Origin of the sequence: Salmonella sp. SAL00672 (assembly GCF_046552175.1) — a bacterium.
GTDB lineage: Bacteria > Pseudomonadota > Gammaproteobacteria > Enterobacterales > Enterobacteriaceae > Salmonella > Salmonella enterica.
This window is the reverse complement of record NZ_JBGDUQ010000011.1, coordinates 56942-114612: the sequence shown is the minus strand read 5'-3', so window position 1 is coordinate 114612 and position 57671 is coordinate 56942. Positions and strand designations below refer to the sequence as shown.

General features: G+C 52.0%; 56 protein-coding genes and 2 pseudogenes (2 of these 58 running past the window's edge). 29 read left to right on the top strand and 29 right to left on the bottom strand.

Translation table 11 applies throughout. The annotated features are described in order from the left end of the window. From ACLJTG_RS20510 to mscS, 3 genes are all read left to right on the top strand, one after another. Positions 1-485 carry the end of a hypothetical protein gene (locus ACLJTG_RS20510; RefSeq protein WP_001134811.1) on the top strand. Its footprint begins 640 nt before the window's first position, so the window shows 485 of its 1125 coding nt (coding positions 641-1125); its start codon lies beyond the left edge, outside the window; it ends in the stop codon at positions 483-485. 234 nt (positions 486-719) lie between these two features. Continuing rightward, entirely contained in the window at positions 720-1718 is a 999-nt protein-coding gene (locus tag ACLJTG_RS20505) for a hypothetical protein (protein ID WP_023194101.1), read from the top strand. A gap of 2 nt (positions 1719-1720) precedes the next feature. After that, entirely contained in the window at positions 1721-2578 is an 858-nt protein-coding gene (gene mscS, locus ACLJTG_RS20500) for a small-conductance mechanosensitive channel MscS (protein ID WP_000398249.1), read from the top strand. Between the two features lie 115 nt (positions 2579-2693). Here mscS and metL read toward each other — a convergent pair whose 3' ends face one another. Next, the gene (gene metL, locus ACLJTG_RS20495) at positions 2694-5126 is read right to left on the bottom strand and encodes a bifunctional aspartate kinase/homoserine dehydrogenase II (protein ID WP_079951460.1); all 2433 of its coding nucleotides are present in this window, start codon (positions 5124-5126) and stop codon (positions 2694-2696) included. Positions 5127-5128: 2 nt separating this feature from the next. Further along, the gene (gene metB / locus ACLJTG_RS20490) at positions 5129-6289 is read right to left on the bottom strand and encodes a cystathionine gamma-synthase (protein ID WP_000197213.1); all 1161 of its coding nucleotides are present in this window, start codon (positions 6287-6289) and stop codon (positions 5129-5131) included. A gap of 264 nt (positions 6290-6553) precedes the next feature. Between metB and metJ the strand changes: the two genes are divergently transcribed. The 3 genes from metJ (at position 6554) to ACLJTG_RS20475 (ending at position 9981) form a co-directional block, all read left to right on the top strand. Continuing rightward, entirely contained in the window at positions 6554-6871 is a 318-nt protein-coding gene (metJ, locus tag ACLJTG_RS20485) for a met regulon transcriptional regulator MetJ (RefSeq protein ID WP_000852811.1), read from the top strand. 456 nt (positions 6872-7327) lie between these two features. Continuing rightward, positions 7328-9118 (top strand): aryl-sulfate sulfotransferase, encoded by a 1791-nt coding sequence (locus ACLJTG_RS20480; RefSeq protein ID WP_000899644.1) that lies wholly within the window; start codon positions 7328-7330, stop codon positions 9116-9118. Positions 9119-9318: 200 nt separating this feature from the next. Then, positions 9319-9981 carry a TIGR02117 family protein gene (locus ACLJTG_RS20475; protein WP_000792795.1) on the top strand — a complete coding sequence of 221 codons (663 nt, stop codon included), beginning with the start codon at positions 9319-9321 and terminating at the stop codon, positions 9979-9981. A 53-nt stretch (positions 9982-10034) separates the two neighbouring features. On the opposite strand, the gene rpmE is transcribed toward ACLJTG_RS20475, so the two are convergent. After that, a complete protein-coding gene (gene rpmE, locus ACLJTG_RS20470) occupies positions 10035-10247 on the bottom strand; it encodes a 50S ribosomal protein L31 (RefSeq protein ID WP_000715284.1) in 213 nt (70 codons plus the stop codon). 203 nt (positions 10248-10450) lie between these two features. Here rpmE and priA point away from each other — a divergent pair, with 203 nt between their 5' ends. The 7 genes from priA (at position 10451) to rraA (ending at position 18446) form a co-directional block, all read left to right on the top strand. Next, complete coding sequence (gene priA / locus ACLJTG_RS20465) at positions 10451-12649, top strand: primosomal protein N' (RefSeq protein ID WP_079951461.1); 2199 nt, start codon at positions 10451-10453, stop codon at positions 12647-12649. A 154-nt stretch (positions 12650-12803) separates the two neighbouring features. Further along, positions 12804-13829, top strand: coding sequence for a DNA-binding transcriptional regulator CytR (gene cytR, locus ACLJTG_RS20460; RefSeq protein ID WP_000841338.1), 1026 nt, complete (start codon positions 12804-12806; stop codon positions 13827-13829). Between the two features lie 93 nt (positions 13830-13922). Then, positions 13923-14909, top strand: coding sequence for a cell division protein FtsN (ftsN, locus tag ACLJTG_RS20455; protein ID WP_000068802.1), 987 nt, complete (start codon positions 13923-13925; stop codon positions 14907-14909). A gap of 91 nt (positions 14910-15000) precedes the next feature. After that, the gene (gene hslV / locus ACLJTG_RS20450) at positions 15001-15531 is read left to right on the top strand and encodes an ATP-dependent protease subunit HslV (protein ID WP_000208240.1); all 531 of its coding nucleotides are present in this window, start codon (positions 15001-15003) and stop codon (positions 15529-15531) included. 9 nt (positions 15532-15540) lie between these two features. Continuing rightward, on the top strand, positions 15541-16872 hold the full coding sequence (gene hslU / locus ACLJTG_RS20445; RefSeq protein ID WP_001293360.1) for an HslU--HslV peptidase ATPase subunit: 1332 nt from the start codon (positions 15541-15543) through the stop codon (positions 16870-16872). Between the two features lie 66 nt (positions 16873-16938). After that, entirely contained in the window at positions 16939-17868 is a 930-nt protein-coding gene (gene menA / locus ACLJTG_RS20440) for a 1,4-dihydroxy-2-naphthoate polyprenyltransferase (protein ID WP_000139639.1), read from the top strand. A gap of 92 nt (positions 17869-17960) precedes the next feature. Beyond that, complete coding sequence (gene rraA, locus ACLJTG_RS20435; RefSeq protein ID WP_000872918.1) at positions 17961-18446, top strand: ribonuclease E activity regulator RraA; 486 nt, start codon at positions 17961-17963, stop codon at positions 18444-18446. 221 nt (positions 18447-18667) lie between these two features. Here rraA and zapB read toward each other — a convergent pair whose 3' ends face one another. Further along, positions 18668-18907, bottom strand: a complete 240-nt coding sequence (gene zapB / locus ACLJTG_RS20430; protein ID WP_000051370.1) for a septal ring assembly protein ZapB — start codon at positions 18905-18907, stop codon at positions 18668-18670. 398 nt (positions 18908-19305) lie between these two features. Between zapB and ACLJTG_RS20425 the strand changes: the two genes are divergently transcribed. From ACLJTG_RS20425 to fpr, 4 genes are all read left to right on the top strand, one after another. Next, complete coding sequence (locus ACLJTG_RS20425; RefSeq protein ID WP_000084285.1) at positions 19306-20151, top strand: MIP/aquaporin family protein; 846 nt, start codon at positions 19306-19308, stop codon at positions 20149-20151. Between the two features lie 20 nt (positions 20152-20171). Then, on the top strand, positions 20172-21680 hold the full coding sequence (gene glpK / locus ACLJTG_RS20420) for a glycerol kinase GlpK (RefSeq protein ID WP_000136809.1): 1509 nt from the start codon (positions 20172-20174) through the stop codon (positions 21678-21680). A gap of 111 nt (positions 21681-21791) precedes the next feature. Beyond that, positions 21792-22802 (top strand): class II fructose-bisphosphatase, encoded by a 1011-nt coding sequence (glpX, locus tag ACLJTG_RS20415; RefSeq protein ID WP_001250617.1) that lies wholly within the window; start codon positions 21792-21794, stop codon positions 22800-22802. Positions 22803-22898: 96 nt separating this feature from the next. Continuing rightward, entirely contained in the window at positions 22899-23645 is a 747-nt protein-coding gene (fpr, locus tag ACLJTG_RS20410; RefSeq protein ID WP_000796303.1) for a ferredoxin--NADP(+) reductase, read from the top strand. A 106-nt stretch (positions 23646-23751) separates the two neighbouring features. Here the strand turns inward: fpr and ACLJTG_RS20405 are convergent, their stop codons facing one another. Next, a complete protein-coding gene (locus ACLJTG_RS20405) occupies positions 23752-24180 on the bottom strand; it encodes a DUF805 domain-containing protein (protein WP_000155237.1) in 429 nt (142 codons plus the stop codon). A 100-nt stretch (positions 24181-24280) separates the two neighbouring features. On the opposite strand from ACLJTG_RS20405, the gene ACLJTG_RS20400 reads away from it, so the two are divergent. Further along, entirely contained in the window at positions 24281-24877 is a 597-nt protein-coding gene (locus ACLJTG_RS20400) for a YiiQ family protein (protein ID WP_000802242.1), read from the top strand. 112 nt (positions 24878-24989) lie between these two features. After that, complete coding sequence (gene tpiA / locus ACLJTG_RS20395; RefSeq protein ID WP_001216339.1) at positions 24990-25757, top strand: triose-phosphate isomerase; 768 nt, start codon at positions 24990-24992, stop codon at positions 25755-25757. A gap of 91 nt (positions 25758-25848) precedes the next feature. Here tpiA and ACLJTG_RS20390 read toward each other — a convergent pair whose 3' ends face one another. The 7 genes from ACLJTG_RS20390 to lsrA form a co-directional block, all read right to left on the bottom strand. After that, a complete protein-coding gene (locus tag ACLJTG_RS20390) occupies positions 25849-26613 on the bottom strand; it encodes an epimerase (protein WP_001088049.1) in 765 nt (254 codons plus the stop codon). A gap of 9 nt (positions 26614-26622) precedes the next feature. Further along, on the bottom strand, positions 26623-26913 hold the full coding sequence (gene lsrG, locus ACLJTG_RS20385) for a (4S)-4-hydroxy-5-phosphonooxypentane-2,3-dione isomerase (RefSeq protein WP_001738619.1): 291 nt from the start codon (positions 26911-26913) through the stop codon (positions 26623-26625). Positions 26914-26995: 82 nt separating this feature from the next. Further along, positions 26996-27871 (bottom strand): 3-hydroxy-5-phosphonooxypentane-2,4-dione thiolase, encoded by an 876-nt coding sequence (lsrF, locus tag ACLJTG_RS20380; RefSeq protein WP_000774147.1) that lies wholly within the window; start codon positions 27869-27871, stop codon positions 26996-26998. Between the two features lie 28 nt (positions 27872-27899). Then, complete coding sequence (lsrB, locus tag ACLJTG_RS20375; protein ID WP_000090737.1) at positions 27900-28922, bottom strand: autoinducer 2 ABC transporter substrate-binding protein LsrB; 1023 nt, start codon at positions 28920-28922, stop codon at positions 27900-27902. Between the two features lie 28 nt (positions 28923-28950). After that, the gene (gene lsrD, locus ACLJTG_RS20370) at positions 28951-29952 is read right to left on the bottom strand and encodes an autoinducer 2 ABC transporter permease LsrD (protein ID WP_000981826.1); all 1002 of its coding nucleotides are present in this window, start codon (positions 29950-29952) and stop codon (positions 28951-28953) included. After that, positions 29949-30992 carry an autoinducer 2 ABC transporter permease LsrC gene (lsrC, locus tag ACLJTG_RS20365; protein WP_000911133.1) on the bottom strand — a complete coding sequence of 348 codons (1044 nt, stop codon included), beginning with the start codon at positions 30990-30992 and terminating at the stop codon, positions 29949-29951. The genes lsrD and lsrC overlap by 4 nt, the downstream gene beginning before the upstream one ends. Further along, the gene (gene lsrA / locus ACLJTG_RS20360) at positions 30986-32521 is read right to left on the bottom strand and encodes an autoinducer 2 ABC transporter ATP-binding protein LsrA (RefSeq protein ID WP_001167248.1); all 1536 of its coding nucleotides are present in this window, start codon (positions 32519-32521) and stop codon (positions 30986-30988) included. Before lsrA ends, lsrC begins: the two co-directional genes overlap by 7 nt. 255 nt (positions 32522-32776) lie before the next feature. Here lsrA and lsrR point away from each other — a divergent pair, with 255 nt between their 5' ends. The 3 genes from lsrR to ACLJTG_RS20345 all read left to right on the top strand — a co-directional run bounded on the left by lsrR (position 32777) and on the right by ACLJTG_RS20345 (position 35779). Continuing rightward, the gene (lsrR, locus tag ACLJTG_RS20355) at positions 32777-33736 is read left to right on the top strand and encodes a transcriptional regulator LsrR (protein WP_001283049.1); all 960 of its coding nucleotides are present in this window, start codon (positions 32777-32779) and stop codon (positions 33734-33736) included. Between the two features lie 86 nt (positions 33737-33822). Continuing rightward, entirely contained in the window at positions 33823-35415 is a 1593-nt protein-coding gene (gene lsrK, locus ACLJTG_RS20350; protein ID WP_000113084.1) for an autoinducer-2 kinase, read from the top strand. A 13-nt stretch (positions 35416-35428) separates the two neighbouring features. Beyond that, positions 35429-35779: a cupin domain-containing protein gene (locus ACLJTG_RS20345; protein ID WP_001173083.1), complete on the top strand. Its 351-nt coding sequence runs from the start codon at positions 35429-35431 to the stop codon at positions 35777-35779. A gap of 89 nt (positions 35780-35868) precedes the next feature. On the opposite strand, the pseudogene ACLJTG_RS20340 reads toward ACLJTG_RS20345, so the two are convergent. From ACLJTG_RS20340 to cpxP, 11 genes and pseudogenes are all read right to left on the bottom strand, one after another. Further along, a pseudogene (locus tag ACLJTG_RS20340) lies at positions 35869-36009 on the bottom strand (CDP-diacylglycerol diphosphatase); the annotation flags it as partial. 51 nt (positions 36010-36060) lie between these two features. Then, a pseudogene (locus ACLJTG_RS20335) lies at positions 36061-36186 on the bottom strand (hypothetical protein); the annotation flags it as partial. A 97-nt stretch (positions 36187-36283) separates the two neighbouring features. Continuing rightward, positions 36284-37006 (bottom strand): GntR family transcriptional regulator, encoded by a 723-nt coding sequence (locus tag ACLJTG_RS20330; RefSeq protein WP_079798575.1) that lies wholly within the window; start codon positions 37004-37006, stop codon positions 36284-36286. A gap of 62 nt (positions 37007-37068) precedes the next feature. Further along, a complete protein-coding gene (locus tag ACLJTG_RS20325; RefSeq protein WP_000557882.1) occupies positions 37069-38109 on the bottom strand; it encodes an ADP-ribosylglycohydrolase family protein in 1041 nt (346 codons plus the stop codon). A gap of 9 nt (positions 38110-38118) precedes the next feature. Further along, the gene (locus ACLJTG_RS20320) at positions 38119-39078 is read right to left on the bottom strand and encodes an aminoimidazole riboside kinase (protein ID WP_000646507.1); all 960 of its coding nucleotides are present in this window, start codon (positions 39076-39078) and stop codon (positions 38119-38121) included. A gap of 10 nt (positions 39079-39088) precedes the next feature. Next, positions 39089-40423, bottom strand: a complete 1335-nt coding sequence (locus tag ACLJTG_RS20315; RefSeq protein WP_000777316.1) for an MFS transporter — start codon at positions 40421-40423, stop codon at positions 39089-39091. A gap of 263 nt (positions 40424-40686) precedes the next feature. After that, positions 40687-41442 (bottom strand): CDP-diacylglycerol diphosphatase, encoded by a 756-nt coding sequence (locus tag ACLJTG_RS20310; protein ID WP_079951463.1) that lies wholly within the window; start codon positions 41440-41442, stop codon positions 40687-40689. A 100-nt stretch (positions 41443-41542) separates the two neighbouring features. Further along, positions 41543-42532: a sulfate ABC transporter substrate-binding protein gene (locus ACLJTG_RS20305; RefSeq protein ID WP_000758714.1), complete on the bottom strand. Its 990-nt coding sequence runs from the start codon at positions 42530-42532 to the stop codon at positions 41543-41545. A 203-nt stretch (positions 42533-42735) separates the two neighbouring features. Then, positions 42736-43698: a 6-phosphofructokinase gene (pfkA, locus tag ACLJTG_RS20300; protein ID WP_000591793.1), complete on the bottom strand. Its 963-nt coding sequence runs from the start codon at positions 43696-43698 to the stop codon at positions 42736-42738. 184 nt (positions 43699-43882) lie between these two features. Further along, entirely contained in the window at positions 43883-44785 is a 903-nt protein-coding gene (gene fieF, locus ACLJTG_RS20295; protein ID WP_001077321.1) for a CDF family cation-efflux transporter FieF, read from the bottom strand. Positions 44786-44932: 147 nt separating this feature from the next. Next, positions 44933-45433, bottom strand: a complete 501-nt coding sequence (gene cpxP / locus ACLJTG_RS20290) for a cell-envelope stress modulator CpxP (RefSeq protein ID WP_001233463.1) — start codon at positions 45431-45433, stop codon at positions 44933-44935. A gap of 150 nt (positions 45434-45583) precedes the next feature. Between cpxP and cpxR the strand changes: the two genes are divergently transcribed. Together cpxR and cpxA are read left to right on the top strand one after the other, a co-directional pair. Beyond that, positions 45584-46282, top strand: coding sequence for an envelope stress response regulator transcription factor CpxR (gene cpxR, locus ACLJTG_RS20285; protein ID WP_001033731.1), 699 nt, complete (start codon positions 45584-45586; stop codon positions 46280-46282). Then, the gene (cpxA, locus tag ACLJTG_RS20280) at positions 46279-47652 is read left to right on the top strand and encodes an envelope stress sensor histidine kinase CpxA (RefSeq protein WP_000580402.1); all 1374 of its coding nucleotides are present in this window, start codon (positions 46279-46281) and stop codon (positions 47650-47652) included. The genes cpxR and cpxA overlap by 4 nt, the downstream gene beginning before the upstream one ends. 50 nt (positions 47653-47702) lie before the next feature. Here cpxA and ACLJTG_RS20275 read toward each other — a convergent pair whose 3' ends face one another. The 3 genes from ACLJTG_RS20275 to sodA form a co-directional block, all read right to left on the bottom strand. Then, the gene (locus ACLJTG_RS20275; RefSeq protein WP_000133441.1) at positions 47703-48098 is read right to left on the bottom strand and encodes a nuclear transport factor 2 family protein; all 396 of its coding nucleotides are present in this window, start codon (positions 48096-48098) and stop codon (positions 47703-47705) included. Between the two features lie 11 nt (positions 48099-48109). Continuing rightward, the gene (gene yiiM, locus ACLJTG_RS20270; RefSeq protein ID WP_023237331.1) at positions 48110-48799 is read right to left on the bottom strand and encodes a 6-hydroxyaminopurine reductase; all 690 of its coding nucleotides are present in this window, start codon (positions 48797-48799) and stop codon (positions 48110-48112) included. A 69-nt stretch (positions 48800-48868) separates the two neighbouring features. Further along, positions 48869-49489: a superoxide dismutase [Mn] gene (gene sodA, locus ACLJTG_RS20265; protein WP_000122632.1), complete on the bottom strand. Its 621-nt coding sequence runs from the start codon at positions 49487-49489 to the stop codon at positions 48869-48871. A gap of 328 nt (positions 49490-49817) precedes the next feature. Here sodA and ACLJTG_RS20260 point away from each other — a divergent pair, with 328 nt between their 5' ends. The 3 genes from ACLJTG_RS20260 to ACLJTG_RS20250 are packed head-to-tail and all read left to right on the top strand — an operon-like array spanning position 49818 to position 52635. Further along, the gene (locus ACLJTG_RS20260; RefSeq protein WP_000812819.1) at positions 49818-50801 is read left to right on the top strand and encodes a TRAP transporter substrate-binding protein; all 984 of its coding nucleotides are present in this window, start codon (positions 49818-49820) and stop codon (positions 50799-50801) included. An 18-nt stretch (positions 50802-50819) separates the two neighbouring features. Further along, on the top strand, positions 50820-51335 hold the full coding sequence (locus ACLJTG_RS20255) for a TRAP transporter small permease (protein WP_001091413.1): 516 nt from the start codon (positions 50820-50822) through the stop codon (positions 51333-51335). Then, the gene (locus ACLJTG_RS20250) at positions 51328-52635 is read left to right on the top strand and encodes a TRAP transporter large permease (protein ID WP_410959055.1); all 1308 of its coding nucleotides are present in this window, start codon (positions 51328-51330) and stop codon (positions 52633-52635) included. Before ACLJTG_RS20255 ends, ACLJTG_RS20250 begins: the two co-directional genes overlap by 8 nt. A 158-nt stretch (positions 52636-52793) precedes the next feature. On the opposite strand, the gene ACLJTG_RS20245 is transcribed toward ACLJTG_RS20250, so the two are convergent. Continuing rightward, on the bottom strand, positions 52794-53477 hold the full coding sequence (locus ACLJTG_RS20245) for an oligogalacturonate-specific porin KdgM family protein (RefSeq protein ID WP_000378721.1): 684 nt from the start codon (positions 53475-53477) through the stop codon (positions 52794-52796). A 618-nt stretch (positions 53478-54095) separates the two neighbouring features. Between ACLJTG_RS20245 and rhaT the strand changes: the two genes are divergently transcribed. After that, on the top strand, positions 54096-55130 hold the full coding sequence (rhaT, locus tag ACLJTG_RS20240) for an L-rhamnose/proton symporter RhaT (RefSeq protein ID WP_000063541.1): 1035 nt from the start codon (positions 54096-54098) through the stop codon (positions 55128-55130). Here the strand turns inward: rhaT and rhaR are convergent. After that, on the bottom strand, positions 55127-55975 hold the full coding sequence (gene rhaR / locus ACLJTG_RS20235; protein WP_198898374.1) for an HTH-type transcriptional activator RhaR: 849 nt from the start codon (positions 55973-55975) through the stop codon (positions 55127-55129). The genes rhaT and rhaR overlap by 4 nt on opposite strands. Before the next feature lie 152 nt (positions 55976-56127). Further along, entirely contained in the window at positions 56128-56964 is an 837-nt protein-coding gene (gene rhaS, locus ACLJTG_RS20230) for an HTH-type transcriptional activator RhaS (protein ID WP_000217109.1), read from the bottom strand. A 287-nt stretch (positions 56965-57251) separates the two neighbouring features. On the opposite strand from rhaS, the gene rhaB reads away from it, so the two are divergent. Then, positions 57252-57671 carry the 5' end (the start) of a rhamnulokinase gene (rhaB, locus tag ACLJTG_RS20225; protein ID WP_410959054.1) on the top strand. Its footprint extends 1050 nt past the window's final position, so the window shows 420 of its 1470 coding nt (coding positions 1-420); it begins with the start codon at positions 57252-57254; its stop codon lies beyond the right edge, outside the window.

Below are 57671 nucleotides of genomic sequence, written 5' to 3'. Positions count from 1 at the left end.
ACGCGCAAGGAACAATACTTCGCCCGGTCATTACGGCGCATGGTCATTTTCGGGTGCTGAAAAACCGTTTTCCTGATGTCACGACACACATCATTGCCCATGAGTGTTTTTTGCGCGGCGCGGTCATTACGGCATGGGCGGAGCGGTTTCGCCAGCGTCTCTCCTCGCTGTGGTTCGTTGAGGAAGAGATAAACGATGACGATTGCCGCGCAGAGTGGCAACTGTTAGGCAAAACATGGCAGGGATGGTGGCAAAATCAGTGGCAGCTCTGGGGGCAAGGTCACAACCGCAAAATGGTCTGTTCGTTAACCGGTTCCCACTTAGAACAAGGTGTCGCCGTTAATCTGGCGGCTAGTCGCCGCTTTGTTACCTGGCTATGGCAACAACCTGAATTCCAGCAAAGCGCCCACTATTCCGCCAAACGCGTCACGCAAATTCTGTATTTGCTGACGGAAAAATATAACTCACAATGGAATCACATTTAACCCAATGATGTAATGCCACGCATAAAAAATCACAGATTATCATTCAGAAGGCGCTATAGATTTAATCACCTCACATCCTACTTTTATACGCTGAAAAAGAATAGAACTATTTGATAAAATGGCCCTTCGTTTTAAGTTAAAATCGGCTATAAACGTTATTCACATAATCAATATTTATTATCAATTTAAATAGTTCTATACATTCTTATTTTCTATGGAAAACAAGGGATAAATATGGAAATTACTTTACCGTCAATATCAGATAAAAAATGGACCTGCGCCGATCTCCTGAGTAGCTATCGATTCTGGGGGATCACTTTTTTCTTTTTGGTGCTCTCTTTTATCAGTTCGCTGGGATCGTCGTATGGTGTTTATTTTTGGAGTAAATCACTGTCTATTCCAGCCGATCGTATTGGTGTTATTCTCGTTTGCGGCCAACTGGGATACCTCCTGGGTATGGTTGCCAGCTGGTTTGTCTGCCGTATAAAAAATTGTTACCCCTTCTACTTTGTTGCGCTCCTGTTAATCATTGGCGTGGTCTGTTCCTTCTGCATAAATGGCCCGTCTGACGTAGTCAGGCTTATCATAGCGCAGTTTTTAATTAATCTGGGTATGGGGATCGTAACGCTGTTAGTCCCCATGCTGCTTTTCAGCGCTATCGGCAGTGCTCAGACATTTGTTATTTTATTTAGCCTCTGCTTACTGTTCAAATTTATCATCGCTGGCTATCTGTCTATATTTATATACTCAATTCCTTATATAGGAATAATCGTAATTACTTTAGCGGTTATCGCGCTTTTGCTACTATTACCGCTCAAAAAAGAACTTTTCTATATTGCACCGCCCAAAAGGTTCTCATCAACCCAGCGACCTGAGTGCGCAGAACCCGTTGTCGTCGCATTATTGGCCTTTTTCATTCCATTTTATATTATTTATTGGTTCTTCAGAATTCACCGGGAAATACAATTTGTGGCGCCTTCGCCCCGACTCATGACCGCATGTGGCGCGGGATGGCTGTCAGCCATTATGCCGTTTGGCACAGCCATATTGTGTCTGACGCTTAGCGACGAAATCCGCGATCTGCTGGCGAATAAAAACGAAGATGGCGGAATACGAACCGGCTGGACACTATTCTGGGCGTTACTGCTACCACCCGTCGGCGCGGCGATTATCCAGGCAAAAATGAACCGTTTTATTACCGCTAATACCGCGGATACTGCTGACAGAGGATAAACATGGAAGGTTTTGAGCTATTTCCAAAAATTAAAGGCGCGATCAAATGGATGGCCGAGCACAGTGACTCGGTAATTCATTTTGGCTGGAATGTTGTTGCCGCCATCATTCTACTTTTCATCGGTAAGTTAATAGCTCGCTTACTATCGAGGGGGCTGGAAAAATTACTTCTCAGGCGGCAAGTGGATGCCACTATTGTCCACTTTTTCTCCGCGCTGGTTCGCTACATCACGATAGCTTTCACGGCAGTAGCCGCTCTTGGCCGTGTCGGTATAGAAACCTCCTCAATTATTGCCGTTATCGGCGCGGCGGGTTTAGCCATTGGTCTGGCGCTGCAAGGGTCACTTTCCAACTTTGCCGCAGGCGTACTGCTTGTCTCCCTGCGCCCTTTCCGCGCCGGGGAAATTGTACAAATTGGCCTGGTTATCGGCACAGTAGAAAAGGTCCATATTTTCTCCACCACTCTGCTCACTGCGGATAGCAAAGAAGTTGTCATCCCGAATGGTAAAATTATTGCTGATAATATTATCAACTATTCACGACACCCCTATCGACGTATTGATCTGATTATTGGCGTGGATTACCAAAGCCGTATTGCTGACGTAAAAAACGTGATACATCGTATTATTGAGCAAGATCATCGCATTGATAAAACCCGCGATATTACGGTCCGCCTGGGCGAACTTGCGCCCTCTAGCCTGAATTTCTATGTTCGCGTATGGGTGCCCAACGCTCAGTACTGGAGTACTTACTACGATCTTCTGGAAAATATCAAGGAAGCAATGGATGAAAACGGCATCAATATTCCTTACCCCCGGATGGATGTCCGGGTTGAGAATGTAAAAAGCATCACGCCATAATGTTTCGTCAGCAATCGGATGGCGCTTCGTATATCAGTATCTACAGAATGACTGCATAACGTATTGATGAGGGAGCGAAGCGCAACCCGGCGCTTCGCTCACGAACTTGCCTTTATTACAGCAACTGCGCCAGGCGGTTGATATCCGACTGAATCGCCCCGGCGGTCACATCTCGACCCGCGCCCGGCCCACGGATCACCAGCGGGTTATCGCGATACCAGCGGCTTTCAATAGCAAAGACATTATCGCACGGCAGCAGCGCCGCCAGCGGATGTTCCGGACGCACCGCTTCAACGCCGACGCGCGCTTTGCCATTGGCGTCGAAACGCGCCACGTAACGCAACACCAGCCCCAGTTCGCGGGCTGCCTCCAGACGCTGCACCATCTGTTCATTCAGCGCGTCGCCGTTTTCGAAAAAGTGATCGATAGACCCTTCTTCACAGTGCGCCGGCACCAACGATTCTACACGCACCTGATCCGGCTCGATGTCGTATCCCGCCTCGCGCGCCAGAATCACCAGCTTACGCATGACATCTTTTCCGGAAAGATCGACGCGCGGATCGGGTTCGGTCAGCCCCTGCTGCCAGGCCTGATCCACCAGATCGGTAAACGGCACCGTGCCGTCAAATTGCAGGAACAGCCAGGATAGCGTCCCGGAGAAGATCCCGCTGATCGAGAGAATCGTATCGCCGCTGTCAATCAGATCCCGCACCGTGTGGTTGATCGGCAATCCCGCGCCCACGGTGGCGTTATACAGCCAGTAACGCCCGGTTTTTTCAAACGCGTCATGAATCTGGCGATACTTATCGCTGGCGCTTGCGCCCGCCAGTTTATTGGCGCTAATCACATGAAAACCGTGGCTGGCGAAATCAAGGTACTGATCGGCCAGTTGCTCGCTTGCTGTCACATCCAGCACCACTAAATCATCATACGGATGCGCACGCATCCACAGGAATAGCGACTCTTCGTCCTGCTCAACGGCTTCATCATCAAAGAATGCCAGCGCGCGGCTGGCGTCCAGCCCTTCATAATTCAACAGGCTACGGCGGCTATCCACCACGCCCGCCAGCACAAATTCAAAACCAGTACGCGCGGAAAGCGTGCTTTGTTCACGGGCAAACAGTTCCAGCCAACGGGAACCGATGTTCCCCTTACCGAACAGCATCAGGCCAATGCGTTTTTCGGCGCGGAAAACCGACTGATGCAGTCCCTGAATCAGGCTCTCAGTTGGGCCGGTACGCAGCACCGCCACCAGACTGATGCCCTCCTCCGACTGCCAGGTAAATTCCACTGGCTGACCTTTCAACTGCTGCCAGAAGCGATGGCAGTGTAGCGGATTGCGAGTGACGCCCGCACCGACCATCGCCACCAGCGCCAGCCCCTGTCGCAGGCGCAATTCGCCCGGCAGCCCGACATCGTCGAGGAGTTTCAGTACGCTATCCGCTACCTCGGCGGTATAGCAGAACTGCAATAGCTGGCGATCGCGATGCACGCCCACCGCCAGCGGACGCACCTGCGCCCGTTTTAAAATGTGGTCGAGCTCTTTATGCGCCAGCCTGAAATCCTGGCTGGCAGGCACCTGAAACTCAATCAGACAGATATCATCGTGACTGGTCACGATACGCGCGCCCGTCCCGGAAGCCAGCACTCGTTCAATTCGGGTTGACCCTTGATCCGGCGTGTAGCTACAGCGCAACTGCAAATCGATATCGCTGCCGGACACTGGCTGTAGCGTGCGGGCGTGCAGAACAGGCGCCGCCAGACGCGCCAGCTCGCTGGCTTCGTCCAGACGCAGCAACGGCAGCAGGCAGGCATCTTTCACTTTGCGCGGGTCGGCGCTATAAACGCCCGCGACATCGCTCCAGATGGTCACGCGGGAAACGCCCGCCAGCGCGCCGATTTGCGTGGCGGAATAGTCGGAACCGTTCCGGCCTAACAGGACTGTTTCGCCGTCATGATTGCGGCTGATAAAGCCGGTCACGACCAGACGTTTGCCCGGATGCTGCGCCAGTAGCTGCTGCAATAAAGGATAAGATAGCCCTTCATCAACCTGCGGCTGTGCGGCGCGTTCGGCGCGTAAAAATGCGCGCGCGTCCAGCCAGGCGGCATCCAGCCCCTGCTGATTCAGGACGGCGGACATCAATCTCGCCGACCAAATTTCGCCGTGTCCGACAATCTCAGCATAGACGGCATCCGTTACGCCGCCGTCGAGCAAGGCGGCAAGACGTTCCAGATCGCTGATAAAAGCGCTGATTAAGTCATCTGCCGCGTCGGCGGGAAGCAGCCCGCTAATCAGATCGCACTGGTAGCGGCGTAACGTCTGTAATACCTGATGCGCAGAAAGGCGATCGGTCTGGCTTAACTTGAGCCAGCTAATCAACTGGTTGGTGGTACTGCCTGCGGCGGACACTACCATCATATCGTCAGGCTGCGAATACTCCGCCATAATGCCTGCGACACGCAGGTAACACTTCACATCCGCCAGACTACTGCCGCCAAATTTATGCAGTTGACGACCTTTCGCCCCTGCCTGCGCAATCACACTCATGTTTACCCCTTGTTTGCAGCCCGGAAGCCATTTTCCAGGTCGGCAATTAAATCTTCGCCATCTTCAATACCGGTGGAGATACGCAGTAGCGTTTCGGAGATCCCGGCGGCGGCACGCGCCTGCGGCGACATACCGGCATGCGTCATGGTGGCGGCGTGAGAGATCAAACTTTCCACTCCCCCTAAAGATTCCGCCAGCGTAAACAGCGACAGCCCGCCCAGAAAACGACGCAGCGTCTCCTCATCCCCATCCAGTTCAAAACTCAACATTGCGCCAAAGCCTTTTTGCTGGCGCGCGGCAATTTCATGCCCCTGATTTTCCGGCAGCGACGGGTGATACAGTTTTTTCACCAACGGCTGGGTTTGCAGATATTTCACAATCGCCTGCGCGTTGCGCTGCGCCAGCTCCATACGCGGCACCAGAGTTCGCAAACCGCGCAGCAGCAGATAGCTATCAAACGCCCCGCCGGTCACGCCAATATTATTCGCCCACCACGCCAGTTCAGTGACCATTTCCGGATCTTTAGCAATCACCACGCCGGCCACAACATCCGAATGACCATTGAGATATTTCGTGCATGAATGCAACACCAGATCGGCACCCAACGCCAGCGGATTTTGCAGCGCCGGGCTTAAAAACGTGTTATCAACGACGCTCACTGCGCCCGCCTCGCGCGCCAGCCGACAGATTTTCGCAATATCCACCACGCGTAACAATGGATTACTTGGACTTTCTACCAGTACCAGCTTCGGTTTTTCTTCCAGCGCCGCCTGTAAGGCGCGTTCATCGCCCTGATCGACAAACCGCACACGATAACAGCCGCGTGTCGCCAGACTGTCAAACAGACGATAACTGCCGCCGTAGCAATCATGCGGCGCGACCAGCAGATCGCCCGGCTTGAGGAAAACGGTGGTGACCAGATGAATCGCCGACATGCCGGTATTCGTCAATACCGCGCCCGCGCCGCCTTCCAGTTCCGCTAATGCGCGCTGAACCACATCACGCGTGGGATTACCGCGGCGGGAATAATCATGCGCGCGCGGCTCATTGAAACCGGTAAAGTTATAGGTACTGGAGAGGTGGATTGGCGGCACAACGCAGCCGTATTGCTCGTCGTCGTTTAATCCGCTACGCACTGCGATAGTGGCCTGTTTACGCGTCATATGAAGATATTCCTGGCTGAGTCGGTGAAAGTCAGGCCACAGATTAACCACTACCACAATAGACGTCAATACATCTGGACATCTAAACTTCTTTGCGTATAGATTGAGCAAACCGCAAATAGCCGTTAAAATTATATGCATTAGCGCACATCTGCGACCGCTAACTTCGTGTCAGGGCCGCGCCACTACGGTAAACTACGCGCGATTATGGTCCGGGCTCAGGTTCAGACCTCAATATTAATGACGAAGAGGATTAAGTATCTCATGGCTGAATGGAGCGGCGAATATATCAGCCCATACGCTGAGCACGGTAAGAAGAGTGAGCAAGTCAAAAAAATTACGGTTTCCATTCCTCTGAAGGTGTTAAAAATCCTCACCGATGAACGTACGCGTCGTCAGGTGAACAACCTGCGCCACGCCACCAACAGCGAGCTGTTGTGTGAAGCATTTCTGCACGCCTTTACCGGGCAACCCTTGCCGGATGATGCCGATCTGCGAAAAGAGCGCAGCGATGAAATCCCGGAAGCGGCAAAAGAGATCATGCGTGAGATGGGGATTGACCCGGAAACGTGGGAATACTGATAGCAAAGCATGCGGTCAGAACGCCTCTGGCCGCGCTTTTTTAACGATTCCCCCTGTACACAGCTATCTCCGACATTTTTCTAACCGTTCATCTTCCCGAATAGCCCTCAGTGGATAAATTTGTCAGACATGATAAGTTTCTCTTCGTTATTTTCCTGCAAAAAATTCCCGACATGCCATAACCGATATAATTTTATTATATTTAAACTTCCAATATTTATTTAATGTTTCACGTAGCAAAGCGTACATGAATAATAATACACCGCCATATATTTACTGAACAAATAGTATAACGATAAGTATTGTTAAAAAGACCATGGACACCTCATATTTGTGACCAACATCATTATTCCCCTCCGCGGATTGTTTTACTTTTTTAAATGTTTTTTCATCTCCGATAAATAAGAAGGTTAATATACATTCATTTTATCGATAATATCGAATGGGGAAATAAATATGTTATTTACAAGGAAAGTCTTACCTGTATTATGCTGCCTGTGTTTGAGCGGCAGCGTTTTGGCCTCAGGTGTTTTAGACCCAAACAGGCCAATGGTCGCATCAGCAGATGTCATTCCAGTCCATGAGGGGCCATTAGGTATGGTCGATGTCGCCCCCTACGGCGGCGTTTTCCCATTAACAGCAATCATTAATAAAGCCAATCATAATGTACAGAACGTGAAGGTTACCGTTTTAGGGAAAGGGGAAAAAGGTATCCCGATCAGTTATGATGTCGGCCCGCAGGCTATAAATACCCATGACGGCATACCTGTATTTGGCTTGTATCCAGATTATGTCAATAAAGTTAAAGTTGACTGGACTGAAGAAGGTAAAAAACAAACTTATACGTGGTCCATTTACGCCGCACCGGTATCATTACCCTCTACTACCGGGCAAACTGCCGTTCTTCCTACGGTAGAACCGGTTAAAGTCGATAGCTCGCTTAAAAATCGCTTATATCTTTTTAACCATATAACGGGGATGCCAAGAGCCGGCCACATTATGCATGTCGCAGGCGGCGCGGCGAACTGGGATTATACCGGTATCAACTGGATTAGCGATACGAATGGCGATGTTCGCGGCTATATGAATATTGATAAATTCCGTAACCAGGATGATATAACGCGCTTTGGTTCCATGATGAGCTTCCATCAGGTTAACGATGGCAATCTTATTTTTGGCCAGGGTCAACGTTACTTTAAATATGATTTCTTAGGCCGCGTTATTTCCGATAAACGACTGCCAAAAGGATTTATTGATTTTTCGCACGCCATTACCGAAACGCCGAAAGGCACCTACCTGCTGCGTGTCGCAAAAGAAAATTATCCATTAAATGGTAAATACACCATCAATACGGTGCGTGATCATATTCTTGAAGTTGACCAGAACGGCGATACCGTCGATTACTGGGATCTGCCAAAAATCCTCGACCCCTATCGTGACGACGTTATTCTGGCGATGGATCAGGGAGCGGTATGTTTGAGCGTCGATGCCGAACACTCCGGTCAGGTCATGACCAAAGAGCAGCTTGCAAAACAACCCTTCGGCGATATCGCGGGTTCCGGCCCGGGCCGCAACTGGGCGCATGTTAACTCCGTCAGCTACGATCCTCGCGACGACAGCATTATCATTAGCTCGCGCCACCAGTCTGCCATCATCAAAATTGGTCGCGATAAAAAAGTGAAATGGATACTTTCCGATCCATCCGGCTGGAAAGGCGAACTGGCGAAAAAAGTGCTGAAACCCGTAGACAGCAACGGTAAACCACTAACCTGCGAAGCGCACCACTGCGACGGTGGATTTGACTGGACATGGACACAACATACCGGTTGGTTAGTGCCATCCAAAAGCACCGGAGGTAAAACCGTCGTGACCGCCTTTGATAACGGCGATGCGCGCGGCATGGAACAACCGGCCATGCCATCAATGAAATATTCCCGCGGCGTGGAATATCAAATTGACGAAAAAAATATGACAGTTTCCCAAATGTGGGAATATGGTAAAGAGCGCGGTTTTGACTGGTACAGCGCCATTACTTCCGTCACGGAATATCGCCCGGAAACCAAAACGATGTTCATGTACTCGGCTACAGCGGGAATGAGCGGTACAAAACCGATCGTTTCCGTTCTGGATGAAGTCAAAGACGGTACTCAGGATGTGATGCTGGAGCTAAAAGTACACAGTAACCGTGCCGGTATGCTGGGTTATCGGGCGCTGATTATCGATCCAGAGCAGATGTTTAAAAAATAAAGCGTGATAGTAAAAGTAAAACAGGCGGAAGCTAACTTCCGCCTGAATGGTTAAAACGTATTGTAGTTATGACATTCGCCTTATTGCCCTCGAAGAGGAATGCAAAAATATCAATGAATTACCAATCCGGCACCGACCCGATAAACGCAGCGTCATTAGACAAACGCCACAACATACCGCGCCTTTGCTGGTGATATGTCATGAAAAATCTCTTTATCGCCTGGTTAAGTTTATTGCTATATGGCTGCACAACCTTTCCACAAGCCGTAAAACCTACGACAGGCGGACAGCCCTCCCCGACGGAAATCTATATCGTCAGTCATGGCTGGCACACGGGAATTATTGCGCCGGCCCATGATGTTAATACCGTTCTGCCACAGCTTAAAAAACGGTTCGCTCAGGAGACGCAGTGGTATGAAATCGGCTGGGGCGATAAGGGCTTTTATCAGTCACAAGAAATAACCACCGCGCTTACGCTCCAGGCCATGTTCTGGTCATCCGGCGCGGTTATGCACATCGTCGCCTTTTCCGGTAAACCAGAACGCTATTTCGCCGGTAGCGAGATAAAATCACTGCTCCTGCACACAAACCAGCGTAACAGTCTGATGCGTTATCTGGGCCGCAGCTTTGCGCGTGACGCAGAGGGTAATCTGATTCCGTTAAAACAAGGAATTTACGGCGATAGCCAGTTTTACGCCGCGAATGGCCGCTACGGCATACTCAATACCTGCAATAAATGGACAGCGAAGGGGCTGGAAAGCGCGGGACTGACTATAAATCCTTCGTTAAAACTCACGGCAGGAAGCGTAATGAAAGCGATTACGGATCACAGAATGTGTCTGAACAAATACTGTTATCCCTAGAAAACAAAAAAAGCGCCCTGCGGCGCTTTTTTTTCTGGCGGTAACTTAGTAACTTATTTGCTGCCAGGGATGCTGAAGCGCTTGTTGAAGCGCTCAACACGACCACCGGTATCAACAACACGCTGCTTACCAGTGAAGAACGGGTGGCATTTGCCGCACACGTCCAGGTTCAGGTCGTGACCCACGGTAGAGTGGGTTTTGATAACATTACCGCAAGAACAGGTTGCAGTAATTTCTACGTAATTCGGGTGAATACCTTTTTTCATGGGGAACCTCAGTGTAAGGCCGCGTCGCTCTTCCAGCCCTAACGCCAGACACCACGCGAAGTTAATAGTAAAGGGTTTGATGCTCACAACACGCACCAAAGGCGGCGAATCATACAGAATTTGACCACCGTATGCAAACTGATCCGCGCTCCCTTATCGTAATGTGTATACTACCCGACGAAATTTCAAGTCAGGAAGATGCTATGTCCGTCGCGCACGTTGCCTTGCCCGTTCCGCTTCCCCGAACCTTTGATTACCTGCTGCCGGAAGGCGGGGTCGCCAAAGCCGGGTGCCGCGTGCGCGTGCCATTCGGCAAGCAGCAAGAGCGCGTGGGCATTGTCGTCTCGGTTAGCGACCACAGCGAATTGCCGCTCGATGAATTAAAATCGGTCATTGAAATCCTGGATAACGAGCCAATCTTTTCTCCCTCCATCTGGCGCTTACTCCTCTGGGCGGCGGATTACTACCACCATCCCCTCGGCGACGTTCTGTTTCACGCTCTGCCGGTTTTATTGCGTCAGGGAAAACCAGCCAGCAACGCGCCCCTATGGTATTGGTTCGCCACCGAAGAGGGGCAAGCCGTCGATATCAACAGCCTGAAACGCTCCGCCAAACAACAACAGGCGCTGGCGGCGCTACGGCAAGGAAAGATCTGGCGCTATCAGGTAGCCGAGCTTGATTTTACTGACGCCACGCTGCAAACGCTGCGGCGTAAGGGACTTTGTGAGCTTGCCAGTGAAACGCCCGCGTTTACCGACTGGCGGGAGCGTTATGCCGTCGCAGGAGAGCGCCTGCGGCTGAATACCGAACAGGCGACAGCAGTCGGCGCGATTCACAGCACGTCGGACGGTTTCTCCGCCTGGTTGCTGGCAGGCGTAACCGGTTCCGGCAAGACCGAAGTGTATCTGAGCGTGCTGGAAAACGTCCTCGCCCAGGGCAAACAGGCGCTGGTGATGGTGCCGGAAATCGGCCTGACGCCGCAAACGATCGCCCGTTTTCGCGAACGTTTTAACGCGCCGGTGGAAGTGCTGCATTCCGGGCTAAACGACAGCGAGCGTCTTTCGGCATGGCTGAAAGCGAAAAACGGCGAAGCGGCGATTGTCATCGGCACGCGCTCCTCGCTGTTTACGCCGTTTAAAAATCTTGGCGTAATTGTCATCGACGAAGAGCACGACAGCTCTTATAAACAGCAGGAAGGGTGGCGCTACCATGCCCGCGATTTGGCTGTGTATCGCGCCCATAGCGAGCAGATCCCGATTATTCTCGGCTCCGCCACCCCAGCCCTGGAAACGCTATGCAACGTGCGGCAGAAAAAATACCGGATGCTGCGTCTGACGCGGCGCGCAGGCAACGCCCGCCCAGCCCTACAGCATGTGCTGGATTTAAAAGGCCAGCGTCTTCAGGCGGGACTGGCGCCCGCCCTTATCGCCCGTATGCGCCAACATCTCCAGGCCGACAATCAGGTAATTTTATTTCTTAACCGCCGGGGATTCGCGCCCGCGCTGCTTTGCCACGACTGCGGCTGGATTGCGGAGTGCCCGCGTTGCGATCACTACTACACGCTGCACCAGGCGCAGCATCATTTACGCTGTCATCACTGCGACAGCCAGCGTCCGGTGCCGCGTCAGTGCCCCTCCTGCGGCTCCACACATATGCTACCGGTTGGGTTAGGGACGGAACAGCTGGAGCAGGTGCTGGCGCCCTTCTTCCCCGGCGTGCCGATCTCACGAATCGACCGCGATACCACCAGTCGTAAAGGCGCGCTGGAGCAGCATCTGGCGGAAGTTCACCGCGGCGGAGCGCGCATTCTGATAGGCACACAAATGCTGGCGAAAGGCCATCACTTCCCGGACGTCACGCTGGTGGCGTTGTTGGACGTCGATGGCGCGCTTTTTTCCGCAGATTTTCGTTCGGCGGAACGCTTCGCCCAGCTCTACACTCAGGTTTCCGGTCGCGCCGGGCGCGCGGGCAAACAGGGCGAAGTGGTGCTCCAAACGCACCATCCTGAGCATCCCCTGCTGCAAACGTTACTGTATAAAGGCTATGATGCGTTTGCGGAGCAGGCGCTGGCGGAACGGCAAACGCTCCAGCTTCCGCCGTGGACCAGCCACGTCATTATTCGCGCAGAGGATCACAACAATCAGCAGGCGCCCGTCTTTCTCCAACAGTTGCGTAATCTGATTCAGGCCAGCCCGCTATCAGACGATAAGCTGTGGATCTTAGGTCCGGTTCCGGCCCTCGCGCCAAAACGCGGCGGCCGCTATCGCTGGCAAATTTTACTTCAGCATCCTTCACGGATTCGCCTGCAACACATCATCAGCGGCACGCTGGCGTTGATCAATACGCTCCCGGAAGCGCGGAAAGTTAAATGGGTTCTGGACGTCGATCCGATTGAAGGATAGTCCTCACGATGCGAGGCGGATCGTAAAATTAAAGATCCATCACACTTTTTATGAAAATTCTGTAACCGCTTCCACGCACTATCTGATAAAAATGTTTTCGATGAGTGTTACCAGGGATAGATCTGCGCCAGCAGTTCCCAGGCGAGGAGAAAGAGTGAAATCGAACAAGCAGGTTACTGCCGCTACGATGAAGGATGTTGCGTTGAAGGCGAAAGTCTCTACAGCAACCGTATCCCGCGCGTTAATGAACCCCGATAAAGTCTCCCAGTCGACCCGTAGCCGGGTTGAGCAGGCCGCGCTTGAAGTGGGTTATTTCCCGCAGTCGATGGGGCGAAATGTAAAACGCAATGAATCCCGTACGATTCTGGTGATTGTCCCGGATATTTGCGATCCCTTCTTCAGTGAAATTATCCGCGGTATCGAAGTGACCGCGGCAGAACAGGGGTATCTGGTGCTGATTGGCGATTGCGCCCATCAAAACCAGAAAGAAAAAACCTTTCTTAATCTCATCATCACCAAACAGATCGACGGCATGGTACTTCTCAGTTCCCGGCTGCCCTTTGACGCCAGCGTTGAGGAGCAGCGCAATTTGCCTCCGATGGTGATGTCGAATGAGTTTGCGCCGGAGCTTGAACTGCCGACGGTACATATCGATAACCTGACCGCCGCGTTCAACGCCATGAACTACCTGTTGGATTTGGGCCACAAGCGGATTGGTTGTATTGCGGGGCCGGAAGATATGCCGCTCTGTCACTATCGCTTACAAGGTTACGTACAGGCATTAAGACGCAGTGGCATTGTGGTCGATCCGCATTACATCGCCCGTGGCGACTTTACCTTTGAAGCCGGGGCAAACGCATTAAAGCAGTTGCTTGAGCAACCGTTGCCGCCTACCGCCGTCTTTTGTCATAGCGACGTAATGGCGCTGGGCGCCGTCTCCTGGGCCAAGCGCCAGGGTCTGAAAGTGCCTGACGATCTGTCGATTATCGGCTTTGACAATATCGCGCTGGCCGAGTTTTGCGACCCTCCGTTGACAACCGTGGCGCAGCCGCGTTTTGACATTGGTCGCGAGGCGATGCTGCTGTTGCTCGATCAGATGCAGGGGCAAAATGTGAGCAGCGGCTCGCGTTTAATGGATTGCGAGCTGATTATTCGCGGTTCTACGCGCGCTTTACCCTAAAGTAAATAGCTTTAAGACTCACCTGTCTGGTCAAAGGCCCGCCGCTTCAGTAACATGACGGGCTGACGAACGAATAAATACAGCGAAACGATAGTGGCACAACGAGATTATGTACGTCGCGGCCAACCGGCTCCTTCGCGGCGCAAAAAGAGCACCTCACGGAACTCACGGAAGAAGCAAAGCAACATGCCTGCCGTCTCGCCGGCAATGGTCGCGATTGCGGCAGCCGTCCTTGTGACCTTTATCGGCGGTCTGTACTTCATTACTCACCATAAGAAAGAAGAGTCCGAAACGCTACAAAACCAGAAAGTCACCGGCAATGGGCTTCCGCCAAAACCGGAAGAGCGCTGGCGTTACATCAAAGAGCTGGAAAGTCGCCAGCCGGGCGTGCGTACGCCAACGGAACCGTCCGCCGGCGGCGAAGTCATGAATCCGAATCAGCTCACCAGCGAACAGCGTCAACTCCTGGAGCAGATGCAGGCGGATATGCGTCAGCAGCCAACGCAACTTAACGAAGTGCCGTGGAACGAGCAGACGCCAGAACAACGCCAGCAAACGCTACAGCGCCAGCGTCAGGCGCAGCAGCAGCAGCAGCAGCAGCAGTGGGCTCAAACGCAGCCTGTTCAGCAACCACGTACGCAGCCGCGGGTAAACGAACAGCCGCAAACGCGCACGGTACAGTCCGCCCCGGCGCAACCCGCGCGCCAAAGTCAGCCGCCGAAGCAGACGGCCTCGCAGCAACCTTATCAGGATTTGCTGCAAACGCCGGCGCATACCAGCGCGGCAGCGCCAAAAGCCGCGCCCATTACGCGCGCGCCTGAAGCGCCGAAGGCGACAGCAGAGAAAAAAGATGAACGTCGCTGGATGGTGCAATGTGGTTCATTCAAAGGCGCTGAGCAGGCAGAAAGCGTCCGCGCTCAGCTGGCGTTTGAAGGCTTTGACTCCAAAATTACCACCAATAACGGCTGGAATCGCGTGGTTATCGGGCCGGTGAAAGGTAAAGAAAATGCCGACAGCACCATTAACCGTCTGAAGATGGCGGGCCATACAAACTGCATTCGACTCGCCACCGGGGGTTGAAACCCTCAAAATCTCCCCCATCTATACTTGCATTATGCCCCGTACGCCGTACGGGGCCGCAATTCAGCATTAGTAACCAAGGGGTCTGCTCGTGACAACAATAGTAAGCGTACGCCGTAACGGCCACGTGGTAATCGCCGGTGATGGTCAGGCCACACTGGGTAACACAGTAATGAAAGGCAACGTGAAGAAAGTCCGCCGCCTCTACAACGACAAGGTCATTGCGGGCTTTGCGGGCGGTACTGCGGATGCATTCACGCTGTTCGAGCTGTTTGAACGTAAACTGGAAATGCATCAGGGGCACCTGGTCAAAGCCGCCGTTGAACTGGCGAAAGACTGGCGTACCGACCGTATGCTACGCAAACTGGAAGCGTTGCTGGCCGTCGCGGATGAAACCGCCTCGCTCATCATCACGGGTAACGGCGATGTCGTGCAACCTGAAAACGATTTAATTGCTATCGGCTCCGGCGGTCCTTATGCCCAGGCTGCCGCTCGCGCTCTGTTGGAAAATACCGAGCTCGGCGCGCGCGAAATTGCTGAAAAGGCGTTGGATATTGCAGGCGATATCTGCATTTACACCAACCATTTCCACACCATTGAAGAATTGACCGCCAAAGCGTAAGGACCCCTCATGTCTGAAATGACCCCACGCGAAATTGTCAGCGAACTGAACAAACACATTATCGGCCAGGATAACGCAAAGCGTTCCGTGGCGATTGCATTGCGTAACCGCTGGCGTCGTATGCAGCTTGATGAAGAGCTGCGCCACGAAGTAACGCCGAAAAATATTCTGATGATTGGCCCGACCGGCGTCGGTAAAACCGAAATCGCCCGTCGTCTGGCAAAACTCGCCAACGCACCGTTCATTAAAGTCGAAGCCACCAAATTCACCGAAGTGGGCTACGTCGGGAAAGAAGTGGACTCTATCATCCGCGATCTGACCGATGCCGCTGTGAAAATGGTTCGCGTACAGGCTATCGAGAAAAACCGCTATCGTGCGGAAGAGTTGGCGGAAGAACGTATTCTCGACGTGCTGATCCCACCCGCAAAAAATAACTGGGGCCAGGCCGAACAGCAGCAGGAGCCTTCTGCCGCCCGTCAAACGTTCCGCAAAAAACTGCGCGAAGGCCAGCTCGACGATAAAGAGATCGAGATTAACCTCGCCGCCGCGCCGATGGGCGTAGAGATTATGGCGCCTCCGGGCATGGAAGAGATGACCAGCCAGTTGCAGTCTATGTTCCAGAACCTGGGCGGTCAGAAACAGAAACCGCGTAAGCTGAAAATTAAAGACGCGATGAAACTGTTGGTTGAAGAAGAGGCTGCTAAGCTGGTCAACCCGGAAGAGCTGAAACAGGACGCTATCGACGCGGTTGAACAGCACGGCATCGTGTTTATCGATGAAATTGACAAAATTTGTAAGCGTGGCGAAACCTCCGGCCCGGATGTTTCACGCGAAGGCGTACAGCGCGACTTACTGCCGCTGGTAGAAGGCTGCACGGTTTCGACCAAACACGGGATGGTCAAAACGGATCATATTCTGTTTATCGCCTCTGGCGCGTTCCAGGTGGCGAAGCCGTCTGATCTGATCCCGGAACTGCAGGGCCGCCTGCCGATTCGCGTTGAGCTTCAGGCGCTGACCACCAGCGATTTCGAACGCATTTTGACCGAGCCAAACGCGTCCGTCACCGTGCAGTATAAAGCGCTGATGGCAACTGAAGGCGTCAATATCGAGTTCACCGATTCCGGTATTAAACGTATTGCCGAAGCCGCCTGGCAGGTTAACGAAACCACCGAAAACATCGGCGCGCGCCGTCTGCATACCGTACTGGAGCGTCTGATGGAAGAGATTTCCTATAACGCCAGCGATCTGCACGGCCAAAACATCACAATTGATGCGGAATATGTGAGCAAACATCTGGATGCGCTGGTCGCAGATGAAGATCTAAGCCGTTTTATCTTATAATCGCGTCCAATGCATTTTCATCACTGTTGATGGGGCTGAAAAGCCCCATTTTTATTGGCGCTAAATATGACTGAACAACAACAAATTAGCCGCACCCAGGCCTGGCTGGAAAGCTTACGACCCAAAACCTTACCCCTCGCCTTCGCGGCGATTATCGTCGGTACGGCCCTGGCATGGTGGCAAGGCTATTTCGATCCTCTGGTCGCACTGCTGGCCCTTATCACCGCCGGGCTGTTGCAAATTTTATCCAACCTCGCCAACGATTATGGCGACGCTGTCAAAGGCAGCGATAAACCGGATCGCATCGGGCCGCTGCGGGGGATGCAAAAAGGCGTCATCACCCGACAGGAGATGAAGCGGGCGTTAATCATTACCGTCGTGCTGATCTGTATCTCCGGACTGGCGCTGGTGGCGGTCGCGTGCCATACGTTAACCGATTTTGTCGGCTTCCTGATTTTGGGCGGGCTGTCGATTATCGCCGCCATCACCTACACCGTGGGTAATCGGCCCTACGGCTATATCGGGCTGGGTGATATCTCTGTCCTGGTATTCTTTGGCTGGCTAAGTGTCATGGGGAGCTGGTATCTCCAGGCGCATACGCTGATTCCGGCGCTGATTCTCCCGGCCACCGCCTGCGGTTTACTGGCGACGGCGGTGCTGAATATTAATAACCTGCGCGATATTAATAGCGACAGAGAGAACGGCAAAAACACCCTTGTAGTACGACTGGGCGATGTCAACGCGCGTCGTTATCACGCCTGCCTGTTGCTAGGCGCGCTGCTCTGTCTGGCGCTGTTTAATCTGCTCTCGCTACACAGTCCGTGGGGATGGTTGTTTATTCTGGCCGCGCCCTTGCTCATTAAACAAGCGCGCTACGTAATGCGCGAAAGGGAGCCTGCGGCAATGCGCCCGATGCTTGAACGTACCGTTAAAGGCGCGTTGTTAACCAACCTGTTATTTGTGATTGGGATACTCTTAAGTCAGTGGGCCGTTTAACTGACAAATATCAATTAACAATTGATGATTTTGCCAACAGTATACTTAGCGCGATATACTAAAAATTCTCGCAGCAACTGAACGTTAAGCCTATGAAATACGATACTTCCGAGCTTTGTGACATCTATCAGGAAGATGTCAACGTCGTGGAACCGCTGTTCTCTAATTTTGGAGGGCGGTCGTCGTTTGGCGGACAAATCATCACGGTAAAATGTTTCGAGGACAACGGGTTGCTGTACGATCTGCTCGAACAAAATGGCCGTGGTCGGGTTCTGCTGGTCGATGGCGGCGGTTCTGTCCGTCGTGCATTAGTCGATGCGGAGCTGGCGCGTCTGGCCACGCAAAATGAATGGGAAGGGCTGGTTATCTATGGCGCGGTGCGTCAGGTGGACGATCTGGAAGAGCTGGATATCGGCATTCAGGCGATCGCCGCCATTCCGGTTGGCGCCGCAGGTGAAGGCATTGGGGAAAGCGATGTGCGCGTCAATTTCGGCGGCGTGACGTTCTTCTCCGGCGATCATCTCTATGCCGACAACACCGGGATTATCCTTTCCGAAGACCCGCTTGATATCGAGTGATCAAAAAAGGCGCCTTACGGCGCCTTTTTTATGCGTTGTCGCTGATTGCCGGATGGCAGCTTACGCCTTATCCGGCCCACCGGTGTCCGCATTCTAAATCCTCTATAGATTTCGCGTCAGGGCAAGGCGGCAAGTAAGTGAATCCCCAGGAGCATAGGCCACTATGTGACTGGGGTGAACGCACGCAGCCAACGCCGCCATAACGTGAAATATGACGAGGATTAGACTTCTTCCATACGACCAAGCAGCGCCTGCAAACGTTCCTGCCAGCCGCTCTGCTGTTCCTTCAGAGAATTATTTTCACGCTCGAGTTCTTCACGCTGATGCTGTGCAGACTGCACTTCCTGCGTCAGGCTGTTGTTTTTTTCTTTCAGCTCTTCAATTTCCATCTGTAACAGGGTGATGGTGTCAATCGCCTGCTGTACTTTTGCTTCCAGTTTCTCAAACACTTCTAAAGACATGATCTTACCTCTCCTGAATTGCAAGGCGACGCTTCACGTAAACGCGCACAATATATAGTGTCGATTGTATGAAGCCCCGCTCTCGCTGTCCAGCGACATACCGCGTAGATCGCGGTTTGCAGCAATTTTCATCCATCTCCTGGTAACATTCATTCAATAACTTAAAAGTGTTAACATATTGGTTAATGAAATGATTCAATTCACTCTCTTCTGCTGTCTCAAAATGCGCTTCATGGCGCGATAACGCTCATTTTATTGACGCAGTACACACATTTTGATTTCGATATTTCTCGTTTTTGCTCGTTAACGATAAATTAACAGTGTGCCTACAGGGCATCGTGGATGTCCATGACCTCCTCGCATACCAATAATCATTACATACTCTTCAGGATCCGATTATGAGTCAAACATCAACCTTAAAAGGCCAGTGCATTGCTGAATTCCTCGGTACCGGGTTGTTGATTTTTTTCGGTGTGGGTTGTGTCGCTGCGCTTAAAGTTGCCGGAGCTACTTTTGGACAGTGGGAAATCAGCGTCATCTGGGGTCTGGGGGTAGCGATGGCTATCTACCTGACGGCAGGTGTTTCTGGCGCACACCTGAACCCGGCAGTGACCATCGCACTCTGGCTATTTGCCTGTTTCGACAAACGTAAAGTTGTTCCTTTTATTATTTCTCAAGTTGCCGGCGCCTTTTGCGCAGCGGCGTTAGTTTACGGGCTTTATTACAATCTTTTTGTGGACTTCGAACAAACCCACCATATCGTCCGTGGCAGCGTTGAAAGTCTCGATCTCGCAGGCATTTTCTCAACTTACCCGAATCCTCATATCAATTTTGTGCAGGCCTTCGCGGTTGAAATGGTGATTACCGCTATTCTGATGGGGCTGATTCTGGCGCTGACCGACGACGGCAACGGCGTACCTCGCGGTCCGCTTGCGCCACTGCTCATTGGTTTACTGATCGCCGTTATCGGTGCCTCTATGGGGCCGTTGACCGGGTTTGCGATGAATCCGGCGCGTGACTTTGGCCCCAAAATGTTCGCCGGGCTTGCCGGCTGGGGTGAAATTGCGTTTACCGGCGGTAGAGACATTCCTTACTTCCTGGTGCCGCTGTTTGGCCCCATCGTCGGCGCCATTCTGGGCGCGTTTGCTTATCGCAAATTTATTGGCCGTCATTTGCCGTGCGATACCTGCGTCGTGGAAGAGAAGGACTCCACCGCGACCACACAACAAAATGCTTCGCTGTAATCTGATTACGGGACAAAATTATGACTGAAAAAAAATATATCGTTGCGCTCGACCAGGGTACCACCAGCTCCCGCGCGGTCGTTATGGATCATGACGCGAATATCGTCAGCGTATCACAGCGTGAATTTGAGCAAATTTATCCTAAGCCAGGCTGGGTAGAACACGACCCGATGGAAATTTGGGCGTCCCAAAGCTCAACGCTGGTAGAAGTGCTGGCTAAGGCCGATATCAGTTCCGATCAGATTGCCGCTATCGGTATCACCAACCAACGTGAAACCGCGATCGTCTGGGAACGTGAAACCGGCAAACCGATATACAACGCTATTGTCTGGCAGTGCCGTCGTACCGCCGATATTTGCGAACAGCTTAAACGCGACGGCCTGGAAGATTACATCCGCGACAATACCGGTCTGGTCGTCGACCCGTACTTCTCTGGCACTAAAGTGAAATGGATCCTTGACCATGTGGAAGGTTCGCGCGAACGCGCGAAGCGTGGCGAGCTGCTGTTCGGTACGGTGGATACCTGGCTTATCTGGAAGATGACGCAGGGCCGCGTCCACGTTACGGATTACACCAACGCCTCACGAACCATGCTGTTCAACATCCATGATTTGGACTGGGACGATAAAATGCTGGACGTGCTGGATATCCCACGCGCGATGCTGCCCCAGGTACGTAAGTCCTCCGAAGTCTACGGCCAGACCAATATTGGCGGTAAAGGCGGTACACGTATTCCTATCGCCGGGATTGCCGGGGATCAGCAGGCCGCGCTATTCGGCCAACTGTGCGTAAAGGAAGGAATGGCAAAGAACACCTACGGCACCGGCTGCTTTATGCTGATGAACACCGGCGAGAAAGCGGTAAAATCGGAAAACGGCCTGCTGACCACCATCGCCTGCGGCCCAAGCGGCGAAGTCAACTATGCGCTGGAAGGCGCGGTGTTTATGGCGGGAGCGTCCATTCAATGGCTGCGTGATGAAATGAAGCTCATCAGCGACGCGTTCGACTCCGAATATTTCGCCACGAAAGTGAAAGATACCAACGGTGTCTACGTGGTTCCGGCCTTCACCGGTCTGGGCGCGCCGTACTGGGACCCGTATGCCCGCGGCGCCATTTTTGGCCTGACCCGCGGCGTGAACTCTAATCACATTATCCGCGCGACGCTCGAATCCATCGCTTACCAGACCCGCGACGTACTGGAAGCAATGCAGGCCGACTCCGGTATCCGCCTGCACGCTCTGCGTGTGGACGGCGGCGCAGTGGCCAACAACTTCCTGATGCAGTTCCAGTCAGATATTCTCGGCACGCGGGTGGAACGCCCGGAAGTGCGCGAAGTGACCGCGCTGGGCGCCGCCTATCTGGCTGGCCTGGCCGTCGGTTACTGGCAGAACCTGGACGAGCTGCAGGAAAAAGCCGTCATTGAGCGAGAATTCCGCCCCGGCATTGAAACCACCGAGCGTAACTACCGTTACAGCGGCTGGAAGAAAGCGGTTAAACGCGCAATGGCGTGGGAAGAGCACGACAAGTAAGGTCGCCATCCGGCAAAATCTTTGTGCGGAGGCAACTCCGCACACACATCAATTATTCCCTCCTTCCCCTGTGCTACACTGCGCGCCACTCCTTTTTGCTACGAGTTTGTTATGAGACGAGAACTTGCCATCGAATTTTCCCGTGTGACCGAAGCGGCGGCGCTGGCTGGCTACAAATGGCTGGGACGCGGCGATAAAAATACCGCGGACGGCGCGGCGGTCAACGCCATGCGTATCATGCTCAACCAGGTCAACATTGACGGCACCATCGTGATTGGCGAAGGCGAAATCGACGAAGCCCCGATGCTCTATATCGGCGAAAAAGTCGGTACCGGCCACGGCGATGCGGTAGATATCGCCGTCGATCCGATTGAGGGCACGCGCATGACGGCGATGGGTCAGGCGAACGCGCTGGCGGTGCTGGCGGTCGGCGATAAAGGCTGTTTCCTGAATGCGCCCGATATGTATATGGAAAAACTGATTGTCGGTCCGGGCGCCAAAGGGGCGATCGATCTCAATCTGCCGCTGGCGGATAATTTGCACAACATCGCGGATGCGCTGGGTAAACCGCTTGGCGATCTGACCGTGACCATTCTGGCAAAACCGCGTCATGACGAGGTCATCGCAGAGATGGCCAAACTGGGCGTACGCGTGTTTGCCATTCCTGACGGCGACGTCGCGGCCTCAATTCTGACCTGTATGCCGGATAGCGAAGTCGACGTGCTGTACGGGATTGGCGGCGCGCCAGAAGGCGTGGTATCCGCAGCGGTGATCCGCGCGCTGGACGGCGATATGCAGGGACGTCTGCTGGCGCGCCATGACGTGAAAGGCGACAGCGAAGAAAACCGCCGCATTGGCGAACAGGAACTGGCGCGCTGCAAAGCAATGGGCATTGAAGCGGGCAAGGCGTTATGCCTGGGCGACATGGCGCGTAGCGATAACGTTATTTTCTCCGCGACCGGCATCACGAAAGGCGATCTGCTGGAAGGAATTAGCCGAAAAGGCCATATCGCCACGACGGAAACGCTGCTGATCCGCGGCAAATCACGCACCATCCGCCGCATTCAGTCTATCCACTATCTTGATCGTAAAGATCCGGATGTACAGGCGCATATCCTCTAGCGCATTTGTTAGTTAGAGCCTTCCAGCCTCGCGGGGCTGGAAATCTTTCTCCTGACGAACGAAGATAAGGTTAGCGATTCAGAACAGGAGAAAACCATGGCCGATTGGGTAACAGGTAAAGTCACTAAGGTGCAAAACTGGACTGACGCACTGTTCAGCCTGACCGTTCACGCCCCCATTAATCCTTTTACTGCAGGCCAATTTACCAAACTCGGACTGGAGATCGATGGCGAGCGCGTTCAGCGCGCGTATTCCTATGTCAATGCGCCTGACAATCCGAATTTAGAGTTTTATCTGGTGACGGTGCCGCAAGGAAAGCTCAGCCCGCGGCTGGCGGCGCTAAAACCTGGCGATGAGGTGCAAGTGGTCAGCGACGCGTCGGGTTTCTTTGTACTGGATGAAGTGCCTGACTGCGAGACGCTATGGATGCTGGCAACCGGAACCGCTATTGGCCCGTATTTGTCTATTCTGCAATATGGCCAGGATGTCGCGCGCTTTAAAAATCTGGTCTTAGTCCACGCCGCACGCTTCGCCGCCGATTTAAGCTATCTGCCGCTAATGCTGGAACTGCAACAGCGTTATGAAGGCAAGCTGCGCATCCAAACGGTGGTCAGCCGGGAGAGCGTGCCAGGCTCGCTTACCGGACGCGTGCCAGCGCTCATTGAAAACGGCGAGCTGGAAAAAGCCGTTGGATTGCCGATGGATAAAGAGACCAGCCACGTTATGCTGTGCGGGAACCCGCAGATGGTGCGCGATACGCAGCAACTGCTGAAAGAGACCCGACAGATGACTAAACATCTGCGCCGCCGACCGGGGCATATGACGGCTGAACATTACTGGTGATGTTTTACCGAATGGCGGCTGGGGCTTATCCGGCCTGCAAATCATCACCAATCTGTAGGCCCGGTAAGCGTCAGCGCCACCGGGCAAATTACGGTTTACCGCCCGTTTACGGTTCTGCTTTAAACTTCACGTCCTGTGTCGCTTTCCCAAACTTATTTTCCCCCTGAACACCGACAAACGCGCCCAGATCGATAAGCATCATCACCAGGATCAGCGTCGGAATAAATCGCCCGACGACCCACTGCCACATCCCCGGCAGCATCACCCAGTTTCCGGCCAGCAGCATCCACGCCAGAATCATCAGCAACGCCCACGCGCCGGAGCGCCCCCGGTCATGCAGACGTTTGACCATGACGGCGGCGGTCGGCCACAGCAGGCACACCAGGCAAAATGCCGCCGTTTGGATATCAAGCAGGTTTTTCCCCGCCAGCGAAAATAGCGCCAGCATCCCGGCAAACCAGAGGCCGATCCAAATCCAGAAATCACGGCGTCCGATACGCCCTTTAAATGAGAATAACCATTGCTGTATGGTCATGTAAGTTCCTTATATTTTGCCTTCCGCTACAGTTTACCCTTTTGACAAGCCCGACAGTTATCGTTTTAATCGTGAGCAGTCCTAACGAAAGGTAAGATTGATGAAGCCAGGATGTACTCTGTTTTTACTGTTGTTTTCTGCTCTCACCGCCAGCATAACGGCGCACGCGCAGCTCTCTTCATCGACCACGACAGCGCCCTATCTGCTGGCGGGCTCGCCAACCTTTGATCTTTCTATTAGCCAGTTTCGTGAGAACTTTAACCGCCAGAATCCCGATCTGCCGCTCAATGAATTTCGCGCCATTGAGAATAGCCGCGATAAGGCGAATCTGACCCGCGCCGCCAGTAAGATTAACGAAAATCTGTATGCCTCCACGGCGCTGGAGCGCGGTACGCTCAAAGTGAAAAGTATGCAGATTACCTGGCTGCCCATTCAGGGGCCGGAACAGAAAGCGGCGAAAGCGAAAGCGCTGGAATATATGGCCGCCATTATTCGCACTGTCGCCCCGTTACTGACAAAAGAGCAAAGCCAGAAAAAACTGCAAAAGATGCTTATCGCCGGTAAAGGTAAACACTATTACGCCGAGACCGAAGGCGCGGTACGTTATGTTGTCGCAGATAACGGCGAAAAGGGGCTGACCTTCGCGGTTGAACCGATTAAGCTGACGTTATCTGAAAATCTGGAAGGGGCGAATTGATGACAAAAAGCAAAGCCTTTCCGGGGATGAATCTCTATACTGTTTCACAGACCATGCTGCTCTGACGAGCGGCCATCTTCCTTAATTCGCTGACTAAGCGTGGAGAAATGAAATGCGACATCCTTTAGTGATGGGTAACTGGAAACTGAACGGCAGCCGCCACATGGTAAACGAACTGGTGGCTAACCTGCGTAAAGAACTGACGGGCGTAGCAGGCTGCGACGTGGCAATCGCTCCGCCGGAAATGTATATCGATCTGGCGAAACGCGCTGCTGCCGGCAGCCACATCATGCTGGGCGCGCAGAACGTTGATCTGAATCTGTCTGGCGCATTCACCGGTGAAACTTCGGCTGAAATGCTGAAGGATATCGGCGCGCAGTACATTATTATCGGCCACTCCGAGCGTCGTACTTATCACAAAGAATCTGACGAGCTGATCGCCAAAAAATTCGCCGTACTGAAAGAACAAGGTCTGACGCCGGTACTGTGCATCGGTGAAACCGAAGCGGAAAACGAAGCGGGCAAAACAGAAGAAGTATGCGCACGCCAGATCGACGCGGTACTGAAAACGCAGGGCGCGGCAGCCTTTGAAGGCGCGGTTATCGCTTACGAACCCGTATGGGCGATCGGTACCGGTAAATCTGCAACTCCTGCGCAGGCGCAGGCAGTGCACAAATTCATCCGTGACCACATTGCTAAAGCTGACGCGAAAATCGCTGAACAGGTTATTATCCAGTACGGCGGTTCTGTTAATGCCTCCAACGCCGCCGAACTGTTCGCGCAGCCGGACATCGACGGCGCACTGGTAGGCGGCGCTTCTCTGAAAGCTGACGCCTTCGCGGTGATCGTGAAAGCAGCAGAAGCTGCTAAACAGGCTTAATTGCCAATCAATGTCTGATGGCGCTGCGCTTATCAGGCCTACCAGCCGAGTGCTTATGTAGGCCTGATAAGGTAAAGCCGCCATCCGGCATTTATGCTGTGGAGGGTAAGAAAGTAGTATCCCCGGCAACCTTAAACATCGCCCTCCAGCTCCGCGTATTCTCAACCAGCCGATCATCACGAAATAACGCACTACCAGAAACAACACGATCGATGCCCTGTGCAATCAGCGAAGGCAACTGATCCTGCGTTAACGACCCATCAATAACGATAATTTTACCTTCGCGTTTATCACCAAGTAGACAGAGAAGCTGCGCCACGCGCTCGTGCAAATCACTGGAGCGCATTTTACTGCCGTATCCAGGGTTTACTGCCAGTAGTTGAATAACCTCAACGTCGCTCAGAATGGGGATAATGACATCCAGAGGCGTTGCCGGGCATAAACTAATCCCCCGGATCACCGGCATTTCACCGCCAATAACGGGCACGGTCTGCTGACCAAGCCAGCTTAGCGTATGATGCAGATGAATATCGCCTTCAGCCTGAAGCGTGATGCAGTGTGCGCCCGCCTTCACGCAGGCTTGCGCCGCCGTCCATTGATCCGCTACCATCAAATGAACATCTTTGATAAAGGTTTGCGGCAGTTGCCCAACTGCCCATGGCCCAACGGTAAACTGCGGGCAAAATTGACCATCCATCAAATCCAAATGCAACAGCGGCTGGTTTAGCGCTTCCAACTGTTGCAGATAGCGATGCAACGCAATCCACTGCCCTGCCAGAATACCCACACTAAGCGGATATGACGCTAACAATGCCACACATGCTTCGCGCGTTAATCCGGCAAACTGGCTGTTCATGAGCGCTCCTTAAGGCATCAAACCCATAAAAACTTTTTTTGTCCGCGGACCGGTCATCAACGGTTCAAGCTGCTCCACGCAAGTTTTGTAGTGTGGCGTTGTCTTGTGAAAAGCGACGGCCTGTTCATCAACGTAGGCTTCATAAATATAAAATCGCGTAAGCACCTGCGGATCCTGCAGAACATCAAAACGCAAGTTACCCGGCTCTTTAATTGAGCCCAGATGATTCTGCCGAAAAACATCGATAAATTGTTCAACCTTGTCATCATGAACGTTAATTTCAACCAGCGTAACGTGCATCATTAACCCCCTGATTATTCCAAATAAAATAACAGTCATCCCCATCTCCTCGCATCGGTAAAAGATGGGGAAGCGATCTCATTTAACTTTTCTCACTCAAAAACAGCTCATAAGCACGCTCTGCTGTTTCGTTATGATGAACGACAGCATGTACCGCTTTAATCATGGCTACCGGATCTTCTGACTGGAATATATTACGCCCCATATCTACGCCAGAAGCCCCCTGGTCAATCGCCTGATAGCACATTTCCAATGCTTCACGTTCAGGCAGTTTTTTACCGCCGGCGATGACAATCGGCACCGGACAACCTGCCGCAATACGCTCAAAACCTTTATCGACATAATACGTTTTGATAATTTGCGCCCCCATTTCCGCAGCGATACGCGTTGCCAGTGAAAAATAACGCTGGTCGCGAGCCATATCTTTACCCACCCCGGTCACTGCCATTATTGGCATCCCGACGCGTAACCCGGCATCAATCAGTTGAATAATATTTTTAATCGACTGATGTTCATGCTCACTACCAATATAAACCTGTGCGGCAGCAGCACAGCTATTCAACCGCACAGCGTCATCCATCGCCACCGCAACCGCCTCATTGCTTAATTCAGTGAGAATAGAATTCGCCCCGGACGCGCGTAAAACGACTGGTTTATTGATTGCCGGAGGTACCACACTGCGTAATATGCCGCGAGTACACATTAAGACATCAGCATATTCAAAGAGCGGCGCAATATTGATATCAATACGCTCAAGTCCGGTTGTCGGCCCCTGGAAATATCCATGGTCAAAGGCCAGCATGACCGTTTTTCTGGTTTTGGGGTTAAAAATCCTCGCCAGTCTGGACTGCATTCCCCAATCCAGCGCGCCACAGCCTTTTAATGCGAACAAAGTGTTAGTTTGTGGTTTATCGGTGTGAAAATCTTTGCCATCTTTAATATCATCTAAATCAGCCATTCTTTACTCCGTCGATACATAACAGTTATCAGAAATCATATTTGTCGATATTGTCTTTGTTGAAAATGACACGCTCCGGCAATAACACAATGCCGTTACCTTTTGCCTCATAGTGATATCCCTGCTCACTATTAGGTGAAACGGTGACTTTGCCGATGCCGGGAATATCCAGTGAATCACCGACATTCATTGGCATATTTTTCAGCAACGCATTGGCGACATATACGGAAATTTTTCCCTGTTGGACGACATCCCACAGGCCAAACTCTTTAACAGTGCCGCGCTGAACATAAGGGCGCATTACATTCGGCGTACTAAAACCAACAATCGCGAGATTATTGCGTTTAAGGTTCTCCGCCGCCTGTGCCGCAGCAGGTAAAGCGTTAGCGTCAGGCGCGATGATGGCATCCAGATCGGGATACGCTTTGATGATACCTTCCGCCGTCTGGAGCGATTTCGTGGCATCGTTATAGCCAAACTGGGTAGTGACTATCTCCCACCCCGGATGTTCCTGGCTAATTTTGGCTTTAGCTTCTTTTACCCACTGGTTCTGGTCGGTCACCGTTGGGCTGGAATAGAAGAAAGCGACTTTCGCTTTCTCTTTGTCCACCTGATGAGCGGCCATCTCTACCAGCATGCTGCCGAGCTGTTTTGGCGTCCCTTGATTAATATAGTAAGAACGGCACTCCGGCTTGGTATCGGAATCCCAGGTTAATATTTTCACGCCTCTTTGCATTGCCCGCTTCAACGCCGGGCACAGGCCGTCAGGCGAAACGGCAGAAACGATAATGGCGTCATACCCCTGATTGACAAAGTTATTCACCAGTTGAACCTGGCCTGAGACGCTGGGCTCTGTAGGGCCATCGTAAGTTACGTCAATGCCCAGCGCTTTTCCCGCTTCCTGCGCGCCATTGCCGCCACTGGTAAAAAAGCCCACGCCAACCAGTTTGGGAATAAAAGCAATCCGCTCTGCCGCCTGCACGGTCATTGCCGCAGATGCCAGACCAAACGCAGTGAGTAAGGCGATCATTTTAATGCTGTGTCTTGCCATTTTTTTCTCCATAAATTTCAAAAGGAAATCATGCCTGATGCGCATTGCGACGGCGTGAGTACCATTCAAGGATTTGGTGACGATGCAAACTGACGGAACGACCAACGACAACAACAATGAGAAGCGCACCGGACAATGCGCTGGAAATTTGATTCGGCACTCCGGCCATCTGTAGCCCCTGCTGTAAAAATCCCACCAGCAGCGCCGCCAACGCGGACCCCATAATCGACCCGGAGCCGCCATAAATATTGGCGCCTCCCAGCACAACCGCCGTAATGGCCGGCATCAGGAAAGAGGCGCCCAGATCCGAACGTGCGGAGCCAAAGTAAGAAACCAGTAATACGGCGGCGATAGCGGAGGCGCATCCGGTCATGGCATACACGGTATACAACGTGCGATTCACCGGGATCGCGCTGTACTGCGCGACACGGGCGCTCTGGCCAATCAGGAAAACGTTGCGTCCCATATGCGTGCGATGCATGAGCAGCCAGAAAAACAGACAGCACACAAGAAAAAAAATAAGCGGCATAGGAATACCAAGAAATGAAATATTGGCAAAGTCAGTGAACGCTGTGGGAAATCCACCAATACCTTCATAACCCGTGGCGCCAGCCATACCAGATAACAATAATGCGCTACCACCAAATAAATACATGGTTCCCAGGGTAATCACCAACGGGTTTACGCCGGTATAAATAATAAGTCCGGCATTTATCAGCCCACATATTGCGCCAAGTAGTAGGGTAATAATAATCGCTAAAGGTAGCGGCATACCGAGCTGAAACAGCACACCCAGGGTAATCGCGCATAGCCCGATTGTAGAACCAAATGAAATATCCATACCACCGCTGACAATAACCATTGTTAGCGGCAAAGCGACAATACCGATACAAATAAAATCGCTAGTGCTAAAAAGTAAGACATTAATATCTAATAAACGTGGATTAATCAGACCGAAAGCCAGAATTTCAAAGATCAATAAGGCTGCCAGCGCAATTTCCCAGCTATAGCGTCGCCATGGATTCATCATGCCACCTCTTTGTTTTTATTCTGTTGTGCGTGCGTTTTTGCTTCCGCCTGTAGTGGAGTGGGTGGTGATATAAAACGGGCATATTTCTGGCGGCGCAGATTGCGTTGTAATGCGCAACGCAGCCGCCCATCGAATACCAGTACGCCCAACAATACCAGGCCGGCAATAAAATCGTTCCACCAGGCGGGGATACGCAGCAGCACTAACACACTATCGATTTGCGTAAGAAAATAAGCGCCGAGAATAGCGCCGATGACCGTGCCTGACCCGCCTAACAGGCTAATTCCCCCCAATACGCAGGCCGCGATGGCTTTCATTTCCAGCCCCGTGCCGGTTTGATTGGGAATGAAACCAATCTGCGAGGCAAACACGATTCCAGCCAATGCCGCCATACCGCCATTAAGTGAAAATGCCATGATGCGTACCATCTCGGTACGGACACCCAATTGCCGGGCTCCCTGCAGGTTATCGCCGGTGGCGTAAAAATTGCGGCCAAAGGCGGTTTTCGCCAGGAGCCAGGCCATAAGCAGCGCTAACACCAGGGTAAACCAGCCGATTGCGGAAATTCCCAGAAACACCGGAGCAGAGAGTTGCTTTAAGCCTGCGGGTAATCCTTCAATCCATTTCCCCCCTGTCCATAGCAGCATGATCCCACGATACAAGCCCAGCGTTCCCAGCGTGGCGACAATGGCGGGTATCTTCAACCAGGCAACCAGTACGCCATTAAAAAATCCGGCGACAATTCCTAATATTAGTGTGGCCAGGCAGGCGACCGGCAGGCTATAGCCGGCGTTTAACATCACTCCCAGCAATACCGCGCACATGCCTGTCGTCGAGCCCACCGATACATCAATATTGCGGGTGAGCATTACCATCGTCGCGCCAATCGCCAACAGCATCAAAATTTGCGCGCTACTGAAAACCATTGTCAGCGTTTGCACGCTCAAATACTGGCTATCCAGCGCGCCAGGAAACACGAATAAACAGACTATTGCCAGCAGTGCCGTCGCTTCCCGGTTATTTTGGATGAATTTCAACATGTTGCCTCCGACGCACCATGTTCGCCAAACGCAACGTGCATGATGGTATCAACGTTAATTTCCTCGCCGCATAACGCAGGCCCCCCCAGTTCCCCCTGGTGCATGACATATACGCGATCGGCCATCTGCTCTATCTCTTCCAGATCGGAGGAAATAAACAGCACTGCGACATTTTGTTGCGCGATACTGCGCAACAGCTGATAAATATCGCTGCGGGCGGAGACATCGACACCGCGGGTCGGTTCATCGACAATCAGTAATTGCGGAGAGGCCTCCAGGCATTTGGCAATCAATACTTTTTGCTGGTTACCGCCGGATAAAGTACGCGCCGCCTGTTCGGCATTATTGAGTTTGATATTTAACGCGCGGTGGTAACGTTCAAGGGTGGCGTTATCCCGCTGGGGCTTTATCCAAAATCCTTTTTGGTTGTGGGTCAGCGAACAGACATTCCATGCCAGGGAAGCATCAAGATACAGCCCGGATGACTGCCGATCTTCCGGCAAATAGACCAGGCCGAGTTGCAACCGCTGTTGGGTTGTCAGGGCGTTAATTTCTTCACCATTGAACAGCATCCGCCCCGCATTGACCGGTCTAATACCGTACAGCGTTTCAGCCAGTTCTGTGCGTCCCGCGCCGACCAACCCGGCCAGACCAAGGATTTCGCCTGCCCGCACCTCAAGGTTGATATTCATAAAACCTTCGCCCGTCAGTGACTCCAGCGCTAATACCGTCGCGCCGCGTTCGTTCTGCGGGCGGCTGCCAGGCAATTCCAGCCACAACTTTTGATTCGCAGAAAGACTGACGCCCTGCGTTGCCGGGGTGATAGCTTGAATAATCTCGTCGGTAGAAAGGTCATGCGTTTTTCCGAATAATGCGATTTTACCGTCACGCATCACGCTAACGCAGTGAGCTAACTGTCTAATTTCTGGTAGCTTATGAGAAATAAATACAATTCCGACACCCTTTTTCAGCAACTCTTGCAGACGCGTAAATAACCGGTCAGTTTCGGCTGGCGTTAACGACGCCGTGGGCTCATCAAGAATTAAGATTCGCGAGTCGCGCATCAAGCCGCGCATAATTTCAACGATCTGGCGGTCTGCAACATCAAGCGTACCCGCAGCGCTCGCCGGATCGAGTTGGCATCCCATCGCCTTTAATAGCTGCTGCATTTTTTCCGTGGAGGCCTGACGTCCCTGCAAGCCAAACAAGATATTTTCCCGCACAGATAAACTTGGAAATAACAGAGGCTCCTGGGGAACCAGGTAAATGCCATACTGGTGCGCCTTCAGAGGCGTTAAATGACTGCAACGCACACCAGCAATATCGATAGTCCCTCCATCTGGCGGGACTATACCGGCAATAATCTTCATTAATGTTGATTTACCCGCACCATTGCCGCCAAGCAATGCGTGCACCTCTCCCGCATGCAGAGTAAAGTCAATTCCCTTTAGTACTTCGACGCCGGAATAACTTTTATAAATGTTCTGCACACAAATCAGAGGGGATGCAGTATTGTGACTGATTTGCATGTTGCCTCCGCTCCCTCAATGTTGACTGACGGGACTGAACAAATGTTTTTTGAAAAAGAAATTGTTCAAAACGGTAGTAGTTATTTGGTCAAAAAACTCTCATCCAGATCACGTTTTCTGAATAAATGAATTTTTAGATGATAAATGTTCAGATTTGACGCGTTTTTGTGGCGTTAATCACGGTTATTTCGGAGTGATAACTGAACAATTGTGTTAATGATTTAGAAATGTTCAAAGTAAAGCCAGGTTATGACAATGAGCGATAATACGTTGGTATCTGATTATGGAATGTGCGAAGAAGAGCAGGTGGCGCGTATTGCCTGGTTCTACTATCACGATGGATTGACGCAGAGTGAAATCAGCGAGCGTCTGGGGCTAACCCGGCTAAAGGTTTCTCGTCTGCTGGAGAAAGGGCATCAGTCCGGTATTATTCGCGTACAAATCAACTCCCGCTTTGAAGGGTGTCTTGAGTATGAAAATGCCTTGCGCAACCACTTCGCATTGCAGAATATCCGCGTGCTGCCGGCATTACCCGATGCCGATATTGGTCTGCGCTTAGGAATCGGCGCCGCCCATATGTTGATGGAGTCTCTGCGGCCACAGCAACTGCTGGCCGTCGGCTTTGGCGAAGCCACGATGACCACATTAAAACGCCTCAGCGGATTTATCTCGGCGCAACAAATCCGACTGGTCACGTTATCCGGCGGCGTGGGGCCGTATATGACCGGAATAGGCCAGCTTGATGCCGCTTGTAGCGTAAGTATTATGCCCGCGCCGCTGCGCGCATCATCGCAGGAAATTGCCTGCACGCTGCGCAATGAAAATAGCGTGCGGGATGTGATGCTCACAGCGCAAGCTGCCGATGCCGCCATCGTGGGGATTGGGGCAATTAACCAGAAAGATCAAGCCAGTATCTTAAAATCCGGTTATATCACTCAGGGTGAACAACTCATGATTGGCCGCAAAGGCGCAGTAGGCGATATTCTGGGCTATTTTTTTGATGCTCATGGCGAAATTATTCCAGACATCAAAATCCATAACGAATTAATTGGCCTGAAGTTAAATTCACTTTCCACGATCCCAACCGTGATTGGCGTCGCCGGCGGCGAACAAAAAGCAGAAGCTATTATTGCCGCTATGCGCGGTAACTATATCAATGCGCTGGTTACCGATCAGAAAACCGCAGGGAAAATAATTCAACTTATTGAAAAATAACAAATAAAATAACACTTACCTCAATTCAATAAACAATAACTGACAGGATTTTATGTAACGATGTAAAAATAGCCGAGGATAAAAAAATGGCTCGACTCTGTACCCATACTGAATCAGGACATTACCTGATGGCTCTTGACGCCGGTACCGGTAGCGTCAGAGCAGTAATTTTTGATCTACAAGGAAAGCAAATAGCTGTCGGTCAAGCGGAATGGCAGCATCTGGCCGTGCCGGATGTGCCTGGTTCGATGGAGTTTGATCTTGCCAAAAACTGGCAACTGGCTTGCCAGTGTATCCGTCAGGCACTACAGAAAGCCGCCATCCCTGCAACGGCTATCGCTGCCGTATCGGCCTGCTCGATGCGTGAAGGCATTGTTATTTATGACAGTAACGGCGAACCAATTTGGGCCTGCGCTAATGTTGACGCCCGCGCGGCGCACGAAGTCAGTGAATTAAAAGAGCTGCACGATAACACCTTTGAGGAGGAAGTTTATCGTTGCTCCGGGCAAACGCTGGCGCTCAGCGCTATTCCGCGTCTGCTCTGGCTTGCCCACCATCGTCCGGATATTTATCATCGCGCGTCAACCGTCACTATGATCAGCGACTGGATGGCCTTTATGCTCAGTGGCGAACTGGCGGTCGATCCCTCCAACGCAGGCACGACGGGGTTATTGGATCTGGTGACCCGCAACTGGAAACGTAGTCTGTTACAGATGGCGGGCCTGCGTTCTGACATTCTCTCGCCGGTAAAAGAAACCGGGACGCTGCTCGGTCACATTTCACAGAAAGCGGCTGAACAGTGCGACCTGCAAGCGGGTACGCCGGTCATCGTTGGCGGCGGCGATGTGCAGTTAGGCTGTCTGGGGCTGGGCGTCGTACGCCCGGCGCAAACGGCCGTGCTGGGCGGAACCTTCTGGCAACAGGTCGTCAATCTTCCCGCGCCGGTCACCGACCCAAACATGAACGTTCGCATCAATCCTCATGTGATCCCCGGTATGGTACAAACCGAGTCTATCAGCTTTTTTACTGGGTTAACGATGCGTTGGTTCCGCGACGCCTTTTGCGCCGAGGAAAAACTAATCGCTGAAAGGTTAGGTATTGATGCGTATTCCCTGCTGGAAGATATGGCCAGCCGGGTGCCTCCCGGCGCGTACGGTGTGATGCCCATCTTCTCTGACGTTATGCGTTTTAAACGCTGGTACCATGCCGCGCCGTCGTTTATCAATCTGTCTATCGATCCTGAAAAGTGTAATAAAGCGACCCTATTTCGCGCGCTGGAAGAGAATGCCGCCATTGTTTCCGCCTGCAATTTACAGCAAATTGCCGCGTTTTCCGGCGTACAGGCCGACTCGCTGGTTTTTGCCGGTGGAGGATCTAAAGGCAAATTATGGAGCCAAATCCTTGCCGACGTTACGGGACTCACCGTTCACGTACCTGTCGTCAAAGAAGCTACCGCGCTAGGGTGCGCTATTGCCGCAGGCGTTGGCGTGGGTATCTGGCCATCGCTGGCGGAAACGGGAGAAAAGCTAGTGCGCTGGGATCGGGAGCATAAACCTAATCCTGAAAATTTCGCTGTCTATCAGCAGGCCAGAGAAAAATGGCAGGCCGTTTATCAGGATCAACGCGCGCTGGTCGATGGTGGCTTAACGACATCCCTCTGGAAAGCGCCAGGCCTGTAACAGGAGAATAAGCATGCAAAAAACGAATGAGAAGAATCATGAATACCGCTTTGGCGATAATGGCCCTAAATACTTAATCCGTGGGCCGGGCTGCGATATGGGCGTCGTCATACTACAACCAGGGCAGTCATTCCCTAACCATCGCCATAATACCGCTTGTGAGGTTTTTTATACCCTAAGCGGTGAAGTGTGCCTGTATCTGGAAGGAACACCTCATATCCTGCAAACTGGAGATGTTTTACAGTGCGAACCTGGGGAGGCGCATTATCTCATTAATAACGGCGATAAACCCTGGAAAGGCGTGTTTATTAAATCGCCGCATCTGGAAAATGACAGCCACCCCGCAGATCCACCGGCCTGGTAACGCCCGCGCCATCGCCAGATTTTGCCGGATAGCGCCACGAGAGCCTTGTCCGGCCTCCAAACGGCATTCGTTAATGCAATATCAAGCTGTCATTTGATGACCTGTTGGTTCAAGATATCACACTGATGATCCTGAATTTCCTCGGCAGAAGCGCGATTGAAGATCAGTAAATTACGCTCGGTCGCCAGCAAGACAAAAGAGCCATCGCTTTGGCGTACCACCGCCAGCGCGATACATCACAGCATCCCCGCCCGCGCAGGAACTTTCCCTGGTCCCATCGCCACCACAGCAGCAAAAAATAGCAGTGCGGTCATAAACTCCGGCAGTAGCGAAGTCGCCCACAGAAGGATAGTAATGCCAACCATGATGGAAGGGAGGAACAGAGGATGGGGCAACCAAAGCGACATACCTGTCTCCTGACGATTTTTTCAGCAAGAATACGACGGACAGTCAGGCAGGTAAACGCCAGATATAGTGGGGTTATCGCAAGATTAAGCGGACAGATCAGTGATAATGAATTTCACCAAAGTATTCAGACAGCACGTAATAGCGGCAATACTCAAAAGGGCTGTCCTTCCCGGCCTGAAACGTCTGTCTGGCGACGGATAACAGCGGTTTATTGGCGGCGATTTGCAATTTTTCGCACAGGTCAGCGGAAGGTAAAATCGCCTCAACTTTTTCTATCGCCGAGTCGCTTGTGACGTTTAATAACGAATAAAGCGACGTATGCTCCAGCGCCTGCGGTGTAAGTTGCAGATCGGGAAAGAAGCTAAGATCGAGATAGATCTTTTCATGGTTAAACGGACGGTTATTCAGGCAACGAATACGCGAAATATAGAGATACTGATGCTGTGCGGGCAGGCTCAAGCCGTCTGCCTGAGCGTCGCGCGCGCGGCGCGGCGCGATTTCCAGAATACGGTTCTCAATCGCCACGCTGGCGTCCTGGAGATCGCGGGTAATACCGCGAAACGTGTGCCCGTAGCTCACGCCTTCCGGTACCGAGCACACCACCGAACCACTCCCGCGCTGGGAGGAAATAATACCCGCATTGATTAATTCGCTCCATGCCTGTTTAACCACAATCAGCGAGACGTTGTAGGCTCTGGCAATCTCTTTTTGCGTCGGCAGCTGGCTGCCTAAAGGCAAAGACCCGTTCTGGATCTGCTGACAGATGATAAAAAATAGTTGCTTATAAAGCGGAGTAAAGCTCGTTTTATCAACCTGCAAGCTGCGCACCTCACGTCTTCGCCAGCAGGGGACGTTTTACCGTCCCCGGCAGGGTGAATTCGCTACCCTGCGATTTGCCTGGCCAGTTCTGCCAAATCGAAATGATTCATACGATCCAAAGTCGTTAAATAATCGGCGGGAAAAGCCTCCACGCCATGGAATGCGCCGGAAATCGCCCCGACCATGGTGGCGACAGTATCAGTATCATTGCCGATATTAACGCCGGAGATAATAGCATCTACGGCAGAATTCGGACAACACGCGAACAGGCCAAAGGCCGCCGGCACCGCTTCACTCACGTGCAGCCCGGAGCCAATAATATCAGCAAGTTCCACCACCGCCGTTTCCCAATGGCGATGACGTTTACCGATATCTACGGCCAGCTCAATGCGTCGGGCAACGGAAGGCCCGGCCACCATCATCGCCCCTTGCTCCTGCGCCAGCAGATAGCCCCTTTGCGCACCGTAAATACCGGCGGCAATAATGCTGTCTGCGTTGGTCTGCGCTCTTAACGCCTCGCTGGTTGCCGCCGCCATCGCCGCTGCGCCGGACATCGCCAGCACGTTATTATGCGTAAAACGGCAAATCTGCAGTGCGCAGTCAATCGCCGCGTCAATATCACCCGGATGCAGCACCGCCGCTGGCCAAATCTTCATGGCGGCGCCGTTCGTTGCCTCCGCGTTACCCTTATTAATAATCTGTACCGACTGTTTTTCACCTTCCAGCTCACCCTGTAAAGAGGCGCGGTTATCATTGAATATTGCCTTCATTGCCGCACGCGTCGTCGGGCCGGTAAAGTTGGCGTAGTACGGGTAATCCAGCCACTGCTGGAAAGCCTCGCGCATCGCCTCGTCGCTGACCTGGCGTTGATGGCGCAGCAGCGCATCCATGATGTACTTCGCCTGAATAAAATCATCCGTGCACATCCCCGCTTCGTTGCAGCGGCCAAACGTGTCCGCTGGCGGTTTTTGAAAGGTCGTCACCCAGCCGCCAAAATAGTCTTTTATTTGCTGCTGGGTGCGTACTTCCGTCGCGGCTCCCATCGCGTCCGCGGCGGCGGCGCCCACCAGGCATCCCAGTATTTTGTTTTGATCAACGTGCATGATGACTCCTTATTTCACGGTCATGGCTTGTGCCAGCGAATGGCTGGAAAGAAAAGTGTTGAGTTGGTCAGGAAACGGCAGAGCGGTCATTGCGCCTTTTGCCGTCACCGCCATAGCGCCGCAGGCATTGGCATTGCTGATGGCTTCCGCCAGCAGGGCATGATCCCAGCAATTTGCGCGGGAAAGGGTGAACAGCAGGCCGCCGACAAAAGCATCGCCTGCCCCGGTGGTATCGACGACATCGACGCGTGGTGCGGGAAAATGGAACTCCCCCTCGGCGGTAATCAACAGCGCGCCATCGGCCCCCAGCGAAATGATCGTGGTGTCACAGCCTAGATCGCGCAGGTAATAACGCGCATCCTGCCAGTGACTGGCCCCACTGAGCTGGCACAGCTCATCTGCCGAGACTTTGCAGATAGAAGCCAGTGCGGCGGACCGGGCGATCAGTTCAGGGATTTCATCAGTATTCCCCCACATTTTGCTGCGCAGATTGACGTCAAACAGTACGTAACCACCCGCTTCACGCATTCTTCTCGCTCCCTCAAGGCACGCTTCGCGAGCGGGCCTGTCGGTGAGGCCAATTGAGCTGAAGTAAAACCATTCGTGCTGCCTGAACGGCGGCAGGTCCTGCGGCGAGACGTAGGTATCGGCACCAGGATGCACCAGATAGGTAAAACTACGCTCCCCATCAGCCGTCAGGTTGACGATCAGCACCGCGCTGGTCAGGGCCGGATCCATGCGTAGAAACGTGACATCCACGCCGTTATCCTGAAAAACCTGGCGCAGAAAACGGCCGGCGTCATCATCACCAAGACAACCGATAAAACCGCACTCCCCGCCCAGCCTGGCAACACATACCCCCACGTTCGCCGACGCTCCGCCGGGGCATTTCAGATAGCTGTTCTGTTTTTCCGGCACCAGATCAACGGAGGCATCGCCGATAACCCAAACCTTATTCATGGCCTTCATTTGCGCCTCCTTATGCCTGCTTCTGCGCCAGGGCAAGCTGAATATCACGATAATATTCGTTATTAATCAGATACTTTTTCATAAGCAGCCCAACCGCAAGATGGAACAGTGCCGGAATAAGCGTCATCATCAGCGCAATACCGGTGAGCGAACGTGCGGTCTGTTCAACATCGGCTTGATAGCCAAAGTGGCTCAGCAGGAATCCGAGTATCCCGCCCGCGATCCCCATCCCAAACTTCTGGAAGAAGAGGATGCCGCCAAACGCCAACCCGGAAACGCGCAGACCGGTTTTCTTCTCTCCATAATCCACCGCTTCGGCGATAGAGGACCAGAACACCGGCATTTGCATATCGCAGAAGAAATTAATAAGAAAATAGAACGCAAACGCCAGGATAAGATTTTCACGCCCGACGGAGAAATACATCAGCGCGCTCAGGATAAAGGTAATAATCTGGGTGTAGCGGAACATCTTAATTTTGTCCCAGAACTTGGTTATCCAGGTGGTAGCGATCATCGCTAAAATAGAGGCAACGACGCCGGTAGTCAGGAAGGGTGAAATCAGACTATCTCCGCCGTTCAGATAATACTTGGCGTAATAAGCGGCAACGGAACCGCGAATAACATAACCGCACATCAGCAGCAGAATAACAACGCCGAGAATAATCCACTGATCGTTGCGTAACAGATATTTAAACTGTTTCCCCACCGATAACGACGTAATTTCCGGCTCGCTGCGTTCACGCGTGGTAAGAAAACAGAAGATAAACAGCAAGGCGCCCATCGCCCCCATCAGCCCCATCGAAAACTGGTAACCCAGCGCCTTGTTGCCCTGCCCCAGCCAGACGGCAAGCATCGGTACGACGATAGTCACCAGAAAAGCGGCAATCTTGGTCATCACAAAGCGATAACCGTTGGCGCTTAACCGTTCGACGGGGTCGCTGGTAATCACGCCAATCATCGAAATATAGGGAATGGTGATCGCGGTATAGACCAGGGTCATAAGAATATAGGTGCCATAGGCCCACGCCAGCTTGGCCATATAAGCCATATCAGGCGTAATAAACATCAAATACACGGCGAAACCAAAAGGAATGGCAAACCACAGCAGCCACGGGCGGTAACGCCCCCAGCGCGTATTCAGTTTATCGGTCAGAACCCCCATGGCCGGATCGATAATGGCATCAATCATCCGCACAACCACAAACAGTACGCCAACATCAGCGGCGCTCAGGCCGTAGATATCGGTATAGAAATAGGCGAGGAGCAGCTGCATGGCGATAATCACAACGTTTATCGCCATATCTCCCGCGCCGAAGCCGATTTTTTCCACGATAGAAAGTTTCATGTTGATATTCCTTTACGCTTAACAGCGCAAATCTGGTGAACAATTAATGATGTCACTACATGAAATAAAAACGTTTTTATATAAGCCATCCACCAGACAATCTATGGAGGCTATGAAGAGAGTGTAACTAACCACCAAAAGATATAAAGGTATACCTTTATATCTTTTGATCGGTTTCACATATTTTTATAGACACGATCTTACCCCAGTTTTAAACCGGGATAAGAATCAATAAGATAATGAGCAGGGGGGTGTAACGAAAATCAGCGGGAAGACAAAATGGCGCAACTATGGTCCTGAATCTCTTCCGCCGATGCGCGATTAAGCGTCAGCAGGTTACGCTCGGTCGCCAGCAGGACAAAAGAGTCGTCGCTTTGGCGTACCACCGCCAGCGCATAGCGTCCCATATGATCGCGCGCTTCCGGCACCTCTTCCGCCAGCATCATAAACGGACTACGCTGCGCCAGTTCGCTCTCGGTTACCCGGCGCGCCAGGTATTCATGCCCCATCAGGCCACCCGGCAGCGGAAGCCAGCGAGTGCTGATGCGCGTGAGATCGTTATCCAGTTGTTCCCGAACGTCAGGACGGATGCAAGAAATATGGATATGCAAATGGTCCTGTGAACGACCAAGCCGCGAATTAATCGCCAGCGAGACCGCGCTATCCGGAATATCATGCCCGTATTTTTTACTCATATAGCCGCGAGCCTGCCAGGCCAGCCAGAAAAAGTTGGGCGTAGCGGATTCCAGCAATAGCGGGCTTTCTGTACCGTTGATACGGTAGGTGGGCATCAATAAATATTGCAACGGACCGTGACGATCTTTAAAGACGACATAGCCAGCGCGAGGTTTGACTTCCGCGCACGGCGCTGGGTTTTGATGCTGTAACTGATCGGGCAGGCATTGTTCAAGCACGATTTCCCGTAATGCATCAGGGTTGCCGGAAAATTTCCAGTAACCGACGCCCGCCGCGGCGACAATCACTATCACCGCCAGTAAAAAGTAGCCTGTTTTTTTCATGATATGCGTTCCCTGTGACCCATAGACGGGGAAGAGTAACGCAAAATTGTGGCAAAGAAAAAACCCGGTAACATAATACGTTACCGGGTTTATAAACGGTTTAGCGTTTGCTGATTTGGTCGAACGTACCGCCATTAGCGAAGTGATCTTTTTGCGCCTTCGCCCAGCCGCCAAACACCTCGTCAATGGTGAACAGCTTCAGCTTCGGAAACGCATCGTCGTATTTTTTCGCCACGTCAGCATCGCGCGGACGGTAGAAGTTTTTCGCTGCTATCTCCTGCCCTTCCGGCGAGTAGAGATACTTCAGATACGCTTCCGCCACCGCATTCGTCCCTTTCTTCTCAACGACTTTATCCACCACGGAAACGGTCGGCTCTGCGAGAATAGATTCACTCGGGGTCACTATCTCGAATTTATCTTTACCCAGTTCGTTCGTCGCCAGCAGCGCTTCGTTTTCCCAGGCAATCAGCACATCACCGATACCGCGTTCAACGAAAGTATTGGTTGAGCCGCGCGCGCCAGAGTCCAGCACTTCAACGTTTTTAAACAGGGCTTTGACAAAGTCCTGCGCTTTGGCCTGATCGTTATTGTTGTGGTGCAGGGCGTAGCCCCATGCCGCCAGATAGTTCCAGCGGGCGCCGCCGGAGCTTTTCGGGTTTGGCGTAATCACCGACACACCGGGTTTAATCAGATCGTTCCAGTCATGAATTTGTTTTGGATTGCCTTTGCGGACCAGGAAAACGATGGTTGAAGTGTAAGGTGCTGAGTTATCCGGCAGACGCTTGATCCAGTTTTTATCGATACGACCACGTTCAGCAATAGCGTCCACATCGTAAGCCAGCGCCAGCGTCACGACATCGGCTTCAATGCCGTTAATGACGGAAGTCGCCTGTTTACCCGAACCGCCGTGCGATTGGCGGATCACGACGTTGTCGCCGGTTTCCTGCTTCCAGTGCGCGCTAAACGCTTTGTTGTACTGCTCGTACAGCTCACGCGTTGGATCGTACGATACGTTAAGTAACTGAATATCCTTTGCCAGAATGCTGGTTGACGCCAGCAATAATGTGAATCCCACGCCCCACTTTTTCATCGCCCGACTCGCTTATGTTGTGTTGTGATGAGCAAAGCGTGCCAGAAAGCGATCCAAACATTAAAGAATAAAAAAAGATTGGCTATAACTTCGAGGAATAAATCTGAGGGATTGCCGGATGGCGGCTAGCGCCTAATCCGGCCTACACGTTTCCGCAACCTGTAGGCCTGATAAGCGTAGCGCCATCAGGCGCGCAAAAACAATCAGTACAGTTTTTTCGCGCACTCCATCCAGTCGCTTTTGAACGGACGCTTCATGTTTTCAATCGCATCGATGATGTCATGATGAACAAGCTGCTCGTTCTGGATACCGACACAACGACCGCCATGGCCTTCCAGCAGCAGGTCAATAGCATACGCGCCCATACGGGAAGCCAGAATGCGATCGTAAGGTACCGGGGAACCACCGCGCTGAATGTGGCCGAGCACCGTCGCACGCGTCTCACGGCCCGTTTCTTTTTCAATAAAGTGCGCCAGTTCGTCAACATCGCACATATGCTCAGTAATAGCGACGATAGCGTGTTTTTTCCCTTTCGCGATCCCGGCTTTGATTTCGGCCACCAGATCTTCGCGATTAAATTCAACTTCCGGCACCACGATAAACTCACAGCCGCCAGCAATAGCCGCCGCCAACGTCAGGTCGCCGCAATAACGGCCCATCACCTCAACGATAGAGATACGCTGGTGAGAAGAGGAGGTGTCACGCAGACGGTCAATCGCTTCCACTACAGTGCCGAGAGCAGTGAAATAGCCGATAGTGTAGTCGGTGCCTTTGATGTCGTTATCGATAGTGCCTGGCAGACCGATGCACGGGAAGCCCATTTCAGTCAGACGTTTTGCACCCATATAAGAACCGTCGCCGCCAATAACTACCAGCGCATCGATACCGCGTTTTTTCAGGTTTTCGATCGCGACAGCGCGAATATTTTCGTCACGGAATTCCGGGAAACGGGCAGAACCGAGGAAAGTACCGCCACGGTTGATCATGTCAGATACGCTGTAACGGTCAAGCTGAACCATACGATCTTCATACAGGCCCAGATAGCCGTCATAAATGCCCATGACTTCCAGCCCTTCCGTCAACGCTGCGCGCACAACACCGCGGATTGCCGCGTTCATGCCCGGCGCATCACCGCCGCTTGTCAACACACCGATTTTCTTAATCATGACTACCTCTGAACTTTGGAATGCAAAATGAAATCTATTGCCGGAAGCCGATTTCGCACTTCGAAACGATCCAACGAATATACAGATAGTATAACAATCCCTTCCTGCTGAATTGATTCAGGTCAGGCCAAATGGCGGTAATTTATACACAAAATGCTGGCCTGGCTCACTTTTTAACAATCAATTATACAAGCTCGAACTTCCTGCCTTCCCTGGGGACGACTGAACAGGGATCCTGATGAATAATGACATCTGAACCCGGAAAACGCCGCAAAATCGCCTGCTCTACCTGGTCAGCCACAAAATGCGCCTGAACGAGCGGCAGATTATCTTCCATTTCCAAATGAATCTGAATAAAGCGAGTCGGCCCTGACTGCCGCGTGCGGAGATCGTGCGCGCCGCTGACTCCCGGCCATGACGTCACGATATCAATAATTTCCTGTCGTTCCGCATCGGGCAGCGCGCGATCCAATAATGACTGCACCGCCTCATACCCCATACGTAACGCGCTATACAAAATATAGATGCCGATACCTAACGCAAACAGGGCATCCGCACGATGCCAACCGTACCAGGATAACCCCAGCGCGATAAGAATCGCTCCGTTCATCATAACATCAGACTGATAATGAAGCATATCCGCCCGTACCGCCTGACTTTGGGTCTTGCGTACCACCCAGCGCTGAAACGTGACCAGTATAATAGTGCATATCAGAGCGATGACGGTAACGCCAATCCCCACGCCGGGGTCGTTCATTGGCGTCGGCTTAATCAGATTCTGAATACTGGTCAAAAACAGAAACAACGCCGAACCGGAAATAAACATACTTTGCGCCAGCGCCGCCAGCGACTCCGCTTTACCGTGCCCAAACGTGTGTTCATCATCTGCGGGTTGCAGCGAATAACGCACGACCAACAAATTCGTCAATGACGCGGCAATATCCACCAGCGAGTCCACCAACGCCGCCAGAATACTCACCGATCCCGTATACCACCACGCAAAAATTTTGATCAAAAGTAACGCTGATGCCATCGCCGTTGCCGCGATAGCCGCCCGGCTAACCAGCCGTCCATAGGTTTGATTCATAAATACTCCCGCTATCTTCTGCCGGTAGTATAACGGATGGTTTAAAACAGTAAGCTAATAACAGAATGACAAACTGGAGATAAAAAAAACCCCCACATCATGTGGGGGAAGACAGGGATGGTGTCTATGGCAAGGAAAACAGGGTTGTTACTGGGAACGTGAGTTGCTACTACTCAATAATTTCAACGATGAACTTTTTTGCCATTGCGCCACGTCGCGCAGTTGCTCCATTCGTTGCTGATGCTTTTCATTCAAAACCGCTTGCTGCTCCGGCGTTAACAGGCGATACATCTGGTTACGCACGCGGGCCATTTCGACCTGGCGGGCAACCTGCTCTTGCGCCATTTTTTCTGCCTGAGCGCGCACAGCGCTTTCATCAAATTTTTCTGCGGTGACAAGCCGATGCATTGTCTCCATTTCGCTAACATTAACAGGAGGCTGTTCGTGCCTTGCCTGTTGCATAAGATCTCGCATCTGCTGACGCTGATGTTCGGTTAAACTTATGCCGTCAAACATATGATTTTGCGCGCTACGCTGCGTGGCCCCGTCACCGGGGTGCCAGTTATCGCTTGTAACAACTTCAGCTGCGTGGCTTAAAAAACTGAATGCCAGCGTTGAGGCCATAACAGCAGCGGTAACTTTGCGCATCGCTTGCTCCCAAAATCTTTTCTGTCGCGATTCAACGAGAGACAGTTTACGATTCGGGCTGCAAACATGCGTCAGGGGGTGTAAAACAACGTAAAGTCATGGATTAGCGACGCCTGATGACGTAATTTCTGCCTCGGAGGTACGTAAACAATGAATAAAATCCTGTTAGTTGATGATGACCGAGAGCTGACTTCCCTGTTAAAAGAGCTCCTCGAAATGGAAGGTTTTAATGTCCTGGTGGCCCATGACGGCGAGCAGGCGCTTGAGCTTTTGGATGACAGCATCGATTTACTTTTGCTTGACGTCATGATGCCGAAGAAAAACGGTATCGATACGTTGAAAGCGCTTCGCCAGACACACCAGACGCCTGTCATTATGCTGACCGCGCGCGGCAGCGAGCTGGATCGCGTTCTCGGCCTTGAGCTGGGCGCGGACGACTATTTACCCAAACCATTTAACGACCGCGAGCTGGTAGCGCGCATCAGGGCTATTTTGCGCCGTTCCCACTGGAGCGAACAGCAGCAGAGCAGCGACAACGGCTCGCCGACGCTGGAAGTTGATGCGCTAAGCCTTAATCCGGGTCGCCAGGAAGCCAGTTTCGATGGCCAAACGCTGGAGCTGACCGGTACGGAATTCACCCTGCTCTATTTGCTGGCGCAACACCTCGGCCAGGTGGTTTCCCGTGAACATTTAAGTCAGGAAGTGCTGGGTAAGCGCCTGACGCCGTTCGATCGCGCCATTGATATGCATATTTCTAACCTGCGCCGCAAACTGCCGGAACGCAAAGACGGTCACCCGTGGTTTAAAACATTGCGTGGTCGCGGCTATCTGATGGTTTCCGCTTCATGATAGGAAGTTTAACCGCGCGCATCTTCGCCATCTTCTGGTTGACGCTGGCGCTGGTGCTAATGCTGGTACTGATGTTGCCCAAGCTCGATTCACGCCAGATGACCGAGCTGCTGGACAGCGAACAGCGCCAGGGATTGATGATAGAGCAACATGTAGAAGCTGAACTTGCGAACGATCCGCCCAACGACCTGATGTGGTGGCGTCGCCTGTTCCGCGCAATCGATAAGTGGGCGCCGCCTGGACAGCGGTTATTACTGGTGACCTCTGAAGGACGCGTGATCGGCGCTGAACGTAGCGAAATGCAGATCATTCGTAACTTCATTGGTCAGGCGGATAACGCCGATCATCCGCAGAAGAAAAAATATGGCCGCGTAGAGATGGTGGGGCCGTTCTCCGTTCGCGACGGAGAGGATAATTACCAGCTTTACCTGATTCGACCGGCCAGCAGTTCGCAATCCGATTTTATTAATCTGCTGTTTGACCGCCCGCTCCTGTTGCTCATTGTCACGATGCTGGTCAGTTCGCCGCTCTTGCTATGGCTGGCATGGAGTCTGGCGAAACCGGCGCGTAAGTTGAAAAACGCGGCTGATGAAGTGGCGCAAGGCAACCTGCGTCAGCATCCGGAGCTGGAGGCGGGTCCGCAGGAGTTCCTCGCCGCTGGCGCCAGTTTTAACCAGATGGTGACGGCGCTGGAACGGATGATGACCTCGCAGCAGCGTTTGCTGTCAGACATCTCCCATGAGCTGCGAACGCCCCTTACGCGCCTGCAACTGGGTACCGCGCTGCTGCGTCGTCGTGGCGGCGAAAGCAAAGAGCTGGAGCGTATTGAAACCGAAGCGCAGCGTCTGGACAGCATGATCAATGACCTGCTGGTGATGTCGCGTAACCAACAGAAAAATGCGCTGGTCAGCGAAACGATGAAAGCCAATCAGCTATGGGGCGAAGTGCTGGATAACGCCGCCTTTGAAGCCGAACAGATGGGCAAGTCGTTAACGGTAAATTATCCGCCGGGGCCGTGGCCGCTCTATGGCAACCCAAACGCGCTGGAAAGCGCGCTGGAAAATATAGTTCGTAATGCGCTGCGCTATTCACATACGAAGATTGAAGTCGGCTTCTCGGTGGATAAAGACGGTATTACGATCACGGTCGATGACGACGGGCCGGGCGTCAGCCCTGAAGACCGCGAGCAGATCTTCCGTCCGTTCTATCGCACTGATGAGGCGCGCGACCGCGAGTCTGGCGGCACCGGGCTGGGGCTGGCGATTGTCGAAAGCGCCATGCAGCAGCACCGCGGCTGGGTGAAGGCTGACGATAGCCCGCTCGGCGGGTTGCGGCTCACGCTGTGGCTACCGCTGTACAAGCGAACCTAAAAACCATCGGCCTGCGAATGCAGGCCGATTTTTTATCTCGCCGTCGAGATTTACCGGGAAATGTCTGGCGCCAGAATCCACTCGGCGCTGTCGTTCCACACGTCCATCCGGGTAATTTTGCCATCGCGCACTTCGAAGCGGTCGATAAAGCGGTTATCGGCAAACGGGCGACCGTCGGGCCATTCGCCATACAACGTACCGTTGGAATAAATCACAACGTAATCATCATGCTGCACCGCATCAAACTCGCCCAGCGCCTTCTTCACCCACTTGTAGCGAGCGCCGTTAAACTGCGCGATATCTGCCGCGCCCGCCATCGCCCGGCCTCCGGTGAAGGTAATTTTCACCTCCGGGTGCATATACGTTGCGGCACGTTCAGCATCGGGAATCATCGAGGCCACCAAAAATTCTTTTACGATCGCCACCGCATTTTCAGCTTCAGTCATAATCCTTCCTTTCATTTTGGCGGAGTTTTATCCCCCCACAGTCGTCTGGCGCTATCTTCAATTTTGCCGCTCAAACGACGCTTTTGCATGGTGCGGCTCCAGCTCGCCGACAGCCCGGCGGCGCTCAACAGCCGGTGATATTGTTCGTCATCAAACGGCATAGACCAGGCGATAACACCCGCTTCATGAACCGAGACATCGCTCAGACGCGACGCCAGTTCCAGCTGCGCATCGCTGGAGACCTTACCTGGCGCAATGACCCGATACAGCCAGCCGGTTTTTCCGCTGTTCTGCATAAGGAGGGCCATGTCGCTGATGGCAAAGTGGAAATTAAGTTTAAAGCATGGAGAGCGCGGCTGAGTGACCTGGATCAACGCCTCGCCCCAGCGGTAGATGTCGCCAATAAACACGTTGTGTTCGGTCATTCCGTCCGTCGACAGATTCTCGCCAAACGCCGGGGCGCAAAACAGCGTCGCCTGCTCGGGGAACTGGCGAATCCAATCAGCATAGTGTTCACGGGGGTAATGGCACAGGGCGCGGTCGGGGCCGCCGTGGATTTTCTTTTCGGCCTGCTGATCGCCTGCCAGACCCAGCTCGGTCAGCATGAGTTCGCCGTCGATTTGCACCTTGGCGATAGCGCTCGGGCGGCTGCCGTCATAGTCACGAATTTTGCCAATAAACACGTCAACCGGATAATGCATCTGCTGCTCCTTACGCGGATACAAAAAAAGCGAGTCATCAGACTCGCTTCTACAGACGTGCAATGCAAATTATTTTTTAGCGGCGAAACGCGCTGCTGCTTCGTCCCAGTTCACCACGTTCCAGAACTCTTTGATGTAGTCCGGGCGGCGGTTCTGGAATTTCAGGTAGTAAGCGTGTTCCCACACGTCCAGGCCCAGGATCGGGAAGCCGGAAGCGCCGGAAATGGCTTCACCCATCAGCGGGGAATCCTGGTTTGCGGTAGAAACCACAGCCAGTTTGTCGCCTTTCAGCACCAGCCACGCCCAGCCGGAGCCGAAACGGGTTGCTGCTGCTTTTTCGAATTCAGCTTTGAAGTTGTCAACGGAACCGAAGTCACGCTCGATAGCCGCTTTCAGATCGCCCTGCAGAGTGGTGCCTTTTTTCAGCCCTTTCCAGAACAGGCTGTGGTTAGCGTGGCCGCCGGCGTTGTTACGCAGCACGGTTTTTTTGTCCGCTGGCACCTGGTCCAGTTTAGTAATCAGTTCTTCAACCGGCAGGTCAGCAAACTCAGGCAGGTTTTCCAGCGCCGCGTTAGCGTTGTTGACATAGGTTTGATGGTGTTTGGTGTGGTGAATCTCCATCGTCTGCTTATCGAAGTGCGGTTCCAGTGCATCATAAGCGTACGGCAGGGATGGCAGTGTATAACTCATAATCATCTCCATTATTGTCGAGCGGCACAGTGTTAACGCCGCGTAAGCAGTTGGTTCATTATAGTTAATTAAATGATATTGAAAATGATTATCAATGCCGTACTTTTTCCAGGGTTATAAACGTTACGGCATCCGCTGAAAAAAATCGTTTTTTACGCCTCCAACCGAAACCGCCTGTTGATGAATTCCTGGAAATCATGAAATGTGAAACAGGGTTTCAAAATCTTTCTTTTGGTGCCAATTTTTGTCAGCGGTGGCAAAATCAAGAAGGTTATAATTTCACCATGCAATTACATTCCCGGTAAATTATTACAATTGCGAGGGAATTATGAAGCAACCTGGTTTTATACGTCTGGCTACGTTGGCCTTACTCTCCACACTCTCTTTCTTCTCCCACGGCGAAACCATTTTGCGCCTGGCCTACGCTGAAAATAGCCAGCCGGTAAAAGATGCGTTGCACTTCCTGGGGCAGCAAGTGGAAGAGAAAACGGGCGGCGATATCAAAGTACAGTACTTCCCGGACGGACAGCTTGGCGGCGAGCGCGAACTGGTGGAGTTGACGCAGGTCGGCGTCGTCGACATCACTAAAGTGTCGTCCGGGCTGATGGAGAGTTTTTCGCCTGAGTACGGCGTGTTCTCACTTCCCTACCTGTTTGCCACCGTCGAGGAATACTACCGCGTAATGGATAACCCGCAGGTGATGGAGCCTGTTTATCAGTCCACCGCCGCGCAGGGGTTTATCGGCGTAGGCTGGTATGATTCCGGCGCGCGTAATTTTTATATGAGCAAAGCGCCGATTAAACGCATTGAGGATTTACGCGGGAAAAAGATCCGCGTCATGCAGAGTGAGACGGCGATCCAAACCCTCAAACTGCTGGGCGCTTCGCCTATCGCCATGAGCCAGGCGGAGGTCTATACCTCATTACAACAAGGCATTCTCGACGGCGCGGAAAACAATGAGTTCGCTCTCACCATCGCCCGCCACGGCGAAGTCGCCCGTTATTACACCTACGATATGCACACCCGCATTCCCGATATCCTGCTAATGAGTACCCTCACGCTGGAAAAGCTGACGCCGGAACAGCAGCGCATCGTCGAAGCCGCCATCAAGGCGTCGATCGAATTTGAGAAAGCCGCATGGGACAAGGAAATAGAGAAAACCAGGCTGGCGGCGGTAAAAGATTTCAACGTTGAATTCTACGAGATCGACAAAAAACCCTTCCAGGAGGCAGTACAGCCTATTTACGACGGTCTGAAAAACAAACCGCGGCTTTACGGGCTGTATCAACGTATCCAGACAGCAAAAAATTAATCTAATCAGGAAATTAAGATGAACACATTCAGAAAAGGACTTGATTTATTGCTGGGCGCTATCTGTTGCCTGGTGCTGGCGATAATGGTGGGCATCGCCTGCTGGCAGGTGGTGAGCCGCTACATTCTGGGCGTTCCCAGCACCCTTACCGAAGAGATGCTGCGATTTCTCCTGGTATGGGTATCAATGCTGGGCATGGCTTTTGTCGCTGGTCAGAAACAGCATATCAGCCTGACTCTCTTACTGGATAAGGTGTCGCCGACGATTCGCGGCTGGTGGGATATTATTCTGCAGGTCATTTTTATCGCGTTTTCCATTTGGGTATTGATTATCGGCGGCTTAAAGATTTCTGCGATTTCTATGCTGCAAATCTCCCCTGCGCTGGGCATTCCGATGGGGAAAATTTATTACGCGCTCCCCTGCGCAGGCGTACTGATCATCCTCTATGGGCTGCTGAATATCGTTGACGCCCTGAAAGCTATCCATTCCGCCACGGATACCACTGAGCACACTCTGGAGAAATCACATGATTGACCCTATTTTTGCGTCCTGTACGCTAATTGCCGTCTTTGTTGTTTTACTGGCCATGGGCGCGCCTATCGGGATCTGCATCGTTATCGCCTCTTTCAGCACCATGATGCTGGTACTGCCTTTCGATATTTCGATGTTCGCCACCGCGCAAAAAATGTTCTCCAGCCTGGACAGTTTTGCCTTGCTGGCCGTGCCGTTCTTCGTTTTGTCCGGGGTGATCATGAATAGCGGGGGAATAGCCGCCCGGCTGGTCAATTTTGCCAAACTGTTTACTGGCAAACAGCCCGGCTCGCTCTCTTACACCAACATCGTCGGCAATATGATGTTCGGTGCAATTTCCGGATCGGCAATTGCCGCCTCAACCTCTATCGGCGGCGTGATGGTGCCGATGAGCGCGCGCGAAGGTTACGATCGCGGTTTTGCGGCCGCGGTGAATATCGCCTCCGCGCCGACGGGAATGTTAATTCCACCCACCACGGCTTTTATCCTTTACGCGCTGGCAAGCGGGGGAACATCGATTGCCGCTCTGTTCGCCGGCGGTCTGGTCGCGGGAGTGCTGTGGGGCGTTGGCTGTATGCTGGTCACGCTGGTGGTCGCTAAGCGTCGAAATTATCGGGTTTTCTTCACCGTCCAAAAAGGCATGGCGCTAAAAGTTGCCGTTGAGGCCATTCCCAGCCTGCTGCTGATCGTGATTATCGTCGGCGGCATTGTGCAGGGGATTTTCACCGCCATTGAAGCCTCCGCGATTGCCGTGGTGTATACGTTATTGCTGACGATGGTGTTTTACCGCACGCTGAAAATTAAGGATTTGCCTTCGATTTTGCTCCAGACAGTGGTAATGACCGGGGTCATCATGTTCCTGCTGGCAACCTCTTCGGCGATGTCCTTCTCGATGTCGATCACCAATATTCCTGCGGCGCTGAGCGATATGATCCTCGGTATTTCCGCCAATAAACTGGTTATCCTGTTAGTCATTACCGTCTTTTTGTTGATTATCGGCGCATTTATGGATATCGGTCCGGCCATTCTGATTTTTACCCCGATTCTGCTGCCGATCATGGCTAAACTGGGCGTCGATCCGGTGCATTTCGGCATTATCATGATCTATAACCTGGCGATTGGCACCATTACGCCGCCAGTTGGCAGTGGTTTATATGTCGGGGCGAGCGTCGGTAAGGTCAAAGTTGAGGAAGTGATTAAACCGTTGCTGCCTTTTTACGGCGCGATTATCGGCGTTCTGTTATTAATTACCTACATTCCGGAAATCACACTGTTCTTACCCCGTCTACTGGGCATCATGTAAGCGCATAGTTTCCTGCACATCTCGTTGGCCGGATGGCGATTCGCGTCTTATCCGGCCAACGCACGATAATAATTATCCGCAGGTCATCACCAGGTAAAAAAAACCGGCTACCTATAAAGTAGCCGGAAAAGGGAATAAATAATAAACAGGGATAATGATTAGAATGTGTAGCCTATACCCACGCGGAAACGGGTTTGTCTTTCATCGCTGTTGCTATTGACGGAAACATTACCTACCTCAACAAATGGCGACCATTGGTCAATAATATAGGCAGTTCTGAAGTTATATTCATAGTTATCTTTGCCGCCATCGTAAAGATCATATTTATCAGCTTTCTTATAAATTCCTTCGATTGTCCAGTCAAAGTTGTTCCATTTATAACCCGCCCAGACATCCATACGATTGATGGTATCATCATCACGGATATCAGAAGAACGGCGTACATATTCAAAACGATAGCGCGCACCAACCCACCAGCTTTCATTTAATGTCCACGTCGCGCGGAAGTAAGGCTTATAGGTAGAGTAACCGTTGCCTGTTTCCAGCACGAAACCCGGTTGCCAGGCGACATCACCGGTTTTAAATTGGTAGCTTATCGTATATTCGTTGCCCTGTGTTTCCAGGTCATTAAACGCTTTATTGGTGTCATCCCCGCCTGATTTTGAGATAGCTTCTATCGCAAAACCAACACCATTCGCAAACCGATGAGAAATATACGCACGGTCATAGTTAGCTTTACTATCATCAAGATATTCATGACGAACATCGACATATACTGCATGCGCATTTGTTACAACAAGAGGTAATAGTAAGAAAAGAGATTTTCTCATAACAGAATCCATTTAATTTAAAATTAAAACGTTGTTTCATGTCAGACCGTTACAACCATAATACGCAATGTGAATGGCGACAATATAGACAAAGATCTTTAATTTAAAATTGGGATAATGTTCAAAAAGCAAAATAAAATAAATGAAATTTATATTCGTAATATAAAATAAAAATCAAAACACCATCAACAACGCCAATATAGGGATTTCCTTATATTTATATTTCATTGATTCCTAACGTTAATTTCAATATATTTAAATTGTAAATACAAATAAAACAACTAAATAATTACTGTATAACTACCCTTTTATCAAACGGTAAGTCAGACTATTCCCATTATGTGATCTCACGCAGCGTTTTCTTTGCATTACTGCCAGCTAAGTCGTTTCGTGTCGTTATGATGAAGGTATTTTAGAAAAAAAATATTATCCACTGATTTAAATAACATCCAGACGGTCACGATGCGCTCCGACTTTTTTAAAACGTGAAGTTAATCACTTCATTAACGTGCTGATTGCCAGAATACACCCAACGGCGGCAATCGTTATAAGGTTACCAGGCTGCGTAATTTTTAAACTCATGCAAACGGAAGGGGTATCCCGTCCATAAAAAATAATGAGGAACATGTCATGAGTAACGCGATTACGATGGGTATTTTCTGGCATCTGATAGGGGCGGCCAGTGCAGCCTGCTTCTATGCCCCGTTCAAGCAAGTGAAACAGTGGTCATGGGAAACCATGTGGTCAGTGGGCGGCATCGTCTCATGGCTTATTCTGCCGTGGACAATTAGCGCTCTGTTACTGCCTGATTTCTGGGCCTATTATGGGCAGTTTAACCTCTCCACCCTTTTACCGGTTTTTCTGTTCGGCGCCATGTGGGGCATCGGCAATATTAACTACGGCCTGACCATGCGTTATCTCGGCATGTCGATGGGTATCGGCATCGCTATCGGCATTACGCTTATCGTCGGCACGCTGATGACGCCTATCATCAACGGTAACTTCGATGTGTTAATTCATACCGAAGGGGGACGCATGACGCTACTTGGCGTTTTTGTCGCGCTGATCGGCGTCGGGATTGTGACGCGCGCCGGACAGTTAAAAGAACGCAAAATGGGCATTAAAGCGGAGGAGTTCAATCTGAAGAAAGGGCTTCTGCTGGCAGTGATGTGCGGTATTTTCTCGGCGGGGATGTCTTTTGCCATGAACGCCGCGAAACCGATGCATGAAGCTGCTGCCGCGCTTGGCGTTGACCCGCTCTATGTCGCGCTGCCGAGTTACGTGGTGATTATGGGCGGCGGCGCGCTGGTGAACCTCGGTTTCTGTTTTATCCGCCTGGCAAAAGTGCAAAATCTGTCGATAAAAGCCGACTTCTCGCTGGCAAGACCGTTGATTATCAGCAATATTCTGCTGTCCGCGCTTGGCGGTCTGATGTGGTATTTACAGTTCTTTTTCTATGCCTGGGGTCACGCGCGCATTCCAGCGCAATATGACTACATGAGCTGGATGCTGCACATGAGCTTCTATGTGCTGTGCGGGGGGCTTGTCGGTCTGGTGCTAAAAGAGTGGAAAAATGCTGGCCGCCGTCCCGTTGCCGTATTAAGCCTCGGCTGCGTGGTAATTATTATCGCGGCGAATATTGTCGGTTTAGGCATGGCCAGTTAATCGCTTTGATTACTGAGATGACGCCATTGGCTCGGCGTCATCCCGGTTTCCCGCGTGAACACCACTGAAAAATAATTACTATCTTCAAAACCGCACTGCATCGAAATCTCGCTAATCATCAGCGGGCTATGCTGAAGCAGATACTGCGCGTGGCAAATACGGACCTGGCGTAAATATTGATTAATGGTCATCCCGGTTTGGGCGCGAAACTGCTGCCGCAGCACCCGTTCGCTGCATTGTTCCTGCTGGCAAAACGCATCCAGCGCAAAGGGACACTCAAGGCTATTAGCCAAAGCGGTAATTAATTTATCCAACAGGGTTTCTCGGGAGGTTGCCGGAAGATCGTCGGTCGCGTAGCGATGCCGTTTTAACGTCATTACCAGTTGACCAAACAGCAATTCCGCCATCTCATTCGCCAGCGGATCGCGTCCATTACTCTCATGTTCAAGCTGGTTAATGACCTGCCGCGCCTGATTCATTCCCATACTGCCCAGCCGCCAGTGAGGATGCCACTGCGCTCCCTGAAAGCCGGGAATCATCGCCTGCCAGTTTACATTGAGTTTCAAACGCTCCGGGCAATAAATAATATTTTGCAGCACCAGATCGTTAACGGAGGTATAGGAGTGTTTGTCTTCAGCACGAATGTAAAACAGATCGCCGCGGGTAATTCTGTATGGGCGCTCATTAAGAACGTGTAGGCCATTGCCCCGCCAGACCATCACCAGTTCACAAAACTCATGCGTATGTTCCGCAAAAACATCCTGTGGATAGCGATCGGCAACCGTAATGGCCTGCTGCTCATCAGTAAAAAAATCTTTTTTCAAAAGGATTAACTGATTTGCCACCGCAGCACCTCATGTTGAATGCTTGCCGGATGGCGCTACGCTTATTCTGTCTACCGCTCGCCGCCGTAGGCCAGGTAAGGCGCAGCCGCCATCCGGTATTAAAGGGTATAATTATCAGCATATTGGCGACGAAAACGTTGATAGCGTTCGCGTTACTGGATTATCGCATCGCGTCCCTGACGGATATCCCGCGGCGACCAGTTAAATTCTCGGCGAAACAGAGTCGAAAAGTGGTTACTGTCGCCAAAACCGCAGCGGTACGCGATTTCTGTCACGCTATGATCGCTATGGCGCAATAAATGCCGGGCTTTGATCAAACGCAGGCGATTAAGGTAACGTTGCGGCGTCAGCCCGGTATGCTGTTTAAGCTGACGATGCAGCGTGCGTAGCGACAGCGAAAACTGTTCAGCTACCGCCTCCCAGCAGACCTCCTCCGCAAAATGGTCTTCCAGCCATGCCATCAGTTGGTTGAGTTTGGCGTCGTTATTGGTCGCGCCTTCCATCAGGCTACTGCGGCGTAACAACACCAGTAGTTGCATGAACAAAATTTCGCGATTCGCCACGGCAGGCGCATCCATGCCGTCTCCGGCGTGCTCCATCAGACCGACCAACTGGCGCACCTGCTGCAACACACTCTGATTCACCCGCCAGTGAGAAGGATAGTAACCATCCTGCTCCTGCGGCAGCAATTGATCCAACCCCGCCAGGAACTGGAAGGCGTCCGGTGAACGCCACAGTACATTCGTCAGGCATAGGTTGTCGGTATGTTCATATAAATGCCGGTCGTGATCGCGAACAAAACACACGGTACCGCCGCTGATGGTATACGGCTGCCCGTTGAATACATGAATGCCCGTACCGTGTTCCACAATCACGATTTCATGAAAATCATGATGATGTTCAGGGAAAGCGGCTTGCGGCAGACGAGGTTCAATCGCCACGGGCGCTTTACCTGATGGAAAAAAATCCACGCTATGCAGTACGGTCATGGTTGCTTCCTCCTGAATTCAACATGTCCGAATAGTAATTAAGGGTTATCGGCCTCACCTTAAATTTTTGACGCTAAAGCGCGCAAACATGGTCTTTTTTTCAAGAAAAGGCGGGAAAAAGCGGGAAATGCGGACGACATCACACCGGCCTATTAGTAGAAACTGTGAACGCTATCACGTTCATCTTTGCCTTGTTGCCAGCGGCTCATTTTCCTGTCAGTAACGAGAAGGTAGGTCTTTGAGGGCTTTTTTAGACTGTGCGCAATGACTCTAAGAAGGACCTGATTATGACTTTTCGCCATTGTGTCGCGGTTGATCTCGGCGCATCCAGCGGGCGCGTGATGCTGGCGCGTTACGACAGCAAACACCGTACCCTGACGCTACGTGAAATTCACCGTTTTGTGAACTGCCTACAAAAAACAGACGGGTTTGACACCTGGGACATCGACAGTCTGGAAAAGGATATCCGTCTTGGTCTGAAGAAAGTCTGCAATGAAGGCATTCTTATCGACAGCATCGGCATCGACACCTGGGGCGTCGATTATGTCCTGCTGGATAAACAAGGTCAGCGTGTCGGCCTGCCGGTCTCCTACCGCGATAACCGTACCACGGGCATCATGCCGCAAGCGCTGGTCCAGATCGGCAAAAGCGAAATCTATCGCCGCAGCGGGATTCAGTTTCTGCCGTTTAACACCATCTATCAGCTA

Excerpts from the sequence above, each read along its gene's own strand:
- ACLJTG_RS20505 (WP_023194101.1), top strand. The coding sequence starts at position 720 with ATGGAAATTACTTTACCGTCAATATCAGATAAAAAATGGACCTGCGCC.
- mscS (WP_000398249.1), top strand. The coding sequence starts at position 1,721 with ATGGAAGGTTTTGAGCTATTTCCAAAAATTAAAGGCGCGATCAAATGG.
- metL (WP_079951460.1), bottom strand. The coding sequence starts at position 5,126 with ATGAGTGTGATTGCGCAGGCAGGGGCGAAAGGTCGTCAACTGCATAAA.
- metB (WP_000197213.1), bottom strand. The coding sequence starts at position 6,289 with ATGACGCGTAAACAGGCCACTATCGCAGTGCGTAGCGGATTAAACGAC.
- metJ (WP_000852811.1), top strand. The coding sequence starts at position 6,554 with ATGGCTGAATGGAGCGGCGAATATATCAGCCCATACGCTGAGCACGGT.
- ACLJTG_RS20480 (WP_000899644.1), top strand. The coding sequence starts at position 7,328 with ATGTTATTTACAAGGAAAGTCTTACCTGTATTATGCTGCCTGTGTTTG.
- ACLJTG_RS20475 (WP_000792795.1), top strand. The coding sequence starts at position 9,319 with ATGAAAAATCTCTTTATCGCCTGGTTAAGTTTATTGCTATATGGCTGC.
- rpmE (WP_000715284.1), bottom strand. The coding sequence starts at position 10,247 with ATGAAAAAAGGTATTCACCCGAATTACGTAGAAATTACTGCAACCTGT.
- priA (WP_079951461.1), top strand. The coding sequence starts at position 10,451 with ATGTCCGTCGCGCACGTTGCCTTGCCCGTTCCGCTTCCCCGAACCTTT.
- hslU (WP_001293360.1), top strand. The coding sequence starts at position 15,541 with ATGTCTGAAATGACCCCACGCGAAATTGTCAGCGAACTGAACAAACAC.
- menA (WP_000139639.1), top strand. The coding sequence starts at position 16,939 with ATGACTGAACAACAACAAATTAGCCGCACCCAGGCCTGGCTGGAAAGC.
- rraA (WP_000872918.1), top strand. The coding sequence starts at position 17,961 with ATGAAATACGATACTTCCGAGCTTTGTGACATCTATCAGGAAGATGTC.
- zapB (WP_000051370.1), bottom strand. The coding sequence starts at position 18,907 with ATGTCTTTAGAAGTGTTTGAGAAACTGGAAGCAAAAGTACAGCAGGCG.
- ACLJTG_RS20425 (WP_000084285.1), top strand. The coding sequence starts at position 19,306 with ATGAGTCAAACATCAACCTTAAAAGGCCAGTGCATTGCTGAATTCCTC.
- glpK (WP_000136809.1), top strand. The coding sequence starts at position 20,172 with ATGACTGAAAAAAAATATATCGTTGCGCTCGACCAGGGTACCACCAGC.
- glpX (WP_001250617.1), top strand. The coding sequence starts at position 21,792 with ATGAGACGAGAACTTGCCATCGAATTTTCCCGTGTGACCGAAGCGGCG.
- fpr (WP_000796303.1), top strand. The coding sequence starts at position 22,899 with ATGGCCGATTGGGTAACAGGTAAAGTCACTAAGGTGCAAAACTGGACT.
- ACLJTG_RS20405 (WP_000155237.1), bottom strand. The coding sequence starts at position 24,180 with ATGACCATACAGCAATGGTTATTCTCATTTAAAGGGCGTATCGGACGC.
- ACLJTG_RS20400 (WP_000802242.1), top strand. The coding sequence starts at position 24,281 with ATGAAGCCAGGATGTACTCTGTTTTTACTGTTGTTTTCTGCTCTCACC.
- tpiA (WP_001216339.1), top strand. The coding sequence starts at position 24,990 with ATGCGACATCCTTTAGTGATGGGTAACTGGAAACTGAACGGCAGCCGC.
- ACLJTG_RS20390 (WP_001088049.1), bottom strand. The coding sequence starts at position 26,613 with ATGAACAGCCAGTTTGCCGGATTAACGCGCGAAGCATGTGTGGCATTG.
- lsrG (WP_001738619.1), bottom strand. The coding sequence starts at position 26,913 with ATGCACGTTACGCTGGTTGAAATTAACGTTCATGATGACAAGGTTGAA.
- lsrF (WP_000774147.1), bottom strand. The coding sequence starts at position 27,871 with ATGGCTGATTTAGATGATATTAAAGATGGCAAAGATTTTCACACCGAT.
- lsrB (WP_000090737.1), bottom strand. The coding sequence starts at position 28,922 with ATGGCAAGACACAGCATTAAAATGATCGCCTTACTCACTGCGTTTGGT.
- lsrD (WP_000981826.1), bottom strand. The coding sequence starts at position 29,952 with ATGATGAATCCATGGCGACGCTATAGCTGGGAAATTGCGCTGGCAGCC.
- lsrC (WP_000911133.1), bottom strand. The coding sequence starts at position 30,992 with ATGTTGAAATTCATCCAAAATAACCGGGAAGCGACGGCACTGCTGGCA.
- lsrA (WP_001167248.1), bottom strand. The coding sequence starts at position 32,521 with ATGCAAATCAGTCACAATACTGCATCCCCTCTGATTTGTGTGCAGAAC.
- lsrR (WP_001283049.1), top strand. The coding sequence starts at position 32,777 with ATGAGCGATAATACGTTGGTATCTGATTATGGAATGTGCGAAGAAGAG.
- lsrK (WP_000113084.1), top strand. The coding sequence starts at position 33,823 with ATGGCTCGACTCTGTACCCATACTGAATCAGGACATTACCTGATGGCT.
- ACLJTG_RS20345 (WP_001173083.1), top strand. The coding sequence starts at position 35,429 with ATGCAAAAAACGAATGAGAAGAATCATGAATACCGCTTTGGCGATAAT.
- ACLJTG_RS20325 (WP_000557882.1), bottom strand. The coding sequence starts at position 38,109 with ATGCACGTTGATCAAAACAAAATACTGGGATGCCTGGTGGGCGCCGCC.
- ACLJTG_RS20320 (WP_000646507.1), bottom strand. The coding sequence starts at position 39,078 with ATGAAGGCCATGAATAAGGTTTGGGTTATCGGCGATGCCTCCGTTGAT.
- ACLJTG_RS20315 (WP_000777316.1), bottom strand. The coding sequence starts at position 40,423 with ATGAAACTTTCTATCGTGGAAAAAATCGGCTTCGGCGCGGGAGATATG.
- ACLJTG_RS20310 (WP_079951463.1), bottom strand. The coding sequence starts at position 41,442 with ATGAAAAAAACAGGCTACTTTTTACTGGCGGTGATAGTGATTGTCGCC.
- ACLJTG_RS20305 (WP_000758714.1), bottom strand. The coding sequence starts at position 42,532 with ATGAAAAAGTGGGGCGTGGGATTCACATTATTGCTGGCGTCAACCAGC.
- pfkA (WP_000591793.1), bottom strand. The coding sequence starts at position 43,698 with ATGATTAAGAAAATCGGTGTGTTGACAAGCGGCGGTGATGCGCCGGGC.
- fieF (WP_001077321.1), bottom strand. The coding sequence starts at position 44,785 with ATGAATCAAACCTATGGACGGCTGGTTAGCCGGGCGGCTATCGCGGCA.
- cpxP (WP_001233463.1), bottom strand. The coding sequence starts at position 45,433 with ATGCGCAAAGTTACCGCTGCTGTTATGGCCTCAACGCTGGCATTCAGT.
- cpxR (WP_001033731.1), top strand. The coding sequence starts at position 45,584 with ATGAATAAAATCCTGTTAGTTGATGATGACCGAGAGCTGACTTCCCTG.
- cpxA (WP_000580402.1), top strand. The coding sequence starts at position 46,279 with ATGATAGGAAGTTTAACCGCGCGCATCTTCGCCATCTTCTGGTTGACG.
- ACLJTG_RS20275 (WP_000133441.1), bottom strand. The coding sequence starts at position 48,098 with ATGACTGAAGCTGAAAATGCGGTGGCGATCGTAAAAGAATTTTTGGTG.
- yiiM (WP_023237331.1), bottom strand. The coding sequence starts at position 48,799 with ATGCATTATCCGGTTGACGTGTTTATTGGCAAAATTCGTGACTATGAC.
- sodA (WP_000122632.1), bottom strand. The coding sequence starts at position 49,489 with ATGAGTTATACACTGCCATCCCTGCCGTACGCTTATGATGCACTGGAA.
- ACLJTG_RS20260 (WP_000812819.1), top strand. The coding sequence starts at position 49,818 with ATGAAGCAACCTGGTTTTATACGTCTGGCTACGTTGGCCTTACTCTCC.
- ACLJTG_RS20255 (WP_001091413.1), top strand. The coding sequence starts at position 50,820 with ATGAACACATTCAGAAAAGGACTTGATTTATTGCTGGGCGCTATCTGT.
- ACLJTG_RS20250 (WP_410959055.1), top strand. The coding sequence starts at position 51,328 with ATGATTGACCCTATTTTTGCGTCCTGTACGCTAATTGCCGTCTTTGTT.
- ACLJTG_RS20245 (WP_000378721.1), bottom strand. The coding sequence starts at position 53,477 with ATGGATTCTGTTATGAGAAAATCTCTTTTCTTACTATTACCTCTTGTT.
- rhaT (WP_000063541.1), top strand. The coding sequence starts at position 54,096 with ATGAGTAACGCGATTACGATGGGTATTTTCTGGCATCTGATAGGGGCG.
- rhaS (WP_000217109.1), bottom strand. The coding sequence starts at position 56,964 with ATGACCGTACTGCATAGCGTGGATTTTTTTCCATCAGGTAAAGCGCCC.